The organism is Catonella sp., assembly GCF_052173895.1.
GTDB lineage: Bacteria > Bacillota > Clostridia > Lachnospirales > Lachnospiraceae > Catonella.
Map to the genome: position 1 here is coordinate 1 of NZ_JBQMXS010000001.1, position 57,671 is coordinate 57,671.

General features: G+C 36.0%; 53 protein-coding genes, 2 tRNA genes and 1 other annotated feature (1 of these 56 running past the window's edge). Of the genes, 7 read left to right on the forward strand and 48 right to left on the reverse strand.

The window, feature by feature from the left end:
• Nucleotides 1-170 precede the first annotated feature (170 nt).
• The 22 genes from rplA to ACTTG8_RS00110 all read right to left on the reverse strand — a co-directional run bounded on the left by rplA (nt 171) and on the right by ACTTG8_RS00110 (nt 21,243).
• Nucleotides 171-866: a 50S ribosomal protein L1 gene (gene rplA, locus ACTTG8_RS00005; protein ID WP_442560099.1), complete on the reverse strand. Its 696-nt coding sequence runs from the start codon at nt 864-866 to the stop codon at nt 171-173.
• A 77-nt stretch (nt 867-943) separates the two neighbouring features.
• The gene (rplK, locus tag ACTTG8_RS00010; RefSeq protein WP_442560100.1) at nt 944-1,369 is read right to left on the reverse strand and encodes a 50S ribosomal protein L11; all 426 of its coding nucleotides are present in this window, start codon (nt 1,367-1,369) and stop codon (nt 944-946) included.
• Nucleotides 1,370-1,382: 13 nt separating this feature from the next.
• Complete coding sequence (gene nusG / locus ACTTG8_RS00015) at nt 1,383-1,913, reverse strand: transcription termination/antitermination protein NusG (protein ID WP_442560101.1); 531 nt, start codon at nt 1,911-1,913, stop codon at nt 1,383-1,385.
• A gap of 20 nt (nt 1,914-1,933) precedes the next feature.
• Nucleotides 1,934-2,143 (reverse strand): preprotein translocase subunit SecE, encoded by a 210-nt coding sequence (gene secE, locus ACTTG8_RS00020; protein ID WP_442560102.1) that lies wholly within the window; start codon nt 2,141-2,143, stop codon nt 1,934-1,936.
• A gap of 26 nt (nt 2,144-2,169) precedes the next feature.
• Nucleotides 2,170-2,319 (reverse strand): 50S ribosomal protein L33, encoded by a 150-nt coding sequence (rpmG, locus tag ACTTG8_RS00025; protein ID WP_023356034.1) that lies wholly within the window; start codon nt 2,317-2,319, stop codon nt 2,170-2,172.
• A 108-nt stretch (nt 2,320-2,427) separates the two neighbouring features.
• A complete protein-coding gene (locus ACTTG8_RS00030; protein ID WP_442560103.1) occupies nt 2,428-3,309 on the reverse strand; it encodes a DegV family protein in 882 nt (293 codons plus the stop codon).
• Between the two features lie 17 nt (nt 3,310-3,326).
• Nucleotides 3,327-3,905, reverse strand: a complete 579-nt coding sequence (locus ACTTG8_RS00035) for a hypothetical protein (RefSeq protein WP_442560104.1) — start codon at nt 3,903-3,905, stop codon at nt 3,327-3,329.
• Between the two features lie 23 nt (nt 3,906-3,928).
• On the reverse strand, nt 3,929-4,837 hold the full coding sequence (locus ACTTG8_RS00040; RefSeq protein ID WP_442560105.1) for a methionyl aminopeptidase: 909 nt from the start codon (nt 4,835-4,837) through the stop codon (nt 3,929-3,931).
• A gap of 52 nt (nt 4,838-4,889) precedes the next feature.
• Nucleotides 4,890-6,677, reverse strand: coding sequence for a Na/Pi cotransporter family protein (locus ACTTG8_RS00045; protein WP_442560106.1), 1,788 nt, complete (start codon nt 6,675-6,677; stop codon nt 4,890-4,892).
• Nucleotides 6,667-6,987, reverse strand: coding sequence for a rhodanese-like domain-containing protein (locus tag ACTTG8_RS00050; RefSeq protein WP_442560107.1), 321 nt, complete (start codon nt 6,985-6,987; stop codon nt 6,667-6,669). The genes ACTTG8_RS00045 and ACTTG8_RS00050 overlap by 11 nt, the downstream gene beginning before the upstream one ends.
• 201 nt (nt 6,988-7,188) lie before the next feature.
• A complete protein-coding gene (locus tag ACTTG8_RS00055; protein WP_442560108.1) occupies nt 7,189-7,794 on the reverse strand; it encodes an HAD family hydrolase in 606 nt (201 codons plus the stop codon).
• 155 nt (nt 7,795-7,949) lie between these two features.
• Entirely contained in the window at nt 7,950-8,750 is an 801-nt protein-coding gene (locus ACTTG8_RS00060) for a hypothetical protein (protein ID WP_442560109.1), read from the reverse strand.
• Nucleotides 8,735-9,442, reverse strand: a complete 708-nt coding sequence (locus ACTTG8_RS00065; protein WP_442560110.1) for an ABC transporter ATP-binding protein — start codon at nt 9,440-9,442, stop codon at nt 8,735-8,737. The genes ACTTG8_RS00060 and ACTTG8_RS00065 overlap by 16 nt, the downstream gene beginning before the upstream one ends.
• An 18-nt stretch (nt 9,443-9,460) precedes the next feature.
• Nucleotides 9,461-9,820, reverse strand: coding sequence for a GntR family transcriptional regulator (locus tag ACTTG8_RS00070; RefSeq protein ID WP_442560111.1), 360 nt, complete (start codon nt 9,818-9,820; stop codon nt 9,461-9,463).
• A 177-nt stretch (nt 9,821-9,997) separates the two neighbouring features.
• On the reverse strand, nt 9,998-11,023 hold the full coding sequence (locus ACTTG8_RS00075; RefSeq protein ID WP_442560112.1) for a branched-chain amino acid aminotransferase: 1,026 nt from the start codon (nt 11,021-11,023) through the stop codon (nt 9,998-10,000).
• Nucleotides 11,024-11,172: 149 nt separating this feature from the next.
• Nucleotides 11,173-12,414, reverse strand: a complete 1,242-nt coding sequence (gene hflX / locus ACTTG8_RS00080) for a GTPase HflX (RefSeq protein ID WP_442560113.1) — start codon at nt 12,412-12,414, stop codon at nt 11,173-11,175.
• A complete protein-coding gene (locus ACTTG8_RS00085) occupies nt 12,411-13,337 on the reverse strand; it encodes a BsuBI/PstI family type II restriction endonuclease (RefSeq protein ID WP_442560114.1) in 927 nt (308 codons plus the stop codon). The genes hflX and ACTTG8_RS00085 overlap by 4 nt, the downstream gene beginning before the upstream one ends.
• On the reverse strand, nt 13,330-14,817 hold the full coding sequence (locus ACTTG8_RS00090) for an Eco57I restriction-modification methylase domain-containing protein (protein ID WP_442560115.1): 1,488 nt from the start codon (nt 14,815-14,817) through the stop codon (nt 13,330-13,332). The genes ACTTG8_RS00085 and ACTTG8_RS00090 overlap by 8 nt, the downstream gene beginning before the upstream one ends.
• A 9-nt stretch (nt 14,818-14,826) precedes the next feature.
• The gene (locus tag ACTTG8_RS00095) at nt 14,827-16,005 is read right to left on the reverse strand and encodes a tetratricopeptide repeat protein (RefSeq protein WP_442560116.1); all 1,179 of its coding nucleotides are present in this window, start codon (nt 16,003-16,005) and stop codon (nt 14,827-14,829) included.
• A gap of 248 nt (nt 16,006-16,253) precedes the next feature.
• The gene (locus ACTTG8_RS00100) at nt 16,254-18,947 is read right to left on the reverse strand and encodes a valine--tRNA ligase (RefSeq protein WP_442560117.1); all 2,694 of its coding nucleotides are present in this window, start codon (nt 18,945-18,947) and stop codon (nt 16,254-16,256) included.
• Nucleotides 18,948-19,018: 71 nt separating this feature from the next.
• Nucleotides 19,019-19,258 (reverse strand) — a binding site (T-box leader).
• 76 nt (nt 19,259-19,334) lie between these two features.
• Nucleotides 19,335-20,513: a phosphoribosylaminoimidazolecarboxamide formyltransferase gene (locus tag ACTTG8_RS00105; protein ID WP_442560118.1), complete on the reverse strand. Its 1,179-nt coding sequence runs from the start codon at nt 20,511-20,513 to the stop codon at nt 19,335-19,337.
• Nucleotides 20,514-20,535: 22 nt separating this feature from the next.
• Nucleotides 20,536-21,243, reverse strand: coding sequence for an IMP cyclohydrolase (locus ACTTG8_RS00110; protein WP_442560119.1), 708 nt, complete (start codon nt 21,241-21,243; stop codon nt 20,536-20,538).
• 301 nt (nt 21,244-21,544) lie between these two features.
• Here ACTTG8_RS00110 and dapF point away from each other — a divergent pair, with 301 nt between their 5' ends.
• The 5 genes from dapF to nagA all read left to right on the forward strand — a co-directional run bounded on the left by dapF (nt 21,545) and on the right by nagA (nt 27,336).
• On the forward strand, nt 21,545-22,420 hold the full coding sequence (gene dapF / locus ACTTG8_RS00115; protein ID WP_442560191.1) for a diaminopimelate epimerase: 876 nt from the start codon (nt 21,545-21,547) through the stop codon (nt 22,418-22,420).
• Nucleotides 22,417-23,898 carry a UDP-N-acetylmuramoyl-L-alanyl-D-glutamate--2,6-diaminopimelate ligase gene (locus tag ACTTG8_RS00120; RefSeq protein WP_442560120.1) on the forward strand — a complete coding sequence of 494 codons (1,482 nt, stop codon included), beginning with the start codon at nt 22,417-22,419 and terminating at the stop codon, nt 23,896-23,898. Before dapF ends, ACTTG8_RS00120 begins: the two co-directional genes overlap by 4 nt.
• Nucleotides 23,895-25,358 carry a UDP-N-acetylmuramoyl-tripeptide--D-alanyl-D-alanine ligase gene (locus ACTTG8_RS00125; RefSeq protein ID WP_442560121.1) on the forward strand — a complete coding sequence of 488 codons (1,464 nt, stop codon included), beginning with the start codon at nt 23,895-23,897 and terminating at the stop codon, nt 25,356-25,358. Before ACTTG8_RS00120 ends, ACTTG8_RS00125 begins: the two co-directional genes overlap by 4 nt.
• Before the next feature lie 101 nt (nt 25,359-25,459).
• Nucleotides 25,460-26,194 (forward strand): glucosamine-6-phosphate deaminase, encoded by a 735-nt coding sequence (gene nagB / locus ACTTG8_RS00130; protein WP_442560122.1) that lies wholly within the window; start codon nt 25,460-25,462, stop codon nt 26,192-26,194.
• Nucleotides 26,195-26,238: 44 nt separating this feature from the next.
• Nucleotides 26,239-27,336: an N-acetylglucosamine-6-phosphate deacetylase gene (gene nagA, locus ACTTG8_RS00135; RefSeq protein ID WP_442560123.1), complete on the forward strand. Its 1,098-nt coding sequence runs from the start codon at nt 26,239-26,241 to the stop codon at nt 27,334-27,336.
• Between the two features lie 94 nt (nt 27,337-27,430).
• Here the strand turns inward: nagA and ACTTG8_RS00140 are convergent, their stop codons facing one another.
• The 9 genes from ACTTG8_RS00140 to ACTTG8_RS00180 all read right to left on the reverse strand — a co-directional run bounded on the left by ACTTG8_RS00140 (nt 27,431) and on the right by ACTTG8_RS00180 (nt 37,386).
• Nucleotides 27,431-29,245, reverse strand: a complete 1,815-nt coding sequence (locus ACTTG8_RS00140) for an ABC transporter ATP-binding protein (protein WP_442560124.1) — start codon at nt 29,243-29,245, stop codon at nt 27,431-27,433.
• Between the two features lie 12 nt (nt 29,246-29,257).
• Nucleotides 29,258-31,069: an ABC transporter ATP-binding protein gene (locus tag ACTTG8_RS00145; protein ID WP_442560125.1), complete on the reverse strand. Its 1,812-nt coding sequence runs from the start codon at nt 31,067-31,069 to the stop codon at nt 29,258-29,260.
• Between the two features lie 23 nt (nt 31,070-31,092).
• Entirely contained in the window at nt 31,093-31,860 is a 768-nt protein-coding gene (locus ACTTG8_RS00150) for a phosphatase (RefSeq protein WP_442560126.1), read from the reverse strand.
• A 129-nt stretch (nt 31,861-31,989) separates the two neighbouring features.
• Complete coding sequence (locus ACTTG8_RS00155; protein ID WP_442560127.1) at nt 31,990-32,934, reverse strand: acyltransferase family protein; 945 nt, start codon at nt 32,932-32,934, stop codon at nt 31,990-31,992.
• Nucleotides 32,935-32,949: 15 nt separating this feature from the next.
• Complete coding sequence (locus tag ACTTG8_RS00160) at nt 32,950-33,555, reverse strand: hypothetical protein (RefSeq protein WP_442560128.1); 606 nt, start codon at nt 33,553-33,555, stop codon at nt 32,950-32,952.
• A gap of 265 nt (nt 33,556-33,820) precedes the next feature.
• Nucleotides 33,821-34,567: a triose-phosphate isomerase gene (gene tpiA, locus ACTTG8_RS00165; protein ID WP_442560129.1), complete on the reverse strand. Its 747-nt coding sequence runs from the start codon at nt 34,565-34,567 to the stop codon at nt 33,821-33,823.
• Nucleotides 34,568-34,641: 74 nt separating this feature from the next.
• Nucleotides 34,642-35,853 carry a phosphoglycerate kinase gene (locus tag ACTTG8_RS00170; protein ID WP_442560130.1) on the reverse strand — a complete coding sequence of 404 codons (1,212 nt, stop codon included), beginning with the start codon at nt 35,851-35,853 and terminating at the stop codon, nt 34,642-34,644.
• 103 nt (nt 35,854-35,956) lie between these two features.
• Nucleotides 35,957-36,982, reverse strand: a complete 1,026-nt coding sequence (gene gap / locus ACTTG8_RS00175; protein WP_442560131.1) for a type I glyceraldehyde-3-phosphate dehydrogenase — start codon at nt 36,980-36,982, stop codon at nt 35,957-35,959.
• Between the two features lie 330 nt (nt 36,983-37,312).
• Nucleotides 37,313-37,386, reverse strand: a tRNA-Arg gene (locus ACTTG8_RS00180).
• Between the two features lie 90 nt (nt 37,387-37,476).
• Between ACTTG8_RS00180 and ACTTG8_RS00185 the strand changes: the two genes are divergently transcribed.
• Nucleotides 37,477-37,549 (forward strand) — tRNA-Thr (locus ACTTG8_RS00185).
• Nucleotides 37,550-37,612: 63 nt separating this feature from the next.
• On the opposite strand, the gene ACTTG8_RS00190 is transcribed toward ACTTG8_RS00185, so the two are convergent.
• From ACTTG8_RS00190 to ACTTG8_RS00225, 8 genes are all read right to left on the reverse strand, one after another.
• A complete protein-coding gene (locus ACTTG8_RS00190) occupies nt 37,613-38,449 on the reverse strand; it encodes a DegV family protein (protein ID WP_442560132.1) in 837 nt (278 codons plus the stop codon).
• A gap of 82 nt (nt 38,450-38,531) precedes the next feature.
• The gene (locus ACTTG8_RS00195) at nt 38,532-39,668 is read right to left on the reverse strand and encodes a WG repeat-containing protein (protein WP_442560133.1); all 1,137 of its coding nucleotides are present in this window, start codon (nt 39,666-39,668) and stop codon (nt 38,532-38,534) included.
• Nucleotides 39,669-39,721: 53 nt separating this feature from the next.
• On the reverse strand, nt 39,722-39,898 hold the full coding sequence (locus tag ACTTG8_RS00200; protein ID WP_442552055.1) for a DUF4250 domain-containing protein: 177 nt from the start codon (nt 39,896-39,898) through the stop codon (nt 39,722-39,724).
• On the reverse strand, nt 39,855-40,685 hold the full coding sequence (locus ACTTG8_RS00205; RefSeq protein ID WP_442560134.1) for a GNAT family N-acetyltransferase: 831 nt from the start codon (nt 40,683-40,685) through the stop codon (nt 39,855-39,857). The genes ACTTG8_RS00200 and ACTTG8_RS00205 overlap by 44 nt, the downstream gene beginning before the upstream one ends.
• Nucleotides 40,685-41,452 (reverse strand): TraX family protein, encoded by a 768-nt coding sequence (locus ACTTG8_RS00210; RefSeq protein WP_442560135.1) that lies wholly within the window; start codon nt 41,450-41,452, stop codon nt 40,685-40,687. Before ACTTG8_RS00210 ends, ACTTG8_RS00205 begins: the two co-directional genes overlap by 1 nt.
• Nucleotides 41,453-43,249, reverse strand: a complete 1,797-nt coding sequence (locus tag ACTTG8_RS00215) for an ABC-F family ATP-binding cassette domain-containing protein (protein WP_442560136.1) — start codon at nt 43,247-43,249, stop codon at nt 41,453-41,455. It abuts the gene before it with no gap.
• Nucleotides 43,250-43,456: 207 nt separating this feature from the next.
• Nucleotides 43,457-44,416: an SPFH domain-containing protein gene (locus tag ACTTG8_RS00220; RefSeq protein WP_442560137.1), complete on the reverse strand. Its 960-nt coding sequence runs from the start codon at nt 44,414-44,416 to the stop codon at nt 43,457-43,459.
• An 88-nt stretch (nt 44,417-44,504) separates the two neighbouring features.
• Nucleotides 44,505-44,975: an NfeD family protein gene (locus ACTTG8_RS00225; RefSeq protein WP_442560138.1), complete on the reverse strand. Its 471-nt coding sequence runs from the start codon at nt 44,973-44,975 to the stop codon at nt 44,505-44,507.
• A 262-nt stretch (nt 44,976-45,237) separates the two neighbouring features.
• Here ACTTG8_RS00225 and ACTTG8_RS00230 point away from each other — a divergent pair, with 262 nt between their 5' ends.
• On the forward strand, nt 45,238-47,253 hold the full coding sequence (locus ACTTG8_RS00230; RefSeq protein WP_442560139.1) for a TaqI-like C-terminal specificity domain-containing protein: 2,016 nt from the start codon (nt 45,238-45,240) through the stop codon (nt 47,251-47,253).
• 253 nt (nt 47,254-47,506) lie between these two features.
• On the opposite strand, the gene groL is transcribed toward ACTTG8_RS00230, so the two are convergent.
• From groL to ACTTG8_RS00275, 9 genes are all read right to left on the reverse strand, one after another.
• On the reverse strand, nt 47,507-49,135 hold the full coding sequence (gene groL, locus ACTTG8_RS00235) for a chaperonin GroEL (RefSeq protein WP_442560140.1): 1,629 nt from the start codon (nt 49,133-49,135) through the stop codon (nt 47,507-47,509).
• A 59-nt stretch (nt 49,136-49,194) separates the two neighbouring features.
• On the reverse strand, nt 49,195-49,482 hold the full coding sequence (locus ACTTG8_RS00240; protein ID WP_442560141.1) for a co-chaperone GroES: 288 nt from the start codon (nt 49,480-49,482) through the stop codon (nt 49,195-49,197).
• A gap of 207 nt (nt 49,483-49,689) precedes the next feature.
• Complete coding sequence (locus ACTTG8_RS00245) at nt 49,690-50,889, reverse strand: hypothetical protein (protein WP_442560142.1); 1,200 nt, start codon at nt 50,887-50,889, stop codon at nt 49,690-49,692.
• 116 nt (nt 50,890-51,005) lie between these two features.
• Nucleotides 51,006-52,316 (reverse strand): Ig-like domain-containing protein, encoded by a 1,311-nt coding sequence (locus ACTTG8_RS00250; RefSeq protein ID WP_442560143.1) that lies wholly within the window; start codon nt 52,314-52,316, stop codon nt 51,006-51,008.
• A gap of 205 nt (nt 52,317-52,521) precedes the next feature.
• Nucleotides 52,522-54,126 carry a phosphoenolpyruvate carboxykinase (ATP) gene (gene pckA / locus ACTTG8_RS00255; RefSeq protein ID WP_442560144.1) on the reverse strand — a complete coding sequence of 535 codons (1,605 nt, stop codon included), beginning with the start codon at nt 54,124-54,126 and terminating at the stop codon, nt 52,522-52,524.
• 89 nt (nt 54,127-54,215) lie between these two features.
• A complete protein-coding gene (locus ACTTG8_RS00260; protein ID WP_442560145.1) occupies nt 54,216-54,818 on the reverse strand; it encodes a cyclodeaminase/cyclohydrolase family protein in 603 nt (200 codons plus the stop codon).
• On the reverse strand, nt 54,811-55,479 hold the full coding sequence (locus ACTTG8_RS00265) for an acyltransferase (protein WP_442560146.1): 669 nt from the start codon (nt 55,477-55,479) through the stop codon (nt 54,811-54,813). The genes ACTTG8_RS00260 and ACTTG8_RS00265 overlap by 8 nt, the downstream gene beginning before the upstream one ends.
• Nucleotides 55,480-55,493: 14 nt before the next feature.
• A complete protein-coding gene (locus tag ACTTG8_RS00270) occupies nt 55,494-56,822 on the reverse strand; it encodes a C39 family peptidase (protein ID WP_442560147.1) in 1,329 nt (442 codons plus the stop codon).
• 32 nt (nt 56,823-56,854) lie between these two features.
• A protein-coding gene (locus tag ACTTG8_RS00275; RefSeq protein WP_442560148.1) for a DNA topoisomerase crosses the window boundary here: on the reverse strand, nt 56,855-57,671 show its final stretch. 1,196 nt of this gene lie beyond the right edge of the window; the window shows 817 of its 2,013 coding nt (coding positions 1,197-2,013); its start codon lies off the right edge, out of view — the gene reads right to left on this strand; its stop codon occupies nt 56,855-56,857.

Consider the following 57,671-nt stretch of genomic DNA (forward strand, 5'->3'; position numbering starts at 1 on the left):
TAAACCTATCATACTAAGAAAAGAGTACCTCTCAACCGGGTACTCTTTTCTTTATAATTAAAATCTCCTATTATTTAACAAAAACCACCTGTATCATAACAGGTGGTCATTTATATGCGCGATGTAAAGGAAAGGGGCTTCTCACTGCCTAAATGTCAACTTTTTACTAATTAGCCTACCAATTTAGACGTATTTATTTTGATACCAGGGCCCATTGTAGAAGCTATTGTCACACTTCTTAAATACTGACCCTTAGCTGAAGCCGGCTTTGCCTTTATTATAGCGCTCATAAGTGTTGTGAAATTATCTGCGAGCTGCTCTTTAGTAAAAGATGCCTTTCCAACCGGTACATGTACAATATTTGCCTTATCAAGACGGTACTCAATCTTACCTGCCTTAATATCCTGAACAGCCTGAGCAACATCCATAGTTACTGTTCCTGCTTTAGGGTTTGGCATAAGCCCCTTTGGTCCGAGTACACGACCAAGACGACCAACAACTCCCATCATGTCAGGAGTAGCTACTACTACATCAAAATCGAACCAACCTTCATTCTGAATCTTTGGAATGAGTTCCTCACCACCAACAAAATCTGCACCTGCTGCCTGAGCCTCATCAAGCTTTGCACCCTTTGCGAATACAAGCACACGAACAGTCTTACCTGTTCCATGAGGAAGCACAACAGCACCACGAATCTGCTGATCAGCATGACGACCGTCTACACCAAGTCTGATATGTGCCTCGATAGTTTCATCGAATTTAGCCACAGCTGTCTTCTTTGCAAGATCTACTGCCTCTTCTGTATCGTAAGCCTTAGTCTTTTCAACAAGCTTAGCTGCGTCCTGATATTTTTTTCCTCTTTTCATTATTAAAACCTCCTGTGGTTATCTAACTCTTCGACCTCTTATTATGGGGGTCTCCCACTCATAACAACTAATATATATTAGTCTTCAATAACAATGCCCATGCTTCTAGCTGTACCGGCTATCATGCTCATTGCAGCCTCAACACTTGCTGCGTTAAGATCCGGCATCTTAAGCTCTGCTATCTTCCTTACCTCAGAAGAAGGAATCTTAGCTACCTTATTCTTGTTAGGCACACCTGAAGCAGTTTCAATCTTAGCTGCTTTCTTTAAAAGCACTGGAGCTGGAGGAGTCTTTGTAACAAAACTAAAACTCTTATCTGCATATACAGTAATCACTACAGGGATAATCATTCCCTCATCTTTAGCTGTACGTGCATTAAACTCCTTTGTAAACTGGACAATATTAACACCATGCTGTCCAAGTGCAGGTCCTACAGGAGGAGCTGGAGTAGCCTTCGCTGCAGGAATCTGTAATTTTATATAACCTTCGACCTTCTTAGCCATATCATAACCTCCGTTAAATCTTATTGATATCTGCGAAACTAATTTCTACCGGCATCTCACGAGTCATGGAATCAATATTTATAGTTACAAGCCTCTCTTCAAGATTGACTTCAATAACTTCACCTTCTTTATCTTCCCAAGAACCCGCAATTATCCTTACCCAATCTCCAACTTCTATATCAGCTTCCACCAGATCATTCGGTTCCTTCAGCATCTGAGCAATCTCTTCTTCTGAAAGAGGCACCGGCTTAGATCCGGGGCCTACAAACCCTGTAACTCCCCTTATATTACGAATAATATACCAAGTGTCATCTGTCATCTCCATGTTTATAAAAACATAGCCAGGGTAGAGTTTTGTTGGCTTAGGTTTAGCTTTTCTGCTTTCCTTACCCACTTTAACTGTTGTAATATTTTCAACCGGTACAAGAACTTCTTTAATCTTGTTCTCTAAGTCTCTGCTCTTTATAGTCGCTTCAATGTCATCTTTGACTGCATTTTCATATCCTGAATAAGTATGCACCACATACCAATTAGTTTCTGCCATATAATCACCTTTTTTCAATATTAAAGAACACCATTGATTACATACTGGATGCCCAAATCAAGAAGGGCTACTGCGCCTCCAAGTACAATAGTAGTAGCTATTACAGCAACTGACTCTTTTGTAAGGGACTCTTTGCTTGGCCAGATTATCTTATTAAATTCCGACTTGACTTCCTGAGAAAAATTAGCCTTAGCTGTGTTCTCAGCAGCCTGATTCGCCTTGTTTCCCATTCTACATTCCTTTCAACTAAACACAATTACTTTGTTTCTTTGTGTAAAGTATGTCTCTTGCAGAATCTGCAATACTTCTTTGTTTCCATTCTTTCAGGATGAAGTTTCTTCTCCTTCATCGTATTGTAGTTACGCTGTTTACACTCTGTACATGCCAGTGTGATTTTAACTCGCATTAATTTCACCTCCGCTTTAAAATTACCTTGTTTTTAGGCATAAAAAAAAGACCTCTTTCATCTCGCTATACCAATATAGCACAGAAAGGACAAGTAGTCAATATTTTTTTACTCGCCCCTCTCCTTGCCCCAAAAAAATACAGCAACAGTACCGGGTCCTGAATGACTACCTATAGTTGTTCCTATATTATTTATCAGCACCTTACCTTTAATTTGTCTAAAATTTTCTTCAATAAGCATAGCCACCTGCTGTGCATCTTCTAAGCAGGCAGACATAGAAAGATAGCATTTATCCGAATAACCATATCCATCATCAGCCAACTCTTTCATAATCTCTACTATTCTCTCATAAGCCCTTTTCTTTGTTCTTATTTTCTCCCTAAGCTTAAGCTTTCCTTCAACATTTACATTAAGAAGAGGACAGATACTCAACATATTCCCAAGAAAGCCTTCTGTCTTTGAAATCCTACCACCCCTTACATAATAAGTAAGATCTGTTGAGAAAAACCAATGATTAATCCTAAGCTTATTAGTCTCAGCAAAATCTCTTATTTCATCTATGCTCCAGCCTATATCTCTCAAATCTGCAAGCTTATCCATAAGCAGCCCCGTACCCGAAGAGGCTGCCAAACTATCTACTATATAAATTTTTCTTTCTGTATATTTGGACGCAAGTTCATTTCTTGCTATCATCGCAGAGTTAAAAGTTCCTGTAATCCCCGAAGACAGTGTAAGGTGTAAAACATCCTTCCCCTGTCTTAAAAATTCTTCAAAATAATCCTCGTATTCTTGCACACTTATCTGCGAAGTACTGGTTATCTTACCTTCAGCCATCTCCCCATAAAATTTATCTATAGGCATCCTTCCATCATCCAAGTATTCCACTCCATCCAGCGTAAAATGAAAAGGTATTGTTTTTATTTTCCTATTCTCATAATGAGATGCTGATAAGTCTGCTGTTGAGCAACAGCTTAATACAAAATCACCCATTTAACCTCCTCAAGCAACTATTTCATTGCCCTTATCTCCTTAACCTTAATCCCCTTTTTTTTAAATATTTTTCTAATCCCCTCTAACTTCTTTTTTGGTACTTCTACAATAAGCCTGTCAATTCTTGACACTCCCTTGAACATATCTTTATCAACATCTTCAATTTCTGCATCCAAGATAACTTTTCTTAGGCCTTTTAACTCTGCAAAGGCACTGTCACTTATTGAATTTACAATGATTTCTGTATCTTTATATTCTACTTTTTTAGGAATATATATAAGCGTTGTTTTTTCGTTGACTACTCCTGTAAGTTCGGCATAAGCCTTTCCTTCATCTATATCTGTAACAACGAAGTTAAGACCCCCATCATCAAATTCATCGTCTTCTTCGATATTTTCCTCCCTGTTCTCATCTGTATCTTCGGTATCTTCATTATCAATATTTTCTTCTACCTCAGAATCCGCTTTCTCAGAATCAGTCTTCTCTGCTATCTTTACTGCATTCTCCGCTTCTGCCACTTCTTCCAAATTACTTAACGCAAACATAAAGGCAAATATAACTATCGCCATAAATTTTATCTTATTTAGCTTATTCATTTTATCTCATTACTTCCTTATTACTATGATGCCAAAATCTCATAACCGTCTTCTGTAACTGCCACTGTAACTTCCCACTGTGCTGAATATGAACCATCCTCTGTATAGACAGTCCAATCATTAGATTCATCTATGAAAATATCTGCCCTTCCCTCATTTATCATAGGCTCAATAGTAAATACCATGCCCGGAGCAAGTACATAGCCCGTATTTTTCTTGCTTACATAGCTCACCCAAGGATCCTCATGAAAGTCTATTCCAACTCCATGTCCTCCTATTTCTCTTACTACTGAATAGCCATGTTTCTTTGCATAATCATTGATCACCTGACCTACATCACCAAGGCAAGCCCAAGGCTTAACTGCAGAAAGACCTATATCTATTGCCTCTCTTGCTACTTTTACAAGCTGTCTATCCTCAGGAAGTACATCCCCTATTAAGAACATTCTTGAGGCATCAGCATAAAAGCCCTTGTAAATAGTAGTTACATCTACATTCACTATATCGCCATCTTCAAGTATATCATCTTCCGAAGGAATACCATGGCAGACCTGATCGTTTATAGAGGTACACACACTCTTAGGAAAGCCCTCATAATTAAGGGGGGCTGCTATTCCTCCAAGCCTTGCTGTCGTTTCTACAACAATAGAATTAATTTCTTCTGTACTCATTCCAAGTTTAATCTTCGCTGCAACCTCGTCAAGTATAGCATTATTTACCTTGCCTGCCTCTCTTATGCCATCTATCTGAGCAGTATTTTTTATCATCTTGCGAGTAGGAATCTTCCTTCCAAAAGCTTTAAGTCCGGCCATCTTCTCATCAAAACTCTGGTGACAGTGCTTATACTTACTGCCACTTCCACACCAGCAGTCATCATTCCTGCCTATCTTATTTAAAAACATTTTTCTACCTTCATTCTTTTCATTAGCCATTACTAACTGACTAGTTAAAACTATACTTTTTTTAGAGACTAAAGTCAAGCTATTAATATGCTATTTCATCTGAAAGCCTGTATTTTTCTTTATACCCTTCAAACTTAGCAATAAACTCAGGACTATTACTGTTTTTTAAATCATTCAGATAGCCATGTGTTTCAAATGATGAAGTTTTACTCTGAATTATGCAAACTGCAATATTGGAGCAATGATCTGAAACTCTCTCACAATTTGAAATAATATCAGTTAAAAGTATACCAAGTTCTGCACTGCAAACCCCCATCTGAAGTCTCTTTATATGTCTATCTTTCATTTCCTTGGTAAGTCCATCTATTACCTGTTCAAGAGGTTCTATCTCAGCTGCTTTTCCGGCATCATCTTTCGCAAAACATTCCACTGTCATATCAAGGATTTCTGCAAGAGCCTTGTGCATTATCTTAAAATCATCCAAAGCTGACTCAGAGAATTTTAATCCTTTATCATTCATCTGCCTTGCAATTTTATTGAGATTTATAGCATGGTCACCTATTCTCTCAAAATCATTGATGGAATGTAACATTTCAAATATAGTATTTCCTTCCACCGTATTCACTTCTTTAGAAGATAATTTTATAAGGAAAGAACCTATCTCATCTTCTAAATAATCAAGGCTTGCCTCATCCTTCCTTATTTCTTCACTTTTTTTATTGCTGAAAGTTTCAAAGTTTTCTAAAGTTCTTACTATATTTATATTTGCAAGCCTACTCATTTCTTTTACCTTACTCCTAGCCTGAGAAATCGCAAGCCCTGGAGAAAGCAAAAGTCTCTCATCAAATAGCACTTCTTTTTCTGCCTCTTTTTCAGCTCCTTCATCCTTAACTACCGTATAGGCTACCTTAAGTAAAATCTTACTAAAAGGCAACAGAATACAGGTAGTAAAAAGGTTAAAGCCGGTATGGAAAATAGCTATTGCGATAATGCTTATAGGACGGTCAAATATTACAAGCTTAACAAGGTATCTTAATAAGAAATAAATAACCAAGCATACAGCAGTACCTATAATATTAAAACTTATATGTACTATCGCAACTCTTTTAGCATCCCTCTTAACCCCTATAGAAGAAAGAAGGGAGGTCACACAAGTTCCTATATTTTCGCCCATGATTATAGGTATCGCCATACCGAAGGTAATGGAGCCTGTAAGGGAAAGTGCCTGTAACACACCAACTGCCGCAGCAGATGACTGGATAATTCCCGTAAATACAGCACCTATCAACACACCTATTATCGGATTGTTAAATGCAGTAAGTACCCTTGTAAATTCAGGCATCTTTGCAAGTGGCGACATTGAGTCACTCATCATGCCCATTCCATGCATAAGAAGAGCAAAACCTATTAATATAGTACCTACATTTTTCTTTTTCTGCGTCTTACATGCCATCATCATAAATGCACCGATTATAGCCATAATAGGTGCAAAATTGGCAGGTTTTAACAAAGAAATAAAAAAGTTTTCTGTCTGTATGCTATTTAAGGATAACAACCAAGAAGTAGCTGTCTTTCCTACATTGGCTCCAAATATAACAAAAACAGTCTGGGAAAGGGTAATTATCCCCGAATTTACAAGACCTACCAGCATTACCGTAAGTGCTGACGAAGACTGTAAGGCCACAGTAATTGACACACCCAAAAAAAGACTCATATATACATTGGAGGTCAGCTTTCTAAGCATAGTTTCAAGCTTTCCTCCGGCAACTTTTTCAAGGCTAGTGGAAAGAACATTCATACCAAATAAAAAAAACGCAAGTCCGCCAAGCAGCGAAAAAACAGAATAAATAGTCATCTTATTATCTTTCAAGCCTTCCTTTATAATCCATAATACCACCAATATTTACAACTTTTTCATAGCCCAATTTAACAAGTCCTGCTACCATCCTTTTACTCCTGCCACCACTATGACAATATACATATATAGGCAGACTCTTGTCTGTAAACATAGATTCAGCTTTTTCAAATCGGCTAAGAGGAAGATTCTTGCTACCCTTAATATGTCCTCCTGCATATTCATCTGCCTCTCTTGCATCAAGCAAGATTGCCCTTTGTTCACTCTGATACTGTTTAAGTCCCTCATTTATATCAGGACTTCCTAAAAAATCAAAAACTCCCATTTTCGCTCCCTTCATAAAATAACATCTGTCTTTTAAGAAATTAATCTGTAAATTATTTGTGCTTGTATCCTGTGTACATTGCTAAGGCAAAACAGACTGTAGCTGCAATAGCCCAAAATTTATGATGTTTCATAATCTTCCCTCCTTTTGATGATAACTCGTCTACATCTTCATTATAACAAAAATATATGCTTTATACAATTACAGTATGGCAACTCTTTTCATAAATTTTCTAAGAAGATTTACATTACCGTTATACTGATAGCCGTCTATCCCACATTCGTAAGCACCTCTTATGTTCTCAGCAATATCATCTATAAAAAAACATTCCTCTGCTTTCAGCTTATAAGTATTAAGTACATACTCAAAAAATTCCCTATTTGGCTTTACCTCCTTAATATCTGCTGAAACTATCTTTGCATCTAAAAGCTTAAAAGCCTCTATACTATCCTCATATTTATGAAAGGACTCAGCCGCATTAGAGCAGAGAAACAGCTTGTAACCCTTGTTCTTCAAATCCTTTATCAGCTCATACATTTCAGAATTTTCAGTCTTATATTTATACCAGGTATAAATCACCTCTTTCGCAAGGGCATGATACTTTTCATCCAAGTCCTTTATTATTTCTTCATAAATACCTTCTTCTGTAAGCTCTCCCTTATCCGACTTCCCCCAAGCTTTGGTATAGACTATCTTGTATTTTAAAAAATTAATCAACTTAACATCCTTTGTATACATAGAAAGAAGATAATCCGGAGAAAAATCCATAATTACATTACCCATATCAAACAAAATATTTTTGTACATAAACACACCTCTTTACCAAAATACTCATTTACCGCATAGATTCATTTTAACATAGATTAAACTATTTTAAATAGATTAATTTTAAAAATAAAATAAAAGCCTGTCAGACTACTATTGTAGTAGTCCGACAGACCGAATCCGGAAATCATATTCTATTACAAATTAAGTTTCTTTTTCATAATCACAATGCTGATAACGGACATAATTGATATGCCAATAACCTCAAGCCCTATTCCCCAACAAGCCATTACATTGAATATATCTCCCGGAAGACTGTAATTTCCAAATATTTTCTCTGGTATGCCGGATTCAGCAAGTGATACAATTCCAATAGCTCCTGTTATTTCCAATGCGGTTGTTATTAACCAGTAAACAATAATTGTACCTGCAACAGGGTGTGCCTTCCAGTTCTGTCCTATTGATATACAAAGGAAGATAAGTGCAAAGGCTGCAAAAACTGCAAGAGTTCCTCCCAATACTGCAAGAAAATATGTTAATCCTGTTATATGAAACTCTTCCGATACCTTAAACCAGTCATCTAATGAGGTAGTACCTACAGATAAAATTTCATTTACAATCCTTACAAATGGATAGCCAAGGCTTACTAACACTGTGATAACTGTACCTATACTTGAAGATATAAGCATTGCAAAATAAATAGCAGTTTTTTTAACTGGTAAGGTATGTGTCAAATACCCTTCAACAGAATAGACTTTTTTGTAATATCTTATTGCAAATACTAAAACTATTATAATGTTCACTGCAAAAATTGATAACAGATAAATTCCTGGAAAAATTCCGAAGATATTGTCAAATACACTTCCTACAAGCACTCCTGAATTATAAATCTGTTCAAACACTACTGAAAGCAGGTGCATTCCTAAAACAATTACATTCACCAACAAAAGCAGTTTTCCTATATTTCTAAATTCATTTTTCATTAATTTATAGAACATGCAAACACCTCCCTAAATAATCCGTCTATGGATTTTCCTTCCTTCTCTCTTATGTTTTCTGCACTATCATTTAATACAATATTTCCATCTTTAATAAATACTACATCGTCAAGAATCTTTTCTATTTCAGAAATAAGATGGGTTGCTATAATAACTGTTGCACCGGGATTTATATTGTTTAATATAGTCTTTAAGATATATTCCCTTGCTGCAGGGTCAACTCCGGCTATGGGTTCATCAAGTACATATATCTTAGCCGCCCTGCTCATAACCAAAATTAACTGAGCCTTTTCTCTATTTCCTTTTGATAGAAATTTAAACTTCATATTAGGATCTATATCTAGACTATTTAGCATTTCAAATGCTTTGTCTTTATTAAAATCTGCGTAGAAGTCTGCAAAAAGTTTTGTACATTCAGCAAAACTCATCTCATCTCCAAGATAATCCTTATCAGGCAGGTACGAAACTACCGACTTTGTTTCTATCCCCGGAAAATTGCCTTCTATCCTGAGTTCTCCTGATGTAGGAGTAAGAAGTCCATTTAACATCTTAATAAGGGTAGTCTTTCCACTTCCATTCGGTCCTAAAATTCCAACTATTCTCCCCTTTGCTAAGCTTAAATTTATAGCATTTAGGGCTGTTTTTCTTCCATATCTTTTTGTAAGTGTCTTACACTCTATTGCATTTCCCATTTTACTGTCCTTTCTCTTTTAATCTCTGTAATTTGCTATTAAACTCTGTATCTCTTCTATACTATAACCAAGTTCTTTCATGTAGGTCATACATCTCGATATTTCCCTTTCAGCCATAGTTTTTTTTGTTCCTTTAATCTTTTCCACATTCTCTGTTACTGTCCTGCCTGTACTCCTCATAGTTACCAAAAGTTCCTCTCTTTCAAGTTCACTAAGTGCTTTCTGCATTGTATTGGCATTTACTTCAGCTTCTGCTGCAAGTTCCCTTACTGAGGGAATCCTATCTCCTGCCTTATATACCTCAGTAACTATCCTTCGCCTTATTTCGTCCATCAGCTGTGGATAGATAGGCAGCCCTTCATCCAGTGACCACGCCATAGTTTCCTCCTTTATAATTTATTATTCCGTCCTATTGTTATGTTGTATTATGCACTTAATACATTATCATACTCATACATCTTTGTCAATAACATTTTTATACTATTTTTATTAAGATTTATTAAAAAAAACAGTAAATCTTCTTTTTGATTTACTGTTTTCTTCTAAATCTATATATTATTTAACTTCGTATATCCACCCCTCCGGAGCAGGAAGTCTTCCCATCTGAATACCTGTAAGGGTATCGTAAAGTTTCTTAATCACAGGTCCCATTTCATCTGCACCATACCTAAATGCAATTTCCTTACCATGGTCTACTACTCTTGCAACGGGGCTTATAACTGCTGCCGTTCCACAAAGACCACACTCTACAAAGTCACCTAATTCACTTAAATATACTTCTCTTTCTTCTACTTTCATACCAAGAATATGCTCTGCTACATAAAGGAGCGAACGCCTTGTAATAGATGGAAGAATAGTATCTGATTTAGGTGTAACTACTGTACCGTCCTTTGTTATAAACAGGAAATTAGCACCTCCTGTTTCCTCTACCTTTGTTCTTGTAGCAGCATCAAGATACATATTTTCTGCATAACCTTCGTTATGCGCTACCACAATAGAGTGTAAACTCATAGCATAATTAAGTCCTGCCTTTATATCTCCTGTACCTCTTGGTGCCGCTCTATCAAAATCACTCACCTTTATAGAAATACCCTTAGTCCCTCCTTTAAAATAAGATCCTACAGGCGTAGCAAACACTCTGAACTGATATTCATCAGCTGGTTTCACGCCTATTACAGGGCTAATTCCAAAGGCATAAGGTCTTATATATAGCGTAGCACCGTAGCCAAACGGAGGGACGAAAGCCTTATTTGTTTCAACAACCCTAATTACAGCCTCTACAAATCTATCTTTACTAAATACAGGAATTTCAAGTCTTCTACAAGATTCTTCAAATCTCTCCCCATTTAAGTCGGGTCTGAAAGTAACTATTCTGCCGTCTTCTGTAGTATAAGCCTTAAGTCCCTCAAAGCAGGTCTGTGCATACTGCAAAACTCCTGCACACTCACTCATTACAATCTGATCATCATCAGTAAGTCTTCCCTCATCCCAAGCTCCATTTTTATAATCCGATACATATCTTTTATCTGTTTTAATATATCCAAAACCTATATTCGCCCAATCTATCTTTGCCTTGTCCATGTTTACCTCCCAAATATAATTATAGACTTTTAATCTAACATTCGCAGCTTTCGCTGTCAACAAAGCTTAATATTCGTTATACCTAATATAACCTGATAAAATAGCTGCTTTAATACTACTTTTGTAGAATAATAGTGAAAGTAAATTTCCTACAACAAACCTAATTGTCCTGCCACAGCCTTTGGCACATAGGCCTTAACCCTTATACCTTCTCCTTCATATTCTTCATGTAAAAGCTGTCCTTTCTTTCTTATGACTGATATTTTGGAAGTATCTGCATAAGGCAAAACCATATCTATAAGTACCTTACCCTCTCTTAAAATCTCAGTAATCTTAGCTAAAATCTCATCTATCCCTTCTCCTGTCTTAGCTGAACCCTTAATTAGAGCATCTGCTTTTAAATCTTTAATTATATTTTCATTTTCTATTTTATCCTGTTTATTTAAAAATGTTATAACAGGCTTGCCTATAATTTTTAATTCCTCCAAGGTAGAATATACCACCTTCATCTGCTCTTCTACTTCAGGATTTGAGGCATCAGCCACATGAAGAATCAAATCTGCATACTTTGCCTCTTCTAGGGTACTCTTAAATGCATCTACCAAGTTATGTGGCAGCTTGCTTATAAAACCTACCGTATCAGTAAACAGCACCTCTTCCCCATCAGCTATTTTAAGACTTCTCGTTGTAGGGTCCAGTGTTGCAAAAAGTTTATTTTCAGCCAAAATTCCTGCATCAGTAATTTTATTTAAAAATGTTGACTTTCCTGCATTTGTATAGCCTACTATCGCAATAACAGGAATACCGTCTGCCATCCTGTGTTTTCTTAAGGTATCTCTTAAACTTTCTATTTTTTCTATTTCTGTACGAAGTCTGCTTAGTCTTTCTCTTATAGCCCGTCTGTCCGTTTCTAACTTAGACTCACCCGGTCCTCTTGTTCCTATACCTCCTCCAAGTCTTGAAAGATTTTTCCCAAGCCCTGTAAGCCTTGAAGAACGGTATTTAAGCTGAGCCATCTCCACCTGAAGTTTTCCCTCACTGGTCATGGCATGGGCTGCAAATATATCAAGAATTATTAAGGTTCTATCAAGTACCTTTACTTCCAGTTCATCTTTAAGGTTAGATAGCTGAGCAGGAGAAAGTTCATCATCGCAGACTATACCATCCGCTTCAAGTTCCACAACAAGCTCCCTTATCTCCTCTACCTTTCCCTTACCTACGTAGGTTGCCTTATTGATATTCTCTAAATTTTGAATAATCTGCCCTACTGCCTCACCACCTGCTGTTTCTATAAGTTCAGCCAGTTCTCTTAGGCTCTCTTCCATCCTATCCTTGCCTGTTTCTACACCTACTAAGATGAATTTTTCTTTTTTTTCTGATGTTTGTATCATGTGTTCTCCCTTGGCCCCATAAATCTGTCACCATTTAAATGTATCATATGTTCCGGCATTTCTGAAATCCAAACTTCTGTATCCCAAGCCAAACTGTCTGCAAACTTTTTATATGTTGAAAAATTCTGAAATGCTGTTACAAATATTTTACCTGCAATTACATTCTTTGTCATTTCAGAAATTTCAATGATTCGCTTTGAATCCATAGGTCCTACAGAAGTTACTGATTCAATAAAATATATCCAATTTTTATCTTCTCTGTATAGAACTACATCAGGCATTTTATCATGTAATGTAATTTCAAAGCCTAATTTCTGTAACTTACTAATATTCTTAACTAAATCTTTTTTCACTGTGTCGCCTACATAAAGACATTCTGAGTTTGGTGCAAATCTTGGTGCAAATTCTTCAATAATCTCTTTTTGTAATTCATTATGTTTGCCACTAGAAAATGTAAATTCCTCGTTATTTATTTTAACAGGCATTTTTGTCCTTTCTTTTTTAGATGCATAAATTGAAATTAAACTTTCATGGTATAGATTAAATCTCTCAACCGCTTTACCTATCTTATATGTTCCTATATTACGAAGTAATTCCAGCGTTTCTTTAGTAAGTCTGTATCTATAATTTGGACTGTTGGTGGCTTTTCCATTATCTTCAATCAAAGCTGCTGTACGAAAATGGTGAAGTGCTTTTTTCCTAATTGTTTCTCTACTATTTTCTGCATAAAATATTGCATAGCTGTCACCTACAAACAAAATAATATCATGAATACGAATCCATTCATTTTTAGCTGCTTTCCAATTATCATATTCTTTTATATCCGCCAGTGCAAGTAGTGTATAGCAACACAAATCCGTCCACTGCTCTTTAGGCATACCAATTTCTTGCAATAACCATCTTGCTTCATCTAACTTACCCACAATACTCCTCCAATACTCTGTTACAACTTTCTTCTGACAAATCTTTTGTTTTTATTATCTTTTTCCCCATTTCTTGTATTATATTTAATTCCGGAATCGGCATTGTATTTATCTCAGTTGAATTTACCTGTGTAGAGCCATTTAATATTCTATAATATGAATCATATATTGTTGAATTAAAGATTGCATATAATCCATGTACTAAACACTCTGATAATTCAATACTTATGCCGGCAATAAAATTAATTTTATTCTGTGTACTTATTTGCTTATAATTCGGATATTTTTTAGCTAAATATATTCCACACTGTAATCTCCGTTTTTCTTCTTTTGCTGTAAATCTTTTTACGAATAAATAATTTTTATTTTCCTGTTTTAATCCTTCCTGATCTGTAACAACATATTCATATTCTCTACTGATAGGAAATTTTACAACACCATTTTTAATATGCTGTGAATAGAAAATTGGAATAGCACCTTTTTCATCTTTTTTCCTTAAAATATCTCTATTCCTAAAATCAACAGTCAAACCAGTTTTCATTTTAAGTCCTATTTGTGGTAATGTATATTTAAATCTATTTAATTTTTCTAAAATTTTAACTTCATTTTCATTTGTAACTAAATATACATATTTATCCTCTCCTGATACAACCACATCATAAGGCACTTGAAATTCAGTTATATTTTCAAAATCTTTGTTTGTTTTTGAAGATGTAATTAGTATTTTATTGGGTTTAGAATACGTTTTCTTTATTTTAACAATAATAGTTTCCTGTAACACATCCTCTTTATCAAACACCTTATTCCTACTGATAAATAAGTGGATATGTTCTAACTTGCCGTTTGTTAAAAAATATTCTCGGAACTTCTTAAAATATACACCTGAAGTCCAAGATCTGGGAATAATATAAACCATTTCTCCATTTTTTTTCAAATTAAATAAACCCATTGATGCAAACAGAAAATATAGGTTTGGTGCTCCATAACACACATCCTGCATCGCCATTGCTTCCGGTGCATCTTTAGGAATTTTTATGTAAGGTGGGTTACCAATCACAAAATCATATTTTTTAGCTTTTTTATTTCCTCCTATCATATAATTAAAATCCAAATATTGGCTTGTTACATAGTTATCTGTAACAATATCATACTTAAACTCTATTTCTGCATTTCTTTTTATATAATTCAAATTATTTTCTAATAATTTAATAATATTATTATCCGTTTCATAACACGTAAGTTTTATTTTCTTAACTTTTTTCTTTTCCTGCATTACTTCTACGAATGCACAAGACAAAATGCCTGATCCTGCCCCTGCATCAAGCACCTCTATGCAGTCTTTATCTTCTGATAGCGAAAATAAACCAGCCATATACATTGCTGTTTCTTTACTTGTAAAAAATTGTCCATATTTTTTTCTTTCTTCTCTAGACATTTCATTTATATATAAATTAGTTTTTTCTATAATCTCATCTATCATAGTTTCTCCCTACTTTGCCTTCCTCGTCGAAAGAAAAATAACCTCTCTTGCCATCTTTTTATCTTCCGGATAAAGTCTGGTATATTCTAATCCTGCTTCGTATGCCTTGTCATAGTCTGTAATCTTTTCATAAAGAACAACTTTTTTAAACATTAGCTGTTTCATTGCTGATATGTCTTCCAAGGCTAAACCCCTAATAACATAGTTTAGAGCATCTTCATATTTTTCTTCTTTCATCAGGCAATCTGCCATTCCATCATACCATCCCGAAATAGTTACCTTACCCGTATCCTGCTCATACTTTTCAAAAAGCGATTTTGCTCCATTAAAATCATTTTCTGCCATAGCTAATTTTGCAAGGTAATAGGAACTTTCAAAAATCCCCTTAGTGTAAGCTGTATTTAAATATTCCTTAGCCTTGTCCAAATTTCCTCTCAAATACTCTAAAACACCGGCTTTATACCTGCTTACATCATCAGTTATCTTTATCCCTGCCGCCTTATTAAGCACTTCTAATGCCTTATCCTTTTCTCCTTTTGCAGATAAAATTTCATACTTTCCAAAATATGCATCAAAGTTATCCGGCTCTTTTTCTATGGCTAAATCATACTTTTCTGCTGCCTCCACTGCCTTTCCCATAGCAAAATAGACTTCCGCAAGTTTACTGTAAAGACTTACATCCGGCTTTTTCGCTTTCAACATTTCCTCATAAATACTTGCCACCCTTCCATAATTTCCAAGTTTCACTTCTGTAAGTGCAATATACTTCTTAATATCCTCATCTAATGCAGCCACATCTTTAATAGCAGATGCACTTGCAAATTGTAAAAGTGCATCTGAGTATTTTCCTAATTTAAGATATGCTATCCCCTTACCTCTAAATAATGCCTTATTATTCTCCCTTACTATCTGATTATCCTTAGGCGAATATCCCTTATCAAAATAATTGACAGCTTCCTCATATTTTTCAAGTCCTATATTTGCAAAACCTGCAGCTATATAAAATTCTGCCCTTTCAGAGTTTTTCTTAATAGCCTCTTCATATGCCCCAAGAGCCTCTTCATATTGATTTTTTTCCATAAAACTGTTACCTGATTTATAATATGAATTAGCAGAAGTTACATTACAGGCTGTCAAAAATATAACCATTATTATTGCTGTCATTCTATACATCTTTTTTATAATCATCTTATATCGCCTCCTAATTATCGCATAATAGAGTATACCTTGAATAGGAATTTAAGATAAATCTCCTGTTTAACAAAAATCAGAGGCACATATATGTGCCTCTACTCCAGACTCTATGTAAAATCACATAGCCACTTTACAATCAATTTAAAATTATTCTTGATATTTTAAATAATTATAGCACTGAGAATGGAGTTTTTCCAGTCCTCAGTGCTATTTATTTAACAGGAAATCAAAACCTTTATTATTTAGTTTTTCTTAAATCTTTCAAGCTGATTTTCAACCTGTTTCATCATCTCTGTGTATTTTGCAAGTTTCTCTTTCTCTTCATTTATCTTAGCCTCAGGAGCCTTAGACACAAATTTTTCGTTATTCAACATACCGTTTGAGCGAGCAATCTCTCCCTCAAGCCTTTTATGCTCTTTAAGAAGTCTCTCAATTTCCTTATCTATGTCTACAAGGTCGCTAAACGGCATATAGATAACTGCCTGTGAAATTACTGCCGATACAGCATTTTCATCTATTCCGTCCTTATCTGCCTGCACTGCTACCTCGCCTGCATAAGAAAGGCTTGCAAAGAATTTTTCTCCCTCTGTAAATACCTTTCTTACTTCCTCTTTATCAGCAACTACTATAACCTTTGCCTTTCTTGATGGAGGCACATTCATATCTGTGCGGACTGCCCTTATACTCTTTACCGCCTCTTTAATAAGGGCTACTTCCGCCTCTTCTTTAACAAAATCCCATTCAGACTTAAATTCAGGCCAAGCCGAAATCATAATACTCTCTTCCATAGCCGATTTCACTGTTTCATTCGGCTCATTTTCACGAAGTGCCTGATATATTTCTTCCGTCACAAAAGGCATAAACGGATGAAGAAGTTTAAGCATGGTAATTAAAACAGTCTTGAGTGTAAATAAGGCTGCTGCCTTAGTTCCATCAGTATCGCTATAAAGACGAGGCTTAACCATCTCTATATACCAATCACAGAATTCTTCCCAAATAAAATCATACACTTTCTGTACTGCTATACCGAGTTCGAAAGCATCCATATTTTCAGTCATTTCAGCTGAAAGTTTATTTGCTCTGCTAAGTATCCATTTATCCGCAGGAGTAAGTACGGAAAGTTCTATATCCGCAGGAACTTCTGCCGCATCAAGATTCATCATTATAAATCTGGACGCATTCCATACCTTGTTTGCAAAGTTTCTGCTCGCCTCTACTCTTTCATTGTAGAAACGCATATCATTTCCCGGAGCATTTCCTGTAATAAGAGTAAATCTGAGTGCATCTGCACCATATTTATCTATTATTTCAAGTGGGTCTATGCCATTTCCAAGCGATTTACTCATCTTGCGTCCCTGTGAATCTCTTACAAGTCCATGGAACATAACTGTATTAAACGGTGCTTTGCCTGTCTGCTCAAATGCTGAAAACACCATCCTTATTACCCAGAAGAAGATGATGTCATAGCCTGTTACCAGTACATCTGTCGGATAAAAATAATTGTATTCAGGTGTTTCCTTCGGCCAACCAAGAGTTGAAAAAGGCCAAAGTGCTGATGAAAACCAGGTATCAAGGGTATCCTCATCCTGTCTTAAATGAGTCTTGCCACACTTAGGGCAAACTTTCGGCTCTTCTTTAGCTACTATTACTTCACTACAATCCCTGCAATACCACGCAGGAATTCTATGTCCCCACCAAAGCTGTCTTGATATACACCAATCCCTTATATTATCTGTCCAGTTAAAATAGGTCTTATCCATTCTCTCAGGGATTAGTTTTAGTTCACCCTTTTTTACAGCATCACTGGCAGGCTTAATCATCTCATCCATTTTTACAAACCACTGCTCTTTAATAAGCGGTTCAACTACACTGTGACAGCGATAACAAGTACCTACATTGTGGCTATGGTCTTCGATTTTGCCAAGCAGTCCTAAGCTGTCAAGTTCCTCTACAATCTTCTTTCTAGCCTCATATCTATCAAGACCTGCATACTTTCCACCATTTTCATTGATGGTAGCATCATCGTTCATTATGTTAATTTCAGGCAAATTATGGCGTTTTCCTACCTCAAAGTCATTAGGGTCATGGGCAGGAGTAATCTTAACCACACCTGTACCAAATTCCATATCTACATAGCTGTCCTCTATAACAGGAATTTCTCTTTCAGCTATAGGTAACCATACCGTTTTCCCTTTAAGATATGTATATCTCTCATCCTCAGGATTAACTGCTACCGCACTATCTCCAAGCATTGTTTCAGGACGGGTGGTAGCAAATTCAAGGAAGTTTGTCTTACTTGGCTTTCCATCCTCCATAATAGGGTACTTGATATGCCAAAAATGTCCTGCCTTTTCTTCATGTTCAACCTCAGCATCAGAAATAGATGTATTACATACAGGACACCAGTTTACAAGCCTTGAACCTTTGTAGATAAGCTTTTTATCGTAAAGCTTTACAAATACTTCCTTAACTGCCTCTGAACATCCCTCATCCATAGTAAAGCGTTCTCTCTCCCAGTCACAGGATGAACCGAGTTTTTTAAGCTGAGATATAATTCTGCCTCCATACTCTTCCTTCCATTCCCATGCACGCTTTAAAAAACCTTCTCTGCCTAATTCCTCTTTGGAAATACCCTCCTCTTTCAGTTTCTCTACTATTTTTGCCTCAGTTGCTATGGATGCATGGTCTGTTCCTGCCTGCCAAAGTGCCTCAAATCCCTGCATCCTCTTAAAGCGGATAAGAATATCCTGCATAGTATTATCTAAGGCGTGTCCCATATGGAGCTGTCCCGTAATATTAGGAGGTGGCATCACTATAGTAAATGGTTTTTTATTAGGGTTTACCTCTGCATGGAAGTAGCCTTTTTCTGTCCAGTTATGATAGATTTTGTCCTCAATCTGTTTTGGATCGTAGGTTTTTTCAAGTTCTTTTTTCATGAATTTCTCCTTTTGGTTTTGTAATAAAAAGTATTTGCTTTTATACTAAAAAACTCCCACCCATAGCCTTAGCTAAGGGCGAGAGTCTATCCCGCTGTACCACCTTATTTTATGATAAAATTTTAACATTTTGTTTAAAATCATCACCTTTATCTCCGTAACGGGGAAACCGTCATCTCCTAATCTGCATACTGCACTTTCTCAGAGATGCTGTTTGAAAGCTACCTTCATCCCTTCTTCCTAAGATTTTGCACCAACCAATCTCTCTCTAATAAGAATACAGAACTACTCCTCTTTCGCACTACATTTATGTTTATGATAACTAATTGATGTAGATTTGTCAACTGTCTGTTTTTTTAACAAAACCTTACTTTTACCCATATTTTATTAATGATGGAACAGTCTCATACCTGTAAAGCAAAGTACCATATCATACTTATCGCAGGCCTCAATTACATTATCATCCCTAAGTGAACCACCGGGTTCTGCTATGTATTTAACACCACTCTTATATGCTCTTTCAATATTATCGCTAAATGGAAAAAATGCATCTGATGCAAGTGCTACATTGTCATTCTTTTTAAGCCATTCTTTCTTTTCTTCTTTGGAAAATATTGGAGGCTTTTCTTCAAAAAATCTCTCCCATACACCATCAATAAGTAATTCTTCACTCTCATCTCCTATGTAGAGGTCTATTGCGTTATCTCTATCTGCCCTACCTACACTTTCAAGAAATCTGAGATTAAGGGTCTTCGGTGCCTGTCTTAGCCACCAAATATCTGCCTTACTTCCTGCAAGCCTAGTGCAATGTATTCTACTCTGCTGCCCTGCTCCTATACCAATAGCCTGTCCGTCCTTTGCATAGCAGACTGAGTTCGACTGGGTGTATTTAAGTGTTATCATAGCTACTATAAGGTCATCAAGTGCCTCTTTAGTAAGATTTTTATTTTTACTTACTATATTCTTAAAAAGCTCTTCATCTATCTTGAACTCATTTCTTCCCTGCTCAAAAGTAATTCCAAATACCTGTTTTCTCTCTATAGGCTCAGGCTTATAGTTTTCATCTATCTGAATAATATTATAATTACCTTTTTTCTTGCCCTTAAGTATTTCAAGAGCTTTTTCAGTATATCCGGGTGCAATTATTCCATCTGAAACTTCCCTCTTGATTATGTTTGCCGTATCCTCATCACATACATCTGAAAGTGCAATAAAATCCCCAAAAGAAGACATCCTGTCTGCTCCTCTGGCTCTTGCATAAGCACAGGCTAAAAGACTCATCTCGCCCATGTCTTCTACCCTATAAACCTTCTTCAAATCTTCAGTAAGTGGTCTTCCTATTGCTGCTCCTGCCGGAGATACATGCTTAAAACTTGTAGCTGCCGGAAGTCCCGTTGCCTTCTTAAGTTCCATAACAAGCTGAATTCCATTGAACGCATCTAAGAAATTTATATATCCCGGCTTTCCAAAGAGTACCTTTACCGGAAGTTCATAACCATTTTCCATAAATATCCTACTAGGTTTCTGATTCGGATTACAGCCATACTTAAGTTCCATTTCTTTCATTTTAATTCTCTCCTTTAGGCTATTACTTGTTTTTATTGATTATTCTTGTTTCATATTTTCCGGTCTTAATCTCTATAAATCTTGTAAATAAAGATACCTTATTATCTTCATTAAGGCTCTTCCATATATTTTCACTAAATTCATCTATATCACCATCAAGACTTACTCTAACAGGCTCTCCCTCAAAACTCGGCAATGGCTCTACATCTTCCTTATAAGTATGTATGAACCTCCCCTCACCTGCAGGAATATTATCATAATCATAAAAATATCTGTTACAGCAATCAGGATTACCGTCATCACTCTTAAGTATACTCATCCTAAAATGAAGTTTCTCCATTTCCACATTTATAAGTGTCGAAATTCTAGGAGTGTAATTAGGTGCATCCGGTTCAAATTCACGTGTCATAAGGGCAGCATTAAAACATTTTCCGGCATTTATAAAATCAAAAATAGTATCAGTCTGATCACCATTTGTAATGATTGTTTTCTTACCTATAACCTTGACAGGAGAATAAATAATAAGACTAGGGTCTAAAAGTCTGCTTTCATCAAAAGCCTTAGTCCTAATCCCCTCTCCATCCTCTACAAAAACTCTATTTCTGCTATTCTCACTTCTTCCCATTATAAAATATGCAGTCATGGCATATTTTCCATCCTTGCTTTTGCCTACAATTATTCCTCTGCCGGGATAAGTTCCCACAGATAATATTTTACCTATACAATCCATATCATCCTCCTAAAATATCATTTATAATAAGTATAACTTCATAATATCACAGTTTATATTAGCTTTCAATATAAGATAACTTTATATTTTCTAATAGAATAATCCCGATTTTAATATTATTTGGGTTTTATTCTAATACTTTTTGTAATATAATAATACAAGTGTTAAAAGTATAAAATTTCGATTTTGGCACGCAAAAAATATGAGTAAGTAGCCATTTTTGTAAAAATGAGCAGATTACGAATATTCTTATAATTATTTCATAAGAAATGGAGATTATATGAACCAAAAAACAAAAGAAATACATTTTACAAAAATGCATGGTTGTAAAAATGACTATCTATACATAGACTGTACGAAAAATAACCTTGACAATCCATCTGAAACAGCCATCAAACTATCAGACAGGCATACAGGCATAGGAAGTGACGGCATCATCCTTATCTGCCCTTCTAAGGTAGCTGATTTCAGAATGCGAATCTTCAATGCAGATGGTTCAGAGGCAGAAATGTGTGGCAACGGAATCCGTTGCGTAGGCAAGTTTGTTTACGATTTCGGTCTTACCGGCAAAGACAAAGTAAGTATAGAAACAGGAGTTCGCAGTAATGAGGAGGAAAAGACCGGAATTATCCCTGAAAATCGTATCAAAATATTACAACTTAAGGTTGAAAACGGAAAAGTAGCAGCTGCTACTGTAAATATGGGAAGTCCCATTCTAACACCAAGTGAAATTCCTGTTACATCAGCCAAAGATAAATTTATCAATGAGCCTATAAATATAGATGGAAAAGACTGGTATCTTACCTGTATTTCAATGGGTAATCCACACGCAGTAACCTTTGTCGAGGATACAAAGAGCCTTGACCTTACTGCTATCGGACCAAAATTTGAATTTAACAACATTTTTCCAAACCGTACTAATACCGAATTTATAAGAATAATAAATAGATCCGAACTTGAAATGCGTGTGTGGGAGCGTGGTTCGGGCGAAACCCTTGCCTGTGGGACAGGTGCCTGTGCAGCTGCCTATGCCGCTATGTTAAACAATCTTGCAGATAATGAAGTAAAAGTGCATCTCCTAGGAGGTGATCTTAATATAAAATATGATACTGAGACAGGTCATATATTTATGACAGGACCTTGTGAAACAATATTTAGTGGGAGCATTGAAATATGATACTAAAAAAATTATTAGAAAACATTGAAATACAAAACATATCAAACGAAAGTGCTTTAGATACACTTGACATCACTTCTCTTTGTTATGATTCAAGAAAAGTTTGTGAGGGTTCTTTGTTTGTATGTATAAAAGGGACTACTGTAGATGGGCATAAATATATAAATGATGTTGTCCAAAAGGGTACTACCGTTGTCGTTGTAGAAGACAATATTTCTACACCTGAAGAAGTAACTGTAATTAAGGTTGCCGATACCCGATTAGCCCTTGCACTGCTCTCTGCAAACTGGTTCAATCATCCTGCAAAGAAACTTACAACCATAGGAGTTACCGGTACTAAGGGTAAAACTACAACTACTTATATGATATACGAAATCCTCAAGCAGGCAGGTAAAAAAACAGGACTTGTCGGTACTATTGAGGTAATAAACGGCAAAGAACATATCCATTCATTAAATACAACTCCCGAATCATATCTACTTCAGGAATATTTTGCAGACATGGTTAAAAACGGCTGTACTCATGTAGTTATGGAGGTAAGCTCGCAGGCCTTTCTTATGCATAGGGTAGCAGGTATTCTATTTGATATAGGCGTATTTACCAATATTGAGCCTGACCACATCGGTCCGAATGAGCATAAGGACTTTGATGATTATTTACATTGCAAGAGTCAACTTTTTAAACAGTGTAAAACAGGTATTCTAAATAGCGACAGTGACCATCTTAAAGAAATTCTTACCGGACATACTTGCGAAGTTATTACCTTTGGCACAGACAATGTAGACAACTCAGATTTCATCGGTAGTAATTCCCGTCTTCTAAAAAAAGGCGGTTCTCTTGGTACTTCATTTATAATAAGCGGCAAAAGCATAAACAGTTTCGAAATTGATGTAAATATGCCGGGAGCATTCAGCGTACACAATGCCCTGGGTGCTGCTGCTGTATGTCTAACTCTTGGGATAGATGAATCAAGTATTAAAACTGCCCTTTCTTCTATCCGTGTAAATGGACGAGTTGAAATAATGCCTGTATCCGACCGTTTTACAGTAGTAATAGACTATGCTCACAATGCAATGGGGCTGACCAGTCTTCTCACTACGCTTAAGGTCTATGAGCCTGGCCGCCTTATCTGCCTGTTCGGCTGTGGCGGTAACAGGGATAGGGCAAGACGATGGGAAATGGGAGAAGTCTCTTCAACATATGCCGACCTGACTATAATCACTTCAGATAATCCTCGTTTTGAAAAGCCTCTCGACATAATAGACGATATACTTACAGGTGTTAGAAAAGCCGGAGGAGAATACATCACTATCCCTGACCGAAATGAAGCTATCCGCTATTCTATACAAAACGCAAAAGATGGTGATATTATAGTAATTGCCGGCAAAGGACATGAGGATTATCAAGAAATACAAGGTGTTAAACATCACATGGATGACCATGAAACTGTTATGGATGTAAAAAGGAGCATTCTATGAAAATAACTGTAAATGATATATTAAACGCTACCGGTGGAAATTTGTTAAATGGAAGTTTAGATACTATAATTGACGGATTTTCCACTAATTCCAAGGAAATTGCAACTCTTGCTGAAAAAAATGTACTTTTTGTCCCTGTTATGGGCGAAAAAGTCGATGGTCACCTCTTTATACCTGCTGCCATAGCTGCCGGTTCAAAAGCCTTTTTTATTCGCAAAGGTCACAAGATGCCTGATGACATAGGTGATACAGCTGCCATAGAGGTAGAGGATACCGTATCTGCCCTCCAAACAACTGCACTTTGGTATAGAGAAAAGTTTGATATTCCTGTTATAGGAATTACCGGCAGTGTAGGTAAGACTACTACCAAAGAAATGGTTGCTGCTGCACTTTCTTCTATAAATATACATAAGACAAAGGGAAATGCAAACTCTCAGGTAGGGCTACCTATTACCCTCTTTGGAATAGAGCCTAACAATAAGGCAGCTATAATAGAAATGGGAATGAGCGAGCCTCATGAGATGGAAAAACTTGCAAAAACTGCAAGACCTAACTATGGAATATTTACAAATGTAGGTTCTGCACATATAGGAAATCTCGGCTCTAAGGAAAACATCCTCATCGAAAAGTTACACATGACAGACTACTTCACAGACAAGGACATACTTTTTATAAATTCTGATGATGAACTGCTTATGGAACTTACAAAGCCGGACAGCAAGTACAGGCCTAAAAATGTAAAAAACATCGTTACCTTCGGCACAAGTGAAGAGGCAGATTTCTATGCAACTTCTATTTCTGTTTCGGGTGAAGGTACGGATTTTGTAGCAAACTACAAGTCCGCTGAAGGAAAGCTTACCTCCGAGCATATACATCTTAATACCCTTGGACTTCACAATGTAAGAAATGCTCTCGCTGCAATAGCCATAGCCATGGAACTTGGAATTTCGCCTGCTGCATCTAAAGAAGGACTTTCTGAATACGAGCCGCTTAAGATGCGTGGTAACATATTAAAAGCTGGAGGGCTTACTATAATAGATGATACATATAATGCAAGTCCTGATTCTATGAAGGCTGCTATCCAGATTATCGGTGAAATGCGTGGCGGAATAGAACCTATCCGTAGAAGATTTGCTGTATTTGCAGATGTACTTGAACTTGGCGAAGATGCAAAGTCTGAGCATTTTGGTGTTGGTGAATATATTAAAAATTATAATAAAGAAGACAGTAGCCACAGAATAAACTATCTTGTAACTATTGGCACTGATAGTGAACACATTGGTTTCGGTGCTACTTCAGATATTCTTGAAACCAATCCTATAACCAAACATTGTAGTACAAACGCAGATGCAATATCCTATCTTAAAACTCTTCTTAAAACCGGCGATGCCATAGTAGTTAAAGGATCAAGAGGAATGCATACTGAAGAAATTGTACATGCTTTATTAAAAAGTGTGTGATTGATTTTACTTTAACAAAGGGGTATAATTAATTTTAATCGTAAATGATTAAATTAACTGTATAAATAACTTAAATTTATTAATGTATTAAGGAGGGTTTTATGAGGATTATTGTCACTAAAAATTATGAAGAAATGAGTAGGAAAGCTGCAAATCTCATAGCAGCTCAGGTTATGATGAAACCTGACTCTGTCCTTGGTCTTGCTACCGGCTCTTCCCCAATAGGAGCTTACAAACTTCTTGTAGAAGGCTATAAAAAGGGAGATCTTGATTTTTCAGACATCACTTCTATTAACCTTGATGAATATGTAGGTCTTCCTGCTGACCACAATCAGAGTTATGCGTATTTTATGAGAGAAAATCTCTTTAACCATGTGAATATCAAGATGGAAAATGTATTTCTTCCAAACGGTATGGAATCAGATGAAACTAAAGAATGTGAAAGATACGATGAAGTTATAAGAAGTCATGGTCCTATTGACTTACAACTTCTAGGACTTGGTGAAAATGGACATATCGGTTTCAATGAACCTGATTCTTTCTTTGCTGATGGAACTCATAAGGTGAGCCTTACTGAAAGTACAATAAATGCCAATTCAAGACTTTTCAATTCTATTGATGAAGTTCCTACATTTGCATATTCTATGGGTGTAGGAAGTATTATGAGAGCTAAACAAATTCTCTTAATCGCTTCCGGTGAGAAAAAAGCCGATGCACTTTGCAAGGCACTTTTTGGTCCTGTAACTCCTGAAGTTCCTGCATCTGCTCTTCAGTTCCATCATGATGTAACTATAATTGCAGATGAGGCTGCTTATGCTCTTATTGCAAAGAGATAAGTTTATTTAATAATACAACTGGCAATAGCAATATGGAGATTATTATGATAATAAAAAACGGATTAGTATATAACGAAAATGGTGACTTTGAAAAAAGAGATGTTTATATAGATGGAGAGTTCATTACAGATACACTTCCTAGTGATGGAGAAGTTATTGATGCCGAAGGATTATATGTTATCCCCGGTCTTATTGATGTACATACTCATGGTGCAGTAGGACATGACTTCTGCGATGCTGACCTTGAAGGTCTTTACAAAATAGCAGAATTTGAGAAATCTCAGGGAGTAACTGCTTTCTGTCCTACTTCTATGACACTTTCAGAAGAGCTGCTTACAGGAATCTTCGCCACTATCAATGATTATAAGCCTGAGAAAAAACACGCAAGGGTTCTCGGAATAAATATGGAAGGTCCTTTTATCTCTCCTTCAAAGAAAGGTGCTCAGAATCCTGAGTATATAATGAACTCTGATATAGATGTATTTAGAAGGCTTAATAAAGTAAGTGGAGGCAATATCCGCCTTGTAACCCTTGCTCCTGAAACCGAGGGTGCTAATCTTTTTATCAAAGAACTTGCAAACGATGTTTCTATTTCTGTCGGTCATTCAGAGGCTAACTTTAAGCAGGCTGATGAGGCCTTTAAAAATGGTGCAAATCATGTAACCCATCTTTTTAATGCAATGCCTGCATTTAACCACAGAGATCCGGGCATAGTCGGTGCAGCTTTTGAAAATATCGGAGTAATGGCAGAACTTATCTGCGATAAGGTACATATTCATCCTTGTATGATACGAAGTACTTTTCGCCTTTTTGGAGAGGATAGAATCATTCTTATAAGCGATTCTATGGAGGCAACCGGTATGGAAGATGGCACATATTCTCTCGGAGGACAAAGGGTAAATAAAAAAGGCAACAAAGCAACACTTGATGATGGCACAATAGCAGGCTCCTGTACCGACCTATTTACCTGTTTTAAAAATGTAGTGGGTATGGGAATTCCACTTAAGTCAGCAGTAAAGATGGCTTCAACGAACCCTGCAAAGAGCATAGGTCTTGGAGATAAGGCAGGTGTTATTAAGTCGGGAGCTTACGCAGACTTACTACTACTTGATAAAGAATTAAATATAGTTAAAATACTATAAAACATATGTTTATTTAATTTAAGCACTTACTTAAAACAACAGACTGATCAAGAATTACTTCTAAATCAGTCTGTTGTTTATTTTAAATCAAATATTACCCTATCTCATCTACAACACTATTCTCAAACTGCCTTGTAAACAGTCCATAATAATAGCCTTTCTGTTTCATAAGTTCCTTATGTTTTCCCTGCTCTATAATCTTACCGTCTTTTACCACAAGGATTACATCAGCATTTACTATGGTTGAAAGTCTGTGAGCTATTACAAATGAGGTTCTTCCTGTTATTACCTTCTCTATCGCATCCTGAATTATCTTTTCTGTCACAGTGTCTATGGAAGAAGTTGCCTCATCAAGCACCAGTATCTTAGGCTCTGCAATTATTGCTCTTGCAAATGAAATCAGCTGTTTCTCACCTGTTGAAAGTAAATCACCACCTTCTCCAACCTCACTGTCAAGCCCCTTATCCATCTTCTCTACTACTGCTGTAGCAGACACAAGTTCAAGTGCCTTCATTATCTCCTCATCAGTTGCATCAGGCTTTCCATATCTTAGGTTCTCCCTTATTGTGCCTGAGAAAAGATGTGGAGATTGTAATACATAGCCTATATTTGAATGTAGCCACTGTCCGGAACGCTCCCTTGCATCTCTGCCATCTATAAGTACCTGACCTTGGGTCGGCTCAAAGAAACGGCAGACAAGATTTACAAGGGTTGACTTACCTGCACCTGTTTCGCCCACAATCGCAACATTAGTACCTTGTGGAACTTTAAGGTTAAAATTCTCAAGCACATATTCATCTCCATCAGGATATTTAAAAGTCACATCTTTAAACTCTATATCTCCATTAAGTTCTTCCCAGTTTTCCTTCTTTGGATTAAATATATCTCCGTATTTTTCCACAACCTCCCTGCTGTCTGCAACATCTGACTCCGTAGCCATAAGCCCTGTAAATCTCTCAATATTTACAGATGAGGCAATGAGATCTGCAAATGTCAATGCAACATTACTTATAGGCTCTATTATTCCCTGTAAATAGGACATAAAGACTGAAAGAGTTCCGACAAGCATAGCCCCCTCAAGACTTAAAATACTTGTCTGCATAAGTACAAGGGCAATTACAACTGAACTTGCAAACGAAACTAAGGAAGAATAAAGTGCAGAAAAATGAGCCACTCTTATAGATTTTCTTTTCATATTGCTAGTATCTCTATCAAAGTTTTCTTTCATTCTTCCTTCTGCAACAAGAGTTTTTATCTCCTTTGCACCTGTAATTCCTTCATTAAAATTTCCTGTAATTGTAGAGTTTATCTCTCTTACTTCACGATTCAGATGTAAGAGATTTTTTTGAAAGATTGAAACTATTATAGTTACAATCGGTATAATAACAGCTATGGCAAGGGTGATTTTAGCATTTAAGGTAAACATTACCACAAAAGCACCGACAATGTAGACTGTTGACCACATAATGTCAAAGAAATACCAAGCTGCAATCGCACCAATCCTTCCCGTATCGCTCATTACCCTTGCGTGTATGTAACCCACATTATTCTGATTAAAATATGAAAATGAAAGTGACTGTAAATGGTTAAAACTTGAATTTCTTAAATCTCTTGCGACACTTATTTCTATATTTGAGGCTACATAAGCTGAAGCAAATTCCATTCCAATCTCAAGGGCTATCGTGACAAGATAAAGTAATATAAATATTCCTATTCCGTTTAATTTCCCTCTTCCTATGAAATTGTTGATTGCATATTGATTAAAAAGTGGATAGATTATTCCGGTAATGGTTGAAATTGCACAAGTCACAAACATTATTATCATATCTTTTTTATATGCCCTGAAATATGGCCAAAGCTTAGGTATGCCAAACCAAGGCAAAAACTTTATCGTAGTTTTATCCTGCATATAACCTCCTTACTACTCGTAATCAAGAGCTACCGACTGTATGTCATATATTTTCTTGTAAATGCCCTCTTTAGCCAAAAGTTCATTATGAGTACCTGATTCAGCAAGGCTCCCCTTATCAAATACCAGTATATTATCTGCTGCCATAAGAGTTGTGATTCTGTGGGAAATGATAATAACAGTGCTGTCTTTCCCCTTTTCCATAAGTCCCTTTCTTATCTTTGCATCAGTTTCCGCATCAACTGCAGAAAGTGAATCATCAAATACCATAATAGGTGACTTTCCTATAAGCATACGGGCTATGGCTGTTCTCTGTTTCTGCCCTCCCGAAAGAGTAACACCTCTTTCCCCGACTGTAGTTTCAAATCCTTCTTTAAAATTCTCAATAGTTTCCAAAAGACTTGCAGTACCTGCAGCATCTTCAATATCTGCTCTCTCTGCTTTTTTACTGCCAAGGGCTATATTTTCAGCCAAGGTTCTGGAAAATAGATAAGGCTCTTGAAGTACCATTCCTATATTTTCACGAAGATACCCCAGTTCAATATCATTTATATCCACACCTGATATGGTTATACTTCCATTTTCCTTAGGAAGTTCATAGAGCCTGTTTAAAAGGTGCATAAGTGTAGACTTACCCGATCCTGTACCACCAAGTATGCCTACGGTAGTTCCACCCTTTATAGTAAATGATATATTTTTAACAATCTCCTTTGTCTCATCATAGGCAAAATTTACATTGTTAAATACTATATCTCCTGTCATCTTAGGAGTAAGTTTCTTCCCCTTATCCTCCTCAGGTTCTGAACTCATAATATATCTTATTCTTTCTGCTGCAATTCCACTTCGGCTAAGGCCTGAAACCAGTCTTCCAAGCATTCTTATCGGCCACACAAGCATAATGTTATATGAAAAAAACGCAATATATTCGCCTGCAAGCATTTCTCCCCTAACTGCAAACACTGCCCCAAGCACAACAACAATCATAGTCTGAAGACTTAGGAAAAATGTTCCTATTGCCCAAAACCATGCGAGTACCCAGTCAAGCCTAATCCACATCTTCCAATAATCGTGATTTTGTTTTTCAAACCTTTCTTTTTCAAAAAGTTCTCTGCCAAAAGCCCTTACTACTCTTACTCCTGTCAGATTCTCCTGCACAACCGCAGAAAGCTTTCCCTCTTCCACATCTGCCTCTTCAAAGATTTTACCCATTCTTTTATGACCGTATATCGAATAAGCTATATTTATAGGAATAATCGCAAGAGCAATAAGGGCCAGCTTCACATTTACTGTAAACATAAAGTAAAGAGAAAGGACAAGCATCAATACAGTCTTTAGCAGCTCTGTCAACTGCCCGGATACAAAGTTTTTCACTGCATCTACATCTGAGGTACAGCGTTGGATTATATCTCCTGTCTGATTCTTCGTATGCCACGAAAAAGGAAGTTTTGCTATATGCGCAAAGATATCATTTCTCATAGTTTCAACCAGGGTTTCAGCTCCCTTGGTATTGTAATATCTATATAAGTAGTTTAAAATAGCTGTCAATATTCCTATAATTATAAGAAAGATTGCCACCACATATAGATTCTCTCTAAGATAAGCCGCACCTCCCAAACTTTCTATAAAATTTGTTACAAAGTTCGGAAAGTTACTCTCTTTACCTGTAATCAGTGTATCTACCACATAGCTTATTACCCTTGGTATTATCAGGGTAAGCAGATTCACAAGAGAAATACAGACCACCGCAGTTATAAAATATCTCTTGCTTCCCCTTAAAAAGTATAAAAGAAGTTCTCTATTAGTATTAAATTTATTTTGTTTCATATCTTCTCCCATCATTTTCTGCCTTAACTCAACATTTTCAAAAAAGTTTCGGCATCTCTGTTTGCTATAAGCTCTTCAGGAAAATCAATTTCCTCAAGCATCTTAATTGCGTTAGGATATTTGCCTATCTTAAATGAGCAGTGTGCATCACTGTTTACTGCTATTTTAGTTCCATTCTCTGCACAGGTAACAGCAATTCTGCGGCATCTCTCCTTTATAATATCACCATGACCAAAGGAGGCTTCGTTTATTTCTATCATTTTATTCATAGCCTTAGCCGCTCTTACAACTTCTTCCACATCAAACTCAAGCCCGGATCGTCCAATATGTCCGAGCATTTTCACCTTATCATGCTCAAGCGCCTTAATATAAAGTTCAGTATTTTCTACAGCTGTAGAGTCGGCTGCAAATTCTTTAAAATGTACACTTGCAATAAGGTAATCTAACCTGTTTAATATACCTTCTTCATAGGTAACCTTATTTTCATCCTTATATGGAAACGGAATATAAATATCATGCCCAAATAAATTTCCCTTAAGGTCTACTATATCTACTTCTGCTCCAAATAAAAGCCTTACACCATGCCAAATCTCCGGCAAATCCCCTCTATTTATAAAAAAACCATAGCAGGCAAAGTCGGTTGAAGGCACAAAAAAAGAGCTAAAGTGGTCGGTAATTCCAACTAACTCAAGCCCTTGTTCTTTTCCTGCTCTTAAATTCTCTTCTATCGTCGAGTAAGCGTGTCCTGATGCTAGGGTATGAGTGTGCGTATCTGTTCTTATTATAATCATTGCTTTGCCTCCTTATCTTTAATCTAAAATTTTCAGTAACTATATTAGTTTAGCAGAAATATGAACATTTGTAAAGTACTGACTTATACTACAAGGAGATGACCCTCCTACTAGCTCATCTCCTTGTTATTAAATCCTTTTTCTTCCTGTACTAATGAGGTATGATAATATTAAAATAACCGTAAACACTATTCCAAAAGCTAAAATCTTGCTGTTTACATACCTTATTACCACGCCAAAAATCAAACTTCCGAAAATCATTTGAAAGCAGTATAATTCTAGCGAAATTTTCCCCAATGAATTAAGTAGATAAGATTTTATCTTTGTAAAAATTACATCTGCAAGCATTATTATTCCCATTACATAAGGTATTACAGCTATGTAAAAAACCTCACTTATCAAAAATTTCAGCTTTACCATATATGCAAATTTAAATGTAAAAAATACTCCAAGTCCTAGTAACAATAAGGCTGAAACAAGCTTATAATTAGTCTTCCATCTTCCCTCATACTTTGCCAGCATAAGTCCCAGCAGAATAATAGGAAGTCTGCATAAAAATATATTGATACTATGGTTATCGGTAACACTCTCAAGTAAGACCATTGTTATCGCCCATACTACAATAGATAGTCCAAATAAACTTGCATTATTTACTTTTCTTACTAGCTTAAGATAAAATGGTATAACTAGATAAAATACCATAATCCCCGGTATGAACCAAAGTAATGAGCCACCCCCATTTATAATAAAATCAACCCCTATAACTGTAAACAAGCCTTTTGTAATTGAAAGTTTACCCATTATTATAAATAAAATACAGGAAACTATAAATATCGGATACACATTCTTAAATTTTCTTTTTATATACTGAAAATAATCATCTGTCTTTGAAAAATATGCCATATATCCAGCCATAAAAAAGAAAATATCTACGCCGACATAGCCTGTCATTACAATATATCTTATTACACTATTTATTGTATCATTACTTCTTGAAAGTGGAAATAGATGAAAAAATACTATAAGTAATGCAGCTAACCCCATAATAGGCTGTTTTGTTTTCTTTAACTCCATTTAATTTCCTTTCAACTATTCCAACTTACCGGATTTATCCATGTCTATTACCTTTACTTCATCTTTGTTCATAATCTTTTCAAAATTAGCCTTAATCCCATCAAAAACTTTTTCATAGGTCATGGCAAGCAATACATACTTATCGGTATATAAAACACCACTTTTTTCTGCACCAACACAAATCCATTTTCTTGGGTCTGCATTTTTAGCTATATCTTCAGCCATAGTCTTTGCGTCAGCTCCATTTACTTTTATAAGCACTAATGAATGTGCATCTGTACTAATCTGACCTTCTGAACACACAGCTTTAATTCCATCAGACCATTTAATAAAACTATATGTTTCAAAACTATCCTTATCTAAATCAAATACATCATTGGCAGGTACCTTAGTACCTTCACATATTTTGCCTAAGAGTTCAGTCATCTTCATATTAGAGATATCTGTTTCTATAGAACTGCTACTACTTTTAGAACTATTTGCACTTGATGTAATACTTTTACTCTGTGATGCACTTGTAGTTGGCATATTTGCACTGCTTTTAGAATCATTTTTACTTCCGCAGGCAAAAAGTGTTAATGACATAATTCCACACATTAAAATTGCTATTTTCTTCTTCATATTTTTCTCCTTATTTAGAATAATAAACTATATTTTAATTGTTAGCTGTATTTGCCTATATTGAAAGTGAACTTTCATATAGGCAACATAAGCTAACAATCTTAATTTTATCATATTACCATATATATTCATTTACTTTTCAGTTAAATTTCTCTAAAATAATATATTTGCCAAAAAAATCCCACACCACTCAAACTGTGATGTGAGATTTTCTTACCCTCAACATAGTACTACTTTTCTATAATCAAGGTTTTATTTTTATTCATTACTTATAGTTTACAATCTTACCAAAATCAGCCTTAAGGCTTGCTCCACCTACTAAAGCACCATCAATATTTGGCTTTGTAAATAGTTCAGCTGCGTTACCTGCATTTACAGAACCGCCATACTGAATACGAACCTTCTCAGCAGTATCATCATCATACATCTCTCTTACGCAGTCACGAACTGCCTTACAGATTTCCTCAGCCTGCTCACTTGTAGCTGTCTTACCTGTACCGATAGCCCAAATAGGCTCATAAGCTATTACAAGATTAGCTACATCTGCTGCTGCAACATCTTTTAAGTCTGATTTTATCTGAAGTCTGATAAAGTCAACTGCTATTCCCATCTCTCTCTGCTCAAGTGTTTCGCCACAGCAAAGTATAGGAGTAATTCCTGCCTCAATAGCTTTCTTTACCTTCTTATTAAGAAGTACATCATCTTCTTTAAAATAATCTCTTCTCTCAGAATGACCGATAATTACATACTCTACACCTGCATCTTTAAGCATAGCTGCGGAAATCTCACCTGTGTAAGCACCGCTCTCCTCAAAGTACATATTTTCTGCACCAACTTTAACATTAGTTCCCTTAACTGCCTCTACCACTGGTACTATGTCAATAGCAGGTACACAGTAAACTACATCTACTTCATCATTTTTAACTAAGTCTTTTAACTCATTTACTAAAGCAACTGCCTCACTAGGAGTTTTATTCATCTTCCAGTTGCCTGCAATTATTTTTCTTCTCATTGTATTAACCTTTCAAAATATTTGACTGGGTATTTTTATTATCAGTACAAACATTGTATAATATTTAACAATTATTATTTATCGTTAGCTGCTGCTACACCCGGAAGTTCCTTACCTTCAAGGAATTCAAGAGATGCACCGCCACCTGTAGAAATATGGCTCATCTTATCGCCAAAGCCCATCTGGTTTACAGCTGCTGCTGAATCTCCACCACCTATGATTGTAGTTGCATCAGTTTCTGAAAGAGCCTTAGCTACTGCAAGTGTACCTGCTGCAAGTGTAGGATTTTCGAATACACCCATAGGCCCATTCCAAACAACTGTCTTAGCAGACTTAACTTCATTTGCAAAAATTTCTGCACTCTTAGGACCGATGTCGCAGCCTTCTCTATCAGCAGGCATATTATCTGCATCGTAAGTTTCTACTTCAACAGGTGCATCTATAGGATTAGGGAATTCTTTAATTGTAACAGAATCAACAGGAAGAAGAAGTTTCTTGCCAAGCTTTTCAGCCTTTTCAAGCATTTCTTTACAATAATCAACCTTTTCATTGTCAACAAGTGAAAGTCCTATCTCCTTGCCCTGAGCCTTAAGGAAGGTATAAGCCATACCACCACCTATAATGAGGGTATCGCACTTCTCAAGAAGATTGTTGATTACATTGAGTTTGTCTGCTACCTTAGCTCCTCCGAGAATTGCCACAAAAGGACGCTTAGGATTTTCAACCGCATTACCAAGGAACTCAATTTCCTTATTCATAAGATAACCAACCACGCAGGTATCAATATGCTCTGTAACACCTACATTTGAGCAGTGAGCTCTATGAGCTGTACCGAAAGCATCGTTTACAAATACATCTGCAAGGCTTGCAAGTTCTTTTGAAAACTCCTCACCATTCTTAGTTTCTTCTTTTCTGTATCTAGTATTCTGAAGAAGTACAACTTCTCCATCCTGCATAGTTTCTACTGCTGCCTTAGCATTAGCTCCTACAACCTCGTCATCAGCCGCAAATTTTACAGGCTGACCAAGAAGTTCAGCAAGCCTTACTGCTACTGGAGCAAGTGAAAGCTCCGGCTTTGGCTCTCCCTTTGGTTTGCCAAGGTGGGAACAAAGTATAACCTTACCACCATCTGCTATGAGTTTCTTAATTGTAGGAAGAGCTGCTACAAGACGGTTCTCATCAGTAATTTTACCCTCTTTAAGAGGCACATTAAAATCACAACGAACCAATACTCTCTTACCCTTAACATTTATATCATCAACACTTTTCTTATTTAATCCTGCCATTGGTTTATTCTCCTTATATAACAAGCATTTTATTTTAGTTAAAATGTTCTTATTAAAAAAGCCACCGAGAGCCATTGCCCTCGGCGGCTTAACCGCATTTTATTTATTTCACGAACTTCTCAAAATACTTAATTGTTCTAACCATCTGAGATGTGTATGAGTTCTCATTATCATACCATGAAACAACCTGTACAAGGTAAAGTCCGTCACCTGTCTTAGATACCATAGTCTGAGTAGCATCAAAGAGTGAGCCGTATGTCATACCAACGATATCGGAAGAAACGATCTGATCCTCATTGTAACCGAAGGTCTCAGCATCAGAAGCCTTCTTCATAGCTGCATTTACATCATCCTTTGTGATTTCCTTATCACTCTTAACTACTGCATAAAGAAGAGTTGTTGAACCTGTTGGAACAGGAACTCTCTGTGCAGAACCAATAAGCTTGCCGTTAAGCTCAGGAATAACAAGACCGATAGCCTTAGCTGCACCTGTGCTGTTAGGAACGATATTAGCTGCTGCTGCTCTTGCTCTTCTTAAATCTCCCTTTGGATGAGGTCCGTCAAGTGTCATCTGATCACCTGTATAAGCGTGGATGGTTGACATAATACCACTCTGGATAGGAGCGAAGTCATTAAGTGCCTTAGCCATAGGTGCAAGGCAGTTTGTTGTACAAGAAGCTGCAGAAATAATATCATCCTCTGCCTTAAGATTCTCGTGGTTTACATTATATACGATAGTAGGAAGATCGTTTCCAGCAGGAGCAGAGATAACAACTTTCTTAGCACCGGCATTGATGTGTGCCTGTGATTTTTCTTTGCTTGTATAGAAACCTGTACACTCAAGTACAACATCTACTCCAAGCTCTCCCCAAGGAAGGTTATTTGCATCCTTCTCTTTATAAATTTTGATTGTCTTACCATCAACTGTGATGCTATCCTCACCAGCTGTAACCTTATCAGCAAGTGCATATTTACCCTGTGATGAATCATACTTAAGAAGGTGAGCGAGCATCTTAGGATCTGTAAGATCGTTGATAGCTACGATTTCTGAACCTTCATGTCCAAACATCTGTCTGAATGCAAGACGGCCAATACGGCCAAAACCATTAATTGCAACTTTAACTGCCATTTTAGTATCCTCCTAAATATATATGTTGATATTGTTTATCCCAAATTATTCACGAAACATCTTGTGAAATATCGTAATCAAGCCGAAGGCTCGAAATTACGATATTTTACAGATGTTTGGTAATATCCCCCCATAGTCACAGACCAAAAACTGTTGACTCTAACATACTATACAATATGATAGGTCTGTGACCTATGGCGTGAATGATTCGGGTTATCAAACTTATCTATTATTCTAACTTGAATAGAGAAAAATATCAAGTATCAATTCACTATATTCTGATATTTTTTTGTCAAAGTTACCATATTTTTTATTTTAAAATATAAAAAATGCGTCTGACAGGATTCGAACCTGCGACACCCGACTTCGGAAGTCGGTGCTCTATCCGACTGAGCTACAAACGCATACTTAGTTTTATATCATAGTTCTTATTCTTTGTAAACACCTTACTCTTTACATTTTATATTTTTTAAGTTATAATAGCAGGGCAATTTGCTACTGTAGCTCAGTTGGTGGAGCAGCTGATTCGTAATCAGCAGGCCGTCGGTTCGAGTCCGATCAGTAGCCCTTTATAAAAAAGAAGAACCCTTTAATCAGGATTCTTCTTTTTTATATTTAAATATTACACTTTTAACAGCCTATAATTATGCCACCTTCTGCCGCATAAAGAGTAGCAATCCCTCCTGTCGGTACAATATCTACTTTTTCAAATTTATGTTTTTCTTCAAGCATTGCTTTTATTTTTTCTGCTCTCTCAGAACAATTACAGTGAGAAATTACAAGTGCCTTACTTCCTGTTTCTATTGCGTGCTTAGCTGTTAAATCAGCAAGAGCTACACAGGCCTTATTAATTCCCCTCGCTTGGTCAGCTTTAATTATATTACCCTCTTCATCAGTAGTCATAATAGGTTTTATATTAAGTGCCTCTGCAATGAAAGCCTTAAGCCCTGTAAGCCTTCCATTTTTTCTAAGATTTTCAAGGGTTTCCAGAACAAAAGTTGTCTGTTTTTTCGCATTAAGCTCTTCTACCCCTTTTACAGTCTCATCATAATCTGCTCCGGCATTTTTAAGCTCTACTATTTTATTGGCAAGCAATGCCTGAGTAGCTGCAGCTCCCTTGGAGTCTATCAGGTATATCTTATTCTTTCCTTTTTCCTCATGGTACATATCTATTGCAATCTTAGCTGAATTGTATGAGGCTGACAGCTTAGAAGATATAGTTATTATATATACCTCGTCAGCCTTGTCAAAATGTTTTAAGTAATCTTCTGGTGAAGGGCAAGCCGACTTAGGGGTATCCGGATAGTTTTTCATTTTCTTAAGAAAATCTAGGGCATCCAAATTCTCATCGTCTACAAAAACCTCATCTCCAAGCATCAAGCTTAAAGGAACTTTTATAACTTCCTCTTTTGCCTTTAATTCATCTGTTAAATCCGCTCCACTATCACATAAAATTAAATATGACATATGCTACTCCTTGCATGTAGTTTTTAATACTACATATCATAGCATATAAAAACTCATATTTAAAGTTAAATTTTTATAAAGATTATATAGTGGCTAAAATTTTACCTTTTTTATTAATAATATACCAGTTATTTTTTATTCTTACAGGAGCTATTCCATTTTCAAAGGAAGATGCCTCATCATATTGCAGTTTCAGCACTTCTTTTCCTGTTTTATCTATGTAGCCGTATTTATCTCCTTTATTCACAAGAGCATAGCCATCACTGAATTCAACTGCATAATCATACTTAGGCTTTAATATCTCCTTACCTTTTTTGTCTATGACTCCATATTTACCTTTCATAACAACCCATGCCAAGCCTTCACTGAAAAAACCTGCGCTATCATACTTCGGCTTTACTACCTCTTTTCCTGTTTTATCTATGTATCCACATTTTTTTCCTATTTCTACAATAGCCATACCGTTAGTGAAGTAATAGGCTGCATCATATTTTAGCTTTACTACTTCTTTTCCTGCCTTATCTATGTAGCCGTATTTGCGTTTCATACCTACCACAGCACGCCCCTCATTGAAATAATCCGCTTCATCATACTTAGGTTTTATTACCATTTTCCCCTTTTTATCTATATAACCACATTTATATTTATCTATATGACCACATTTATATTCTACAACAACTACTGCACGCCCCTCTGAAAAAAAATCTGCTAAGCTGTACTTTAACTTTATTACCTCTTTTCCTTTCTTATCTATGTAGCCATATTTATCGCCTATACTCACAAAGGCTAAGCCATCTGAGAAAAATCCGCTTTCATCATACTTAGGTTTTATTACTAATTTTCCCTTTTTATCTATGAAACCAAGTTTACTATTTACCCCTACCATTGCAAGTCCTTCATTAAATTCATCTGCCGAACTATACTTCAGCTTAGCTACTTCCTTTCCTGTCTTGTCTACAAAACCATGCCTGCCCTTTATTCTTACCATAGCAAGTCCTTCACAGAAACGATATGCCTCATCGTACTTCGGCTTTACTACTTCTTTTCCTGTCTTATCTATATATCCGTATTTGTTGTCCACTTTCACCACAGCCATTCCTTCATTAAAAGCAGATATAAAATCATACTTCGGCTTTGCAAACACTTTCCCTGTCGAAAGCAAACTGATTATCATAACAAACGCAGATACTATAAATGCCTTTTTAATTATATTTTTCATGGTTTTCCCTCCTTTGCAATAATTTTACTCTATTAGCTATTTTTTGTTATAATTTATACAAACTTATTAAGTCCCTCATCATACACATAATCAATCTTTTCCAACTGTTCAATTATATAACTTCTTTCTACCCCTTTTGCCTTGCAAAACTCCTCAAGGCTTGGGTAAAAATCTCTCAGCTGTGTGTTAATATAACTCAAAAGTATAGTTGCATCCTTTGGCAGTTCCATCTTGTTCCCTCCTTTTAAATCCACATTTAGTAAGTAATTTTATTGCTCCTATGTTTTCTCTCTTTGTTACAGCTGTAAGTCCTACAATTCCTATTCTTTTTTTTGCATAACTTATAACTGCATTTATAACTTCCATTCCATAACCCTGTCCTTGCATTTCTTCCCTTATAAAAAAGCCTATTTCATACTCCGCATCTTCGCCATGTGCCAACAAATCCAAACTGACAGCACCTAAAAGAGTATTATTAATTTTATCAAATATTCCCCAAATTCCATAATCATAAAATCGGTAAATATTTTCAATATATGCTAACAATTTCTCCCTCTGCTCATTCTCAGGCATTCTCCCATCTGCCACAAACTCCAGTATATGTTTCTGTCTGCTTATTTTGATAACCTCATCAATATCTCCTATGCAAAGTTCCCTAATTACTATCCTATTTGTAACTGCTATTGTGCAGGGAATGCCTAGTTTATGCCGATAGAGCCTTATCAAAAAATCAGTTTCCATCTCTTCAAAACTTCCCACTATCAGATCAATTCCATAGGGCAGACCCTTTCCTTCATTTTCATCATATACTACAGTCACTAAAGCAGTATTTATAACCTTTACAGTAAATTTTTTTGAAGAAATAATAAGCATGCCGTCTTTAAGTTCATTTATTTTGAAAATATCGTCAAATGTTTGACATTCTATATATGTTATTTCAAAGCCTTTAAAAATATTTCTTATAAAATAAATCTCTTTTTCAGGCAGAGTTTCAAGACAGACCACTACACATTTCATCAGCCTTCAAGCACCTTTCTCATAAAATAAAGCAGAATCAGGTGTATAGGATAAAAAAGGTAAAATACATATTTAGGTATCTTATACTCCCCTCTTTTTCCGTTGTAGAGCATAATCAAGATAACTGCCGGAAGACCAAATGTTTCAGTTATTCTACCGGCAAATGAATCGTAACTTACAAGCCAAATAAAAACTGCAATCCCTGCCAGTATAAATTTTGTTCTCTCTACTTCGAATTTCCTATTGATTTTTACAAGCACTGCTTGTATTTTTTCAAAATAATAAATTGCAAGTATTAAAATAAGACCAAATACTCCATAATCTGACGATATTTCAAGCCCTACAAGCATCATAGGTAAAATTATTATAATTTGTAAAATAATACTTAAAATGATATTTTTTATTTTTTCATTTACACCATCAACCAAAATGATTGTAAATAAGCCTAGGGCAAGAGTGAAAAACACATTTTGGTAGCCAAAGTCGAGCCTAAAATCAGTCCTTGAAAACATGGCATCAAAAGGCAGTTCTGATACGATGGCAAGCAGAACCAAACTTCCCAAATACCTCCATTTATTCCTTGTATGATAATATCCTTCTACAATCATAAAGCAAAATAAAGGAAAGGCTGACCTGCCTAATCTTCTTCCCATATCGTACAATTCCCACCATTCCCCCGGAATGATATTATAAAGAGCCTCTGTTGTATGGTCGATTAACATACTGATTATTGCAACTATCTTTAATACAAATGATGTAACTTGCATCTACCTTCCTCCGGTCTGTATCTTTTCATTAAGTTCTGTAAGATATAACCACCTTTCTTCCTTGTATTCCAGTTCTTTTTCTAATTTTTCTTTCTCCACCATCAGTTCATTTAACCTTCCATACCTTGTAGCATTTTCAGCTATCTCTGTATCGATGTTCTCTAAAGCCTCATTTAACTTTTCAATGTCTTCGTCTATTGTTTCAAACTCTTTTTGTTCAGCGTAAGTAAACTTAAGTTTAACCACTTTGTTTGCCTTCCAGTCCCTTTTAGCATCACTTTCTTTTTTCTCTGTCTTTACTTCCTCTGCCTTAGGTGTGGCCTTTGCAATAAAATCGCTGTACCCTCCTTCATAGAGTCTTATCTCCCCATTCTCAAAAGAAAATATTCTATTTGCAACTCTATCTAAGAAATATCTGTCATGCGATACTGTGATTACTACTCCTTCAAAGCTGTCAAGATAATCCTCTAAAATCGACAGCGTAGTTATATCCAAATCATTGGTAGGCTCATCCAAAATAAGAATATTAGGTGCTAAAATAAGAGTATGTAAAAGAGCAAGTCTTCTTCGTTCCCCTCCCGACAGTTTCTCTATCTTTGTATACTGCATTGCACCCTCAAAAAGAAATCTCTCAAGCATCTTACTTGCAGAAATCATTCCATCCTTTGTCTTTACAAACTCCGCTATGTCTTTTGCCGACTCTATAATTGTCTGACTTGGATTAAGTTCTCCCGAATCCTGTGAAAAATAGCCTATTTTTGCTGTCTGCCCTATAACTATATTACCACTGTCAGGTTGTACCTGTCCCAGAATCGTTTTTAACAGCGTAGATTTCCCTGAACCGTTCTTTCCTACAATACCAATCCTGTCAGTTCTTCTAAATAAATAGGTGAAATCCGTAAACAGGATTTTATCTCCATAAGATTTTGAAATATTATAAATTTCTATAATCTGTTTTCCAAGTCTGCTCGATACCGAATCAACAGTTACTTCCTTATCTACTATAATTTTATCCCTGTTTTTCAGCTCTTCAAATCTTTCTATATGTGCTTTCTGCTTAGTCGAACGAGCCCTTGCTCCTCTCATCATCCAAGCTAGATCCTTCTTGTAAATAGCCGCATTTTTTCTCTCGGTTGCAACCTCCATTTCTTCTCGCTCAGCTTTCAGTTCCAAATACTTCATATATCCGCCCACATAGGAGTACAGCTTTCCATGTGTGAGTTCTACTATTCTATTTGTAACTTGGTCTAAGAAATATCTATCATGTGTAATTATAAATAAAGCCTGTTTCATTTTTTTCAGATAGTCCTCAAGCCACTCCGACATAGCTGTATCAAGGTGGTTGGTAGGCTCATCTAAAATAAGAATTTCAGCATCATCAAGAAGAGTACGCACCAGAGCAGCCCTTTTTTTCTGACCTCCTGAAAGTGTAGCTATCTTTTCTTCCACATCATTTATTTCAAATTTAGCAAGCAAACTTCTTGCCTCTCCCTCTAAATCCCAAAATTCATTTTTGGCCTGCTTTCCTTTTATAACTTCTGAAATAACACTTTCATCTTCATCAAATTCAGGATTTTGTGGAAGATAGGATATACGAACCGAGTTCCCCTTGGTAAGCTTTCCACTGTCTGTTTCTTCTGCTCCTGCAAGGATTCTTAAAAGGGTAGATTTTCCTGTACCATTTATGCCGATAAGCCCTATCTTATCTCCTTCATTTATACCTAAAGAAATATTATCGAATAAAATTTTGTCGGAGTTAAAACTTTTCGATATATTTTCTGCTGTAAGTAAATTCATATTTTCTCCTAAAATTATCTTATCTAAAATTTCTGTCCTATAATATCATATATCAAACTTTGTTGTAAATATTGTATCCTATTAAACAAAATAAAATCAGCCATACCTTAGTAAGATATAAGCTGATTTTATTGATGTAAAACTATTATATGTTTTTTTATTTATCCCAAATTATTCACAAAACATCTTGTGAAATTTATTCTCTAATTATTCCTCTGCCTGTTTCTTAGCCTGTGCTGCCACTTCAGTTATTCCGCTTACAAGTCCTGCAAGTCCCTGTATCTCTGATGGAATAATAATCTTAGTAGCCTTGCCGTCTGCTGCCCTTCCAAATGCCTCCAAACCTTTAAGTTTGATTACCTCGCCTGACGGAGCTGACTCATTAAGAAGTTTAATACCGTCTGCATTAGCTTTCTGTACTGCAAGTATAGCCTGCGCCTGACCTTCAGCCTCACGAATTGTAGCCTCCTTCTTAGCCTCTGCACGAAGAATCTGAGCGGCTTTTTCAGCCTCTGCCTCAAGAATAGTAGACTCCTTCTTACCTTCTGCTACAAGGATGGCTGCCTTCTTCTCACCCTCTGCACTGGTAACAGCAGCTCTTCTCTCTCGCTCCGCCTTAGCCTGTTTCTCCATTGCTCCCTGAATGTCAGGAGGACACATAATATTCTTAAGCTCTACTCTGTTTACCTTAATTCCCCAAGGGTCTGTTGCAACATCAAGTGTAGAACGCATCTGTGTATTGATGGTTTCACGAGATGTAAGCGTTTCATCAAGTTCAAGGTCACCTATGATATTACGAAGTGTAGTAGCTGTAAGATTTTCAAGGGCTGAAATAGGACTTTCTACACCGTAAGCATAGAGCTTAGGGTCTGTTATCTGATAGAAAATAACAGTATCTATCCTAATAGACACATTATCCTTTGTAATAACAGGCTGTGGTGGGAAGTCCGCTACCTGTTCTTTTAAGGTAACTCTCTTTGCTACTCTGTCAATGAAAGGCATTTTTACATGAATACCTACATGCCAAGTATCCTGATAGCCTCCAAGTCTTTCAATAACCATGGCTGTTGCCTGTGGCACAATCTTAATACAGGATGCAAATATCAAGATTATAACTATTGCAACCAATGTCAATGAAAGAAATTGTACATTTAATAACGCTCCCATAGAAATACCTCTTTTCTTTTTTATTTATATGTATTGGGCATAACCCTCCTACATTTTACACAATTAGCTATACTATTACAATCACATGTTACCCTTGAACTGTATTTCTACCAAAATTTATAATTCCATCTGTAATGACAGGTTCTACTATGAGCTTAACACCCTGAACATCTACTACCTTTACTATAGTATCTACTTCTATAATTCCACCTATGGTAGTTCTTGCAGACCAGTCCATTCCATTTAAAACTACCCTGCCTGTCTGATTTAAATTATTAATTAATTCTACAACCTTTGCCTCTTTACCAATTAAATCATCAACATTTGTTTTAGTCCTGCGTGAGTTTACATATTTTACTGCAAGTGGTCTATAAACTACCAGTACCACAAGTGATATTACTAAAAATAAAATAATCTGAACCCAAAGTGATACCCCGAATAAACTTGCAAAAAAAGCTACCAAAGCACCTACTGCGAACCAAATAGTTGTAAGCCCCATTGTTAAGAACTCCATTACAACCAATATTATAAATGCCATAAGCCAAAATTGAAAGTCCATATCTTCCCTCCTAAAATATTATCAAAACTCTTTTTAGAACTTTATCTTTTATATCATTATAAATCACTTTTAAGTTTTTTGTTTAACTTTTTTCAAAATAATTCCTTAATTAATGATAACGGAGTGTAAAATAGCTTATTGATGTTTATTTTTAAAATATAATATTTTTATCGACAATGGTCTTATTTAAGACTATAATAGAAGTAGGAAAAACAAAATTTAATCATAACCTATTAACAGCTTAGTACAGAGGAGGTTCGACATGAAAAGACAGTCCGATGAGAAAATGCTTTCTCTTGCTGATGTGTGCAGGGAATTATCTATTTCAGAGGCAACAGCTAAAAACTGGATAAAATTGGGTAAACTGATTCCTGACAAACTCGGCACAACATATTTTTCCATAGATTATATGCAGAAACTTAAAGCAGATATTTCCAGTGGGAATAATACTGCCTTAAAAAGCAGGCGCAACAAAAAATTTGTTTCAGGTAGAGGCTTATATTACTCTTATATACCTAATGATTCAAAAAATCTTGCTCCTGTTCAAGAAATAGTAAATTTTGTTGATGAAAACAACATTGAAATTACAAATGACCTCTTACTATCCATCATAGCCGACTGCGCCTTAAAGCTCATACTGTCAATGTCAGATTCGTCTATTAATATACCTGTCTTAAAGGCTTTTATAAACAACGAATATCTGCCTGAGCCATATAGCTTTTTGATTAATGACCTCATAGACGGTATTGAAGGTGTGTCAGACATCATTGATGAGTATCCTGAACTTTTTACAAAAGACTATTACTACGAGAAAGATGTCGATGTTATCGGTCTGCTATATATTTCGTTAAAAAGTTCTCGTGAAAGAAAGGTACAAGGTTGTTACTACACACCTTCCAAAGTTGCCAAAAGATTATGTCACAACTTAACACTTTCTGATAAGATGGATGACAAGAAAATTTTCGACCCTTGCTGTGGCACAGGAAATTTTATTTTGCAATTTCCGGACAGTTTTGACTACAACAATGTATACGCAAACGATATAGATCCTTTGAGCGTAAAACTTGCCAGAATCAATTACGCATTTAGATACAGGCTGAGTGACAAACAATTAATTTACAGCCATATCACCGAATCCGATTATCTCTATTTCCCTAAAAATAAGAAGTTTGATTATATACTTGGCAACCCTCCTTGGGGTTATCATTATTCACATGATGAAAAAATCAAACTTCATGATAAATTCAACTGTGCAACCACCCTGTCGATAGAGTCTTATGATATATTTATTGAACAGGCCTTAAGCAATTTAAAGATGAATGGGACTCTTTCATTTATTCTTCCTCATGCTATATTAAATGTTAAGTCGCATACACCTATAAGAAAAATTATATTTGAAAAATGTTCTTTTGATTATATTGAATTTTTAAGCAAGGCCTTCGACAGCGTAAACTGTCCAAGTATCATCTTGCAGATGAAATATACCGGACTTCCTTTTTCAGCCCTTGGTATGAGAATTAATGAAGGGCACAGAGAATATACTATTGATATTGAACGAAAGATGAATGCTGAGTATTGCTCTTTCAATACCACTGACGATGAATATATGATAATACAAAAAATCGAGGCTACTCTTGGACATACCACACTAGCCGGCCAGTCGACCTTTGCACTTGGCATCATCACCGGAGATAACAAGAGATTTCTCTCTGATACTAAATCAGATAAAAATGAGCAAATCCTTAGTGGTAATAATGTATTTAAGTATAAGTCCAAAAATCCTTCAAAATACATAGAATTTAAACCTGAACTCTATCAACAGGTTGCTCCTACAGAACATTACAGAGTTAAAGAAAAACTCATATACCGTTTCATCTGTAATCAAATAGTTATGGCCTACGATAATAAAAGCACACTTACACTTAATAGCTGTAATGTACTAATCCCTCAAATTCCGGGGCTTTATACTAAGTATGTAATGGGAATACTTAATTCAAGAGTAGTACAGTTTTATTTTAGAAAAATGTTTGATTCTGTAAAAGTATTAAGGTCACACATAGAAAAAATCCCTATTCCTGTTGTTGGAGTAGAGGAGCAAAATAAGATTATTGAAATCGTAGATAAGATACTGCGACTGGGAATCAAGGTAGATACCTTTAGAACAATAAAGCTTTATAATGAATTGGATTTGAGAGTTGCAAAATTATATAATATCACTGATAAGGAGTATGATATTATTTTGAAAAGTATGGATAAAGAGAATTTGTTTTTGCCATAACCCTTTCTTTTCATAGCAGGAGCCTCCGTTTGCAAGTAAGATTGCAAATGGAGGCTCTTAATTTGGTTGTACTATTAATGATACCGGACTGCTTCGTGCTTCGCACTCTCGCAGTCCTACAACAACACTCGCAATCCGCTCATTTTTCTAGCGAAAAATGGCTACTTGCTCGTATTGTTGGCGGAGTAAAAGCTGGCAACTCCTCTTGTAAGCAAGCTTACATCGGAGTTGCAGACTTTCACTCCTTTTATCATTACATCATTCCCATGCCCGGTGCACCCATTCCTACCGGAGCTGCCGGAGCTGTTTCTTTGATATCTGCAACAAGGCTCTCAGTAGTAAGAAGTGTAGATGCTACACTGGTTGCGTTCTGAAGTGCACTTCTGGTTACCTTAACAGGATCAAGGATTCCTGCACTTACAAGGTCAACATATTCTTCCTTAAGTGCATCAAAACCAAAACCTACCTTACCCTCTTTTACCTTACTTATAATTACAGCACCTTCAAGGCCTGCATTAGCCGCTATCTTAAAGAGTGGAGCCTCAAGAGCCTTAAGTACTACCTTTGCTCCTGTCTTCTCATCACCTTCAAGTGTGGTTGCAAGTTTTTCTACCTCTTTTGTAGCGTGGATATAGGCTGAACCACCACCTGCAATGATTCCTTCTTCAATAGCTGCCTTAGTAGCTGCAAGAGCATCCTCCATACGAAGTTTATTCTCTTTCATCTCTGCCTCTGTAGCTGCACCTACACGAATAACAGCAACACCTCCTGCAAGTTTAGCAAGTCTTTCCTGAAGTTTCTCCCTATCAAAATCAGAAGTTGTTTCTTCAATCTGACTTCTAATCTGAGTAACTCTTGACTTAATCTCCTCAGAATCACCCTCACCATCAACTATAATTGTATTTTCTTTCTGTACCTTTACGCTCTTAGCACGTCCAAGCTGCTCAAGAGTAGCATCCTTAAGCTCAAGGCCTACCTCACTTGAAATAACCTGTCCACCTGTAAGGATAGCTATATCCTGGAGCATTTCTTTTCTTCTATCACCATAACCCGGAGCCTTAACAGCTACTACATTAAATGTTCCACGAAGTTTATTTATTACAAGTGTTGTAAGAGCCTCTCCCTCAACATCTTCTGCAATAATAAGAAGTCTTGCACCCTGTTGTACAATCTGCTCAAGAAGTGGAAGTACATCCTGAATGTTGCTGAGTTTCTTATCTGTAATAAGAATATATGGGTTGTCCAGTACAGCCTCCATCTTATCCATATCAGTACACATATAAGCTGATACATAACCTCTATCAAACTGCATACCCTCTACAAGGTCAAGCTCAGTCCTCATAGTCTTACTCTCTTCAACAGTAATAACACCGTCTTTGCTAACCTTCTCCATGGCATCTGCTACAAGGGTGCCTACCTCATCATCTCCTGCTGAAATAGCTGCAATTCTCTGTACATGAGACTTACCTTCTACAGGGCTGCTCATTTTTGAAATAGCCTCTACAGCACACTCTGTAGCCTTCTTCATACCCTTTCTAAGAATGATAGGATTTGCACCTGCTGCAAGGTTTTTCATGCCTTCATTTATCATAGCCTGTGCAAGCACTGTAGCTGTAGTAGTACCATCACCTGCTACATCATTTGTCTTGGTAGCTGCCTCTTTAACAAGCTGTGCTCCCATGTTTTCAAATGCATCCGGCAGTTCTATCTCTTTTGCAATAGTAACACCATCGTTTGTAAGAAGAGGTGCACCATAACTCTTGTCAAGTACCACATTTCTTCCCTTAGGTCCTAAAGTTACGCTCACTGTATCTGCAAGCTGGTTTACACCAGTTTCTAATGCTTTTCTAGCCTCTGTGCCAAATTTAATTTCCTTTGCCATTTTTATTCTCCTTCAATTTCATATGTAGCGATTTTGTAATCAAAACATTTTCCTTAAAATTAGCCCTCTACAACTGCAAGTATATCAGACTGTTTAACTATGATGTATTCTTCACTGTCAAGCTTTACATTTGTTCCTGCATACTTTGAATAAATAACCTTCTGCCCTTCTTTAACCTGCATAGTCACTTCTTTTCCATCCACAATTCCACCAGGACCTACGGCAATAACTTCTGCCTGCTGTGGTTTCTCCTGTGCCTGATCCGGTAAAATAATACCTGATTTTGTGGTTTCTTCTGCTGCTATCTGCTTTAATACTACTCTGTCTCCTAATGGTACTAACTTCATTTTAGTTCCTCCTTTGTATGTTAAACCTTAATTTTCTTCTTTATTAGCACTCTTTCTTTATGAGTGCTAAATCATAAACATATAATAACCTCTTTAGACTAATTTTGCAAGTGTTTTTTTAATAATCACAAAATAATCACAACTTTTTCACTGCCTCTCGCACTGCCCTTAACAAACCTTGCCTATGCATAGCATTCTTAAATCTTATTACTTCTTAGCTATTTTCTTTTTAATATTCTTTACAGCCTTATATTTCAATGAATATTCATTTCCTATTGGCGATTTTCCATACACACCACTGAGCTTTATCCAAACTTTTTGTCCTTTTTTAGCTTTGATTGTAAAGCTCTTATCTCCCTTAGTCTGTTCCTTTAATACGGCTTTTCCCTTATTTTTTACAAAAATCTCAACCCTATACTCGCCATCTACATTATCTCCGGTATTTAAGCTAATTTTATATTTACCGGACTTACCTGCCTTAAATTCAAAATAATCAATATCTCCATCGTTTAATATATTTCCTGATAAAGTTCCTTTCAGCTTATTTGCCTTGCTAAAACTTCCATTATCTTCTAATTCCCATTTATCTGTCTTTGTTAAACTAGCCTGCAACTTATATTCTACCTCTTCCGGTGCAACATAAAGTAGACTTCCCTTTGCCTTAATCCTAATATATATTTCCTGCCCTTTAACTAGAGGTAATTTAGGAAATCCGGTATCTTTTTTAATATTCTCTTCTTTATATAAAAGGCTCTTATTCTTATCATAGATTTCTATATCCCAGCCATTTCCTATTTTGTCAGGTTCAAAATCTAAAATTTCAAATGATAATTCTGTGTAACCATTTGCATCAACTTTGCAAACATAATAGTCTTCATCTAAACTATTTATAAGATTACCCTTTATATAACTTCCTGTCTCTATTTCATTGGCATTTAGATACTTATTATTTGGCTCGCTTTCATAGTCATCTGCTGAATAAGTATGAAAGTTTAAATTATACTCTACTCCCTTTGGCATAAATAAAAATCCTGAGGTTGCACTTTCAATAGAAATATAGACAATTTTATCCTTAACAAATGAAAAATTTCCAGTTGTAAACTGTGTTTTTACACCTTCCACCTTATAAATTTCTTTCTTGTTTTCATCATATACCTTGATTGTCCAACCATTTTTAACTTGATCTTTTTTAGTCTCATCAAAATTAAGAGTTATATTTTGATAACCCTTTTCATTTACTGCTGTTTTATACATATTTATCTGGTCTTTTTCTTCCAGACTTCGTATTACATTCAGATTAGGTACTATTTCCTCCAACCTCTCATCAGCCATAAGCTGCCCTCTCATCCCTAAACCTGCCATAAAAAAGCTTACAACCAGTATGACACTTTTTAAAATTATCCCCATAATTACCTCCTAAAAGTCCTACAACTGTATCTCTTCCACTTTAAAATTCTCTGGTTTTCTTTTATTTACATTTATTAACAACATGAAAAGTTATTTTTTCTAATTTAATCCTGTATTTACCTCAAACTCACCCTTGCAACTGTTGCTTTATCGGTATATTGCTGACTTTTTACATATCTTATCATTACACTTGGATGCCCTTTTTCATCCACTCCATATAAATCATAGCCAGCTATCATTTCTACATGATAAATATTTTTATAACGCCCATTTTTGTTTCCCGAAACAAATACCAAATCACCCGGAAGTAGTTTCATTCTCTCTATATTCTCCCAGCTTATTCCACCTTTTATAGTTTGTTTCTTACTATCATAGTTCCTACAAAGTTCTGCTGCCGTAGGTGCATAATTTAAACCTGCAAGCTTATATCCAAACTTATTATATGCCCTCCAAACTAAAGCACTGCAATCATAATAACCTTCCTGCATTCTTTTTGGTTGGCTATATTCGCTTTTATTAGAATAGTCAATTGCCCAGTTTACTGCTTTTTTCTTTATTTCAGATACAGAAGAAACTATAGCTGCCAGTTTATTTCCGTTTATCTCTGCAGTTATAATTGCATTTCCCTCTTTCAAGCCTTTCACCCTTCCATCCTGACTTACCGATACAATATCAGGCTTAGAAGACTTCCATTTAATTTTCAGATTTTTTCCACCCTTAATTAAAATCTGCTCTTCTTTTCCCTTAGATATAATATAAGAGTTTTTATTAAAACCAACCAATGTAATTTTCACTTTAATATCAAATTCTTTTTCATTAATTATTACTTTTAAATTAGTTTTTCCAGGTGAACTTGTACTAATTGTTAAAATATTATCAGTTAAATCAGCATAAAAATACATATCTTCATTTGAACTCTCTATACTAACCTCTGCATTATCTCCTTTGTTTAAAACTACTTCACTATTTACCTTTATCTTAAATTCTACATCTCTAATCCAATCTCCATTATCTACAAGCACTCCACTTACTGAATTCTTTTTTAGAGTAACATAGGTCATATCAACTCTTGGTTCATCTTCGTCTTTATCTTCGTCTTTATTTTTCTTTTTGTCTTCCTCTTTGTTTTTCTCCAAATCATTTTGCTCTGGCTCTGGCTCATTTTGATTTTCTAATTGATTCTCATTATTTTCATTATTATATTGATTCTTATTTTTCCAATAATTTTCCCAAAAATTATAGTCATACTGATCGTCATCATTATCATCATTATCATCATTACTGTAATTATAGTTGTTATAATCATCATTATAATTGTAATCATATTCATCATAATCATTCGCATAAGCTGATACATTATGAAACCAGCTACTAACTAACAAAAGTATTACAAATACTATTCCATAGATAATTTTGTTTCTTCTCATACTAAAAATTTTCCACCTCTCATCAAATACTACAAATTTTCAGTAAATCTTACAGATAACTATTTTATTAAAATTATCCTCTCCCCAGCTAAGCCGAGGAGAGGATATCATTACATACTATAATTAAATATAATATCAAGGGGAAGTATTATAACTTCTATTACAAATAATCCCCAATCGAATCTCTATACTTGTATCTTATAAATTAAAGCTTAGGACCTGCTGCAACAAGTGCCTTACCTGCATCATTGTTCTCATACTTAGCAAAGTTCTTTACAAATCTGCCTGCAAGGTCTTTTGCCTTCTCTTCCCACTCAGAAGCATTAGCGTAAGTATCTCTAGGGTCAAGAATACCTGTATCAACGCCCGGAAGCTCTGTAGGAACTTCAAAATCAAAGTAAGGAATCTTCTTAGTAGGAGCCTTATTTACATCTCCGTTAAGGATAGCATCAATAATACCACGAGTATCCTTAATAGAAATTCTCTTGCCTGTTCCGTTCCAGCCTGTATTTACGAGGTAAGCCTTAGCTCCGCTCTTTTGCATCTTCTTAACAAGCTCTTCTGCATACTTTGTAGGATGAAGTTCAAGGAAAGCCTGACCAAAGCAAGCTGAGAAGGTAGGTGTAGGCTCTGTAATACCACGCTCTGTACCTGCAAGCTTAGCAGTAAATCCTGAAAGGAAGTAATACTGTGTCTGCTCAGGTGTAAGAATAGATACAGGAGGAAGTACTCCAAATGCATCTGCTGAAAGGAAGATAACATTCTCTGCTGCAGGAGCTGCTGAAACAGGGCGTACAATCTTCTCAATATGGTTAATAGGATAAGATACACGAGTATTCTCTGTTGTACTTCCATCCTTAAAGTCAATCTTACCGTTAGCATCTACAGTTACATTCTCAAGAAGAGCATCTCTTCTGATTGCATTGTAGATATCAGGCTCTGACTCTTTATCAAGGTTGATAACCTTAGCATAGCAGCCACCCTCGAAGTTAAATACTCCGTTGTCATCCCAACCATGCTCATCATCACCGATAAGAAGACGCTTAGGATCTGTTGAAAGTGTAGTCTTACCTGTTCCTGAAAGACCGAAGAAAATTGCTGTATGCTTTCCGTCCATATCTGTATTTGCTGAACAATGCATAGAAGCCATTCCTTTAAGTGGGAGGTAGTAGTTCATCATAGAGAACATACCCTTCTTCATTTCTCCGCCGTACCATGTATTAAGAATAACCTGCTCACGACTTGTGATGTTAAATACTACTGCTGTCTCTGAGTTAAGTCCTAACTCCTTATAGTTTTCAACCTTAGCCTTAGAAGCATTGTAAACAACGAAATCAGGCTTAAAGTTTTCAAGCTCTTCTGCTGTTGGCTGAATGAACATATTTGTTACAAAGTGAGCCTGCCAAGCAACCTCAACTATGAAACGAACTGCCATTCTTGTATCTTTATTAGCACCACAGAATGCATCAACTACGAAAAGTCTTTTGTTAGAAAGTTCTTCCTGAGCAAGTTTTTTAACTACATCCCATGCCTCCTTAGTAGCTGGGTGATTGTCATTCTTATACTCAGGTGTTGTCCACCAAACTGTATCCTTAGAATTCTCATCCATAACGATGAACTTATCCTGAGGTGAACGACCTGTATAAATACCTGTCATTACATTAACGGCACCAAGCTCTGTAACCTGTCCTTTTTCAAAGCCTGTAAGTGTTTCCTTTGTCTCTTCTTTGAAAAGCTCATCAAATGAAGGATTGTGAACTATCTCAGTAGTTCCAGTAATGCCATACTGTGTTAAATCAATGTTTGCCATTCTGCTATACCTCTTTCTTTAAATATATTGTACTGTTAGTTTAACCAAACACGAAAATTTTTTAAAATTTTCCCTAGTTTGATTATACACTAACCCTTAAAAAAAATCAAAACCTTTTTATAAATTTCATCAGCTGTTTTTGTGTACACACTTAGTTCTCCTGCAACCTTTTCAGTAGCCTCTGCCTTGTCCCTATCTTTCATAAGCCTTGTATTTGCGAGTACATTCAAATATGCCGAATTAAGAGCCGCTCCTGCCAAGGTTGCTCCCACTCCGATATCACTGATTAAGAGTCTGCTGGTTTTTTCTGAAAGTCCATCCAACATATTTATCACTTCTATTATGTCCCTCATCATCATAAGCGGAGGCTGTGCCGCCCTTTCAAGAGCCTTTTCAATTTCACTATCATCTCTAGGGCTTATTTTATATGCCCTGCTCACTTCATTATAGACCTTAGCATCTTCATCTATCAAATCAAGTAAATGCTTTCTAAGCCTATCTGCCCTTACTAATATTTCCTCCAACTCATCATTGTACTCCTCGTATTTCTTCTTTCCAACGGTAAGGTTAGTAGCCATTGCTCCGAGTGAAACAGCTAACGAGCCTGTAAAAGCCGCTACTCCACCACCTCCCGGCACAGGAGACTTACTAAAGAGTTCCTCTGAAAATTGGTCAATGGTTAAATCACGCATACTTCTCTGCTATATCTCCTTGTTTCTTATATATACTGTTTTCCTTTACAACTCCTCTGACCATAGAAAGCGGATATACATTGGAGTTCTTTCCAATTACAGTGCCGGGGTTTAGTACACTGTTACAGCCTATTTCCGCATAGTCACCTAAGAAAGCTCCTACCTTTTTAAGCCCTGTTGCAAGGCTTTCACCCTCAGCTTTAATCACTACTTCTAACTTATCTGCCTTTACATTGCTTGTTATAGAACCAGCGCCCATATGTGCATGGAAACCTAATATTGAATCACCTACATAGTTATAATGAGGAACTTGTACACTATCAAAAATAATTACATTTTTAAGTTCTACGGAGTTTCCTACCACGCAATCATTTCCGACTAAAGCACTCCCCCTTATAAATGCACCATGCCTTACCTCTGTATTTTCACCTATAATGCAAGGGCTTCCAATAAAGGCGGTAGGAGCCACTTTAGCTGATTTTGCTATCCAGATATTTTCACCCCGTTTTTCATAAATTTCACTATCCAGTTTTTCTCCAAGCCTTATTATCAGCTCGCTTATCCCTTTAAGTGCCTCAAAAGGATAGGTGAACTCACTCAAATAATCCACCGCCATAGTTTTAGTAAGGTCATATAGTTCTGTGATTTTAATATTTTCCATAAAATCTCCTTATACTATTTTTTCTTTAAAATAAAACTCTTTCTCCCAATTATATTATAAATTTTATTTGCTAAACTATAGTTTATTGTCCTCTTTCCTGAAATGCTGTCCGTTAAATACACTATCCCTTTAGATAAATCATAGCCCGATAAAACTAAAGTGTGGCTTGGAGAATAGAAACGGCTTTTAAAATAATACTTTTTTACGGGCACCTTATATCCTATGGTCAACCAGATTACTGCCGGATTTCCATTGCCTATCTCAGATTTTAAAAGTTTTTCTAAAGACATACCGGTTGTATCAACTACCTCGTATTTTTTAGATTTAATCTCTTTAAAATACTTATTAACAGCCTTAATCATAACAGGTGGATTAGCAAGAAGGCCTTTATTATTTGACGGATCACCAACAAAATATTTATCAAAAACATTGTCATAATTACTTGCCTTATTATCATAGCGTCTCAGCTTATCAAGATATTTTGATATAAATTTAGCCTCACTTATATTATACCCAAGGTATTTAAGCACTGCTACTGTTGCATAACTCTCACACCCTGTAGGATGAGCAGGATACTGGTAAGCAAGTGGTACATTAAGATTATTTTTAATTTTTTCAAAAAAGTTTATTTTCAAAACTCCTTTAGTTATTTTCTCTCCTGATACAGCTGAATATTTATAATTTCCATTTTTTGTTACAGTAAACTTAAATGATTTTCCTTTTTTCCCATTGCCTATGGTTTTTCCATCAAAAGTCATTTTGCTTTTTACATTGTCAGTGTTCATTGTCAGCACAATTTTAGAGCCTTCAATAATTTTTTTGCTAGGATATCCTTTAAATGTAACTTTTGGCTTAACTTCAGATTTTTTATCTTTTACAAAATCTACATCAAAATACCCTTCATACTCAAAACCTTGCACAGATTTTATATAGTATCTGTACCTTTGGTTCTTAAGCCCTGAAAGTTCTAGTTCTGTGTCCCATGAATTTAAATTATCCAAAGGAAGTGAAAAATCCAGTTCATCAATATAAAGGCTTTCTGCAATTGCAGGCTCTTCCACTCCGTTTATTATTTCATTGCCTAATTCAAAGCTTAATTGGAATGTGCCTCCATCTTTAGAATTTTTTTCATATAATGTTATTTCTGTTAAAAAATCTTTGCTTGCTTCTTTAGTCTGCTCGTCCTTATTAACTGACTCTGTTTTTTCCTGCACATCTGAATTACTCTCACTTCCTTGTTCCGTATACAGCTGCAATTTACCCCCCCCAAAAGCTACTGATGGAGGTAACAGTGCAAAAACACCTAAAAAAACAATCAACGTCTTACATAATTTTTTAATCATAATACTCTCCTTTGAATTATTGTGGTTTATTATTATATTTTTTTCACCATATCAAGCCTATTTTCCAGTTCTCTTACAAGATTAGTCATTTTAATATTTTCTACATATCCTCTTACATAGGTATTTAGTGTCTCTTCATATTTCTCTGCTGTAATCTCTCCTGCCTCAACCTTGGCAAGCCCCTTTTCCCAGCTTGCAGTCATCTCAGGATTTAGCATAGCAGGTATTGCCATATCCGCCACCTCATAAACCATTTCTCCAAAAAGCATAGGAGTTAAAATCTGAGTTTTCTTATTTAAGGCAAGATAACCTATCTTTACTAATTTCTCTATAATTCCGGCTCTTGTAGCTGATGTTCCTATACCTGCTCCCTTTATTGTAGCCCTAAGCTCTTCATCCTCTATCAACTGTCCTGCATTTTCCATAGCTAAAATCATTGAACCTGAGGTATACCTTTTAGGGGGCGTAGTTTTTCCCTCTTTAATATCCAGTTTATTAACTAAAAGAGGACTTCCTTTCTTCAGTTTTGAAAGCAAGGCAAGGAGAACCTCGTTGTCAGACACTTCATCCGCCTCATCATCCTTATCTAAGCCCTCTTCTTTCTTTGCTTTTTCTTTAACAGGCAAACCCATAACTTCCAAATAACCTTTTTCTTTAAGTACCTTTACATAAGAAAAAAATTCTTCTGTAAAATCTTCCATTTTATGTTTAATCCCTGTTACAAGACTCACCTTTTCATAAATAGCAGGCGGATAAAAAATAGCTAAAAATCTTCTTGTAATTAAATCATAGATTTTCTTATTTAATTCACTCTGCTTAGAAAGTTCGCTTACACTGCCGGTCGGAATG

Excerpts from the sequence above, each read along its gene's own strand:
- rplA (WP_442560099.1), bottom strand. The coding sequence starts at position 866 with ATGAAAAGAGGAAAAAAATATCAGGACGCAGCTAAGCTTGTTGAAAAG.
- rplK (WP_442560100.1), bottom strand. The coding sequence starts at position 1,369 with ATGGCTAAGAAGGTCGAAGGTTATATAAAATTACAGATTCCTGCAGCG.
- nusG (WP_442560101.1), bottom strand. The coding sequence starts at position 1,913 with ATGGCAGAAACTAATTGGTATGTGGTGCATACTTATTCAGGATATGAA.
- secE (WP_442560102.1), bottom strand. The coding sequence starts at position 2,143 with ATGGGAAACAAGGCGAATCAGGCTGCTGAGAACACAGCTAAGGCTAAT.
- rpmG (WP_023356034.1), bottom strand. The coding sequence starts at position 2,319 with ATGCGAGTTAAAATCACACTGGCATGTACAGAGTGTAAACAGCGTAAC.
- ACTTG8_RS00030 (WP_442560103.1), bottom strand. The coding sequence starts at position 3,309 with ATGGGTGATTTTGTATTAAGCTGTTGCTCAACAGCAGACTTATCAGCA.
- ACTTG8_RS00035 (WP_442560104.1), bottom strand. The coding sequence starts at position 3,905 with ATGAATAAGCTAAATAAGATAAAATTTATGGCGATAGTTATATTTGCC.
- ACTTG8_RS00040 (WP_442560105.1), bottom strand. The coding sequence starts at position 4,837 with ATGGCTAATGAAAAGAATGAAGGTAGAAAAATGTTTTTAAATAAGATA.
- ACTTG8_RS00050 (WP_442560107.1), bottom strand. The coding sequence starts at position 6,987 with ATGGGAGTTTTTGATTTTTTAGGAAGTCCTGATATAAATGAGGGACTT.
- ACTTG8_RS00055 (WP_442560108.1), bottom strand. The coding sequence starts at position 7,794 with ATGTACAAAAATATTTTGTTTGATATGGGTAATGTAATTATGGATTTT.
- ACTTG8_RS00060 (WP_442560109.1), bottom strand. The coding sequence starts at position 8,750 with ATGTTCTATAAATTAATGAAAAATGAATTTAGAAATATAGGAAAACTG.
- ACTTG8_RS00065 (WP_442560110.1), bottom strand. The coding sequence starts at position 9,442 with ATGGGAAATGCAATAGAGTGTAAGACACTTACAAAAAGATATGGAAGA.
- ACTTG8_RS00070 (WP_442560111.1), bottom strand. The coding sequence starts at position 9,820 with ATGGCGTGGTCACTGGATGAAGGGCTGCCTATCTATCCACAGCTGATG.
- ACTTG8_RS00075 (WP_442560112.1), bottom strand. The coding sequence starts at position 11,023 with ATGGACAAGGCAAAGATAGATTGGGCGAATATAGGTTTTGGATATATT.
- hflX (WP_442560113.1), bottom strand. The coding sequence starts at position 12,414 with ATGATACAAACATCAGAAAAAAAAGAAAAATTCATCTTAGTAGGTGTA.
- ACTTG8_RS00090 (WP_442560115.1), bottom strand. The coding sequence starts at position 14,817 with ATGATAGATGAGATTATAGAAAAAACTAATTTATATATAAATGAAATG.
- ACTTG8_RS00095 (WP_442560116.1), bottom strand. The coding sequence starts at position 16,005 with ATGATTATAAAAAAGATGTATAGAATGACAGCAATAATAATGGTTATA.
- ACTTG8_RS00100 (WP_442560117.1), bottom strand. The coding sequence starts at position 18,947 with ATGAAAAAAGAACTTGAAAAAACCTACGATCCAAAACAGATTGAGGAC.
- ACTTG8_RS00105 (WP_442560118.1), bottom strand. The coding sequence starts at position 20,513 with ATGAAAGAAATGGAACTTAAGTATGGCTGTAATCCGAATCAGAAACCT.
- ACTTG8_RS00110 (WP_442560119.1), bottom strand. The coding sequence starts at position 21,243 with ATGGATTGTATAGGTAAAATATTATCTGTGGGAACTTATCCCGGCAGA.
- ACTTG8_RS00120 (WP_442560120.1), top strand. The coding sequence starts at position 22,417 with ATGATACTAAAAAAATTATTAGAAAACATTGAAATACAAAACATATCA.
- ACTTG8_RS00125 (WP_442560121.1), top strand. The coding sequence starts at position 23,895 with ATGAAAATAACTGTAAATGATATATTAAACGCTACCGGTGGAAATTTG.
- nagB (WP_442560122.1), top strand. The coding sequence starts at position 25,460 with ATGAGGATTATTGTCACTAAAAATTATGAAGAAATGAGTAGGAAAGCT.
- nagA (WP_442560123.1), top strand. The coding sequence starts at position 26,239 with ATGATAATAAAAAACGGATTAGTATATAACGAAAATGGTGACTTTGAA.
- ACTTG8_RS00140 (WP_442560124.1), bottom strand. The coding sequence starts at position 29,245 with ATGCAGGATAAAACTACGATAAAGTTTTTGCCTTGGTTTGGCATACCT.
- ACTTG8_RS00145 (WP_442560125.1), bottom strand. The coding sequence starts at position 31,069 with ATGAAACAAAATAAATTTAATACTAATAGAGAACTTCTTTTATACTTT.
- ACTTG8_RS00150 (WP_442560126.1), bottom strand. The coding sequence starts at position 31,860 with ATGATTATAATAAGAACAGATACGCACACTCATACCCTAGCATCAGGA.
- ACTTG8_RS00155 (WP_442560127.1), bottom strand. The coding sequence starts at position 32,934 with ATGGAGTTAAAGAAAACAAAACAGCCTATTATGGGGTTAGCTGCATTA.
- ACTTG8_RS00160 (WP_442560128.1), bottom strand. The coding sequence starts at position 33,555 with ATGAAGAAGAAAATAGCAATTTTAATGTGTGGAATTATGTCATTAACA.
- tpiA (WP_442560129.1), bottom strand. The coding sequence starts at position 34,567 with ATGAGAAGAAAAATAATTGCAGGCAACTGGAAGATGAATAAAACTCCT.
- ACTTG8_RS00170 (WP_442560130.1), bottom strand. The coding sequence starts at position 35,853 with ATGGCAGGATTAAATAAGAAAAGTGTTGATGATATAAATGTTAAGGGT.
- gap (WP_442560131.1), bottom strand. The coding sequence starts at position 36,982 with ATGGCAGTTAAAGTTGCAATTAATGGTTTTGGCCGTATTGGCCGTCTT.
- ACTTG8_RS00190 (WP_442560132.1), bottom strand. The coding sequence starts at position 38,449 with ATGTCATATTTAATTTTATGTGATAGTGGAGCGGATTTAACAGATGAA.
- ACTTG8_RS00195 (WP_442560133.1), bottom strand. The coding sequence starts at position 39,668 with ATGAAAAATATAATTAAAAAGGCATTTATAGTATCTGCGTTTGTTATG.
- ACTTG8_RS00200 (WP_442552055.1), bottom strand. The coding sequence starts at position 39,898 with ATGGAACTGCCAAAGGATGCAACTATACTTTTGAGTTATATTAACACA.
- ACTTG8_RS00205 (WP_442560134.1), bottom strand. The coding sequence starts at position 40,685 with ATGAAATGTGTAGTGGTCTGTCTTGAAACTCTGCCTGAAAAAGAGATT.
- ACTTG8_RS00210 (WP_442560135.1), bottom strand. The coding sequence starts at position 41,452 with ATGCAAGTTACATCATTTGTATTAAAGATAGTTGCAATAATCAGTATG.
- ACTTG8_RS00215 (WP_442560136.1), bottom strand. The coding sequence starts at position 43,249 with ATGAATTTACTTACAGCAGAAAATATATCGAAAAGTTTTAACTCCGAC.
- ACTTG8_RS00220 (WP_442560137.1), bottom strand. The coding sequence starts at position 44,416 with ATGGGAGCGTTATTAAATGTACAATTTCTTTCATTGACATTGGTTGCA.
- ACTTG8_RS00225 (WP_442560138.1), bottom strand. The coding sequence starts at position 44,975 with ATGGACTTTCAATTTTGGCTTATGGCATTTATAATATTGGTTGTAATG.
- ACTTG8_RS00230 (WP_442560139.1), top strand. The coding sequence starts at position 45,238 with ATGAAAAGACAGTCCGATGAGAAAATGCTTTCTCTTGCTGATGTGTGC.
- groL (WP_442560140.1), bottom strand. The coding sequence starts at position 49,135 with ATGGCAAAGGAAATTAAATTTGGCACAGAGGCTAGAAAAGCATTAGAA.
- ACTTG8_RS00240 (WP_442560141.1), bottom strand. The coding sequence starts at position 49,482 with ATGAAGTTAGTACCATTAGGAGACAGAGTAGTATTAAAGCAGATAGCA.
- ACTTG8_RS00245 (WP_442560142.1), bottom strand. The coding sequence starts at position 50,889 with ATGGGGATAATTTTAAAAAGTGTCATACTGGTTGTAAGCTTTTTTATG.
- ACTTG8_RS00250 (WP_442560143.1), bottom strand. The coding sequence starts at position 52,316 with ATGAGAAGAAACAAAATTATCTATGGAATAGTATTTGTAATACTTTTG.
- pckA (WP_442560144.1), bottom strand. The coding sequence starts at position 54,126 with ATGGCAAACATTGATTTAACACAGTATGGCATTACTGGAACTACTGAG.
- ACTTG8_RS00260 (WP_442560145.1), bottom strand. The coding sequence starts at position 54,818 with ATGCGTGATTTAACCATTGACCAATTTTCAGAGGAACTCTTTAGTAAG.
- ACTTG8_RS00265 (WP_442560146.1), bottom strand. The coding sequence starts at position 55,479 with ATGGAAAATATTAAAATCACAGAACTATATGACCTTACTAAAACTATG.
- ACTTG8_RS00270 (WP_442560147.1), bottom strand. The coding sequence starts at position 56,822 with ATGATTAAAAAATTATGTAAGACGTTGATTGTTTTTTTAGGTGTTTTT.